The organism is Moraxella bovis, assembly GCF_002014975.1.
In the GTDB taxonomy this organism is placed as follows: domain Bacteria; phylum Pseudomonadota; class Gammaproteobacteria; order Pseudomonadales; family Moraxellaceae; genus Moraxella; species Moraxella bovis.
The window spans coordinates 1-50,105 of sequence record NZ_MUXV01000042.1; the positions used below are offsets into that span (position 1 = coordinate 1).

A 50,105-nucleotide genomic window follows, 5' to 3' on the forward strand; every position below is an offset into this window, starting at 1 on the left:
GGGTGTAGCATACTTTTTGGACTAGAGACAAATATTAAATTACCCACCCAACAGCTCTCCAATACACCCCACAAGCCCCTTAGCAATGTTATCCTTACTCATTTTTGCCAAATTGACCTTATCAAGCCCATATTCTGACGCAAAAAATACCGCCATCGCATTGTCATCAGACCCAAAGCCAATCGTTTTATCGGACACATCATTGACTGCAATCATATCCAAATTTTTGGCGATGAGTTTGCCTTTGGCATAATTTTCCACATCGTTGGTCTCGGCAGCAAAACCAACGGTCAAAAGATGCGGATAAGTGGTAGAGATTGTCGCCAGCACATCGGGGTTTTTGATAAGGTGTAAGGTTAAGCCGTCATTATCAGCGGTTTTTTTGAGTTTTTGCGTGGCAATATTGGCAACCTTAAAATCCGCCACAGCCGCCGTAGCGATAAAAATATCCGCCTTTTCACAAACCTGTAAACACGCCTGTAACATCTCGTCCGCTGTGCCTATCGTGCGTTTTTGCGCCCCCAAAGGCGTGGGTAGATTGACCTTCGCCCCTGCCACGATGGTGACTGTTGCCCCTGCACCCACGCACGCTTTTGCCAGAGCATAGCCCATTTTGCCTGTGGAGTGGTTGGATAGGTAGCGGACGGGGTCAATGGGTTCTAGCGTTGCCCCTGCCGTGATGACGACCGTTTTGCCCGCCAAAGTTTGGGCGGTGTTTTGAATGGTTAAAAATTGGTCAATCTGCTCGCATAAACTCTCTGGCTCGGGCAATCGCCCCGCCCCGACATCACCACACGCCTGCTCACCGCTGTCGGGGGCAATGATAGTAAAGCCAAAACGGGCAAGTTTGGCTAAATTATCTTGCACAATGGCGTTGCCCCACATCGCTTGGTTCATCGCAGGGGCGAGCATTACAGGGGCGGTGGTGGCAAGAATGACATTGGTGACAAGGTTGTCCGCCAAGCCGTTTGCCAGCTTGCCAATGGTGTTGGCACTTGCAGGGGCAATGACGACCAAATCCGCCCATTTGGCAAGCTCAATATGCCCCATTCCCTTTTCGGCTTGTGCGTCCAAAAGCTCGGTGTGGACTTCGTTGCCCGTCAAAGCTTGGAAAGTCAAAGGCGTGATAAACTCACAAGCCGAAGGGGTCATCATCACACGCACTTGGTGTCCGCTTTTGATAAGTAGGCGTGCCAAAATGGCGGATTTGTAGGCGGAAATCCCGCCTGTTATGGCAAGTAGGATATTTTTGGGGGTCATTGGCTTAAAGGTAAATTGAAAATGGGCTATTTTAGCATAAATTGGCGGTGTTTGCCATTTGGGGGGATTTTATTTATAATGGGAATAAATTTTTGGGAGCAATTACAATACAAGTTACCGCTGTTATTCAAAATAATACTTTAATTATTCCTAATGTGGATTTGTCGCAGTTAAAGCTATTGGCTGATGAAAATGGATTAATTTGTTTTGATTTACCAATTTTGGATAGGGTTAAACCCACCCAAGCCGAAATACCCAAGCCAAGCAAAAAACTGTCTTTGGCTGAATTGTTGGCAAAAAAGACCATTAAATCCGATATTGTAGCAACCGTTGAAGAAATGAATGAGAGTATTGGGCAAGTGTATGCTAATAAAATAAATTAAAGAATTGAGCGTAGGGTGCGTATTATGCACCAATTATAAATAATCTCAAAATCGGTGCATAATACACACCTACGGCTTGTGGTATTTTAGGGTTAATTTGTTATATAGTCGTATTTATTAATGACTTGTCATTGTCAAATTGCAAATCATTTGCTTGTGATGACTTTTGATAAAAAAGCGTCTAAGTATTTGAATTTTGAACTATTGGAGTAACTTATGAAAAAGTTGGCAATATTATTTTTAATATCACTAATTGGCAGTTTGTCCTTTTTAACCGCCAACGCCAAAATTGTCAATTCTCTTAGTGAAGTACCAAAAGCCATCACAAGCAAAGAAATTCAAAATCACTATGACGAACAAATGCACGGCATTTTTAAAGACCAATTTTCGGCATTGTCTCGTCAAAATAAAGATGTAACGCCTTTTTAAAATTGATTGGACATTCTACCGATACCGAAAAATTAGCGTTATTGGGTGTGCGTGCTTGGAATAACAATCAATACATCATTACCGCTTGTTCTTATCATCAAGCGGTTGATTGGCAATATGAAGAACACACTCTTTATGCCAATTGTGAAAGCGATGATTTGGCGATGATTACATTGGCAGTTGCCCAAAAAGACAATAATGGGCAATGGCAATTATCCGCCAAACCTTATCAAGAAAAATTTAGCCAAACTTTTAATGAACAAAAAATCAATCAATCGTCTTTTGCCATTAACAGCATTATTGATGACAATAAAACCATTGGCACTTTGGATAGAATAGACACCGCCAATTATCAATTAAATGACAGCACAAAAGCATTTGGCATACGCTTTAAAACTTTTGCAGGATTTTCAGGCGGTGGGATTAGCAGTCAAGCGATGACTTTATTTGCGGTGATTAACGGTCAATTAACACCCATTTTAACTGTTCCCACTTATTATTTTGAATACCTTGCAGGCAGTTGGAATGATGACGGCACTCGCCAGCACCATATTGAACAATCGGAACATATTTTAATTTTATCCAAACAAAAAACCAAAGGATTTTATGACATTATTTATAAAGAAAAAGGCAAGGCAAAATCAGCAAACATCATTTATCGTTGGAATGATAAATTATTAGAATACCAAAGCAAATAATACTACGCACCATTTAATTTTTTAAGTTAAGTGGTGCGTATTATAGCCATTTTTACAAATCAAAAGAAAACATATTTCACCACCATACAAAAACACACCACCACAATCACAGGGCGGATAAATTTTGCCCCGCCTTTAACCACAAAATGACTGCCCAAAAATGCCCCAATGATTTGCCCGACCATCATCACAAGCCCCACCACCCAAACAATCTGCCCACCAATGATAAAAAATATCAAACTGGCAAAATTGGTGGCAAAGTTTAACAGTTTCGCCCGAGCGGTGGCTTGTATCAATTCACGCCCACGCAAAACCACCTGCGACAGACTAAAAAATGTCCCCGTTGCAGGTCCAAAATAGCCATCATAAAAGCCAATCAAGGGGGCAATGGTACGCTCGTAAGTTTTTTGGCTTATTTTGGGGGCGGTTTGTAATTTGCCCAAATTGGGCGAAAACAGCGTATAAAGCCCCACCAGCCCAATGACAAAGGGCAACGCCTTTTTTAGAAAATCAGGGGGCGAGAGCTGTACTAAAATCGTCCCTACGCCTGAGCCAACAAAGGCAAAGACAAGAGCAATTTTCATCATTTTGGGGTGAATCAGCCCCTTTTTTATCATTGCAAGGCTTGCCGAGAATGACCCTGCACAGGCTTGTAATTTGTTGGTGGCAAGCACCGCCACAGGGTTCATGCCTGTCAAAAGCAAAGCAGGAATGGTCAAAAGCCCGCCCCCGCCTGCAATGGCATCAATAAAGCCTGCAAATAACGCCACAAAAAAGAGTATGGAAATAAGCTGAGTGGTGAGTTCCATGTTATTAGCCCAAAATTCTTATTTTAACAAAAAATGACTGAATTTTGTAAATTTATGTTAAAATGATGTGTTTTTTGTTTAAAATCATGCTTTTGCACATCATAGGACTTGTTATGTCAAAACTTTTTTCATGGTATTTTAAGCCAAATTTATTATTAAGAATCCTAATCGGCTTAATCCTAGGCTCAATTTGCGGTATCATTTTTCAAAATGCCCAAACCGCCATTAGCATTTTATCGCCCATTGGCGAGCTGTTCATTCGTCTGTTAAAGATGATTGTCATTCCTGTCATTGCGTCCACGCTCATCGTGGGGGCAAGCTCAATCACGCCTGCCCAGCTTGGGCGTATCGGCATAAAAACACTCATTTATTATACCATTACGTCCATTTTTGCCATCATCATCGGGCTTGGTGTGGGCAAGCTCTTTAACCCTGGTTTGGGACTAGAACTCATCGCCGACACCGCAAGTGAAGGCAAAACCGCCGAAGCTCCAAGCATGCTTCAAATCCTGCTTGAAATCGTCCCCACCAATCCAATCGGCGTGATTAGTAGCGGTCAAGTTTTGCCCATGATTTTCTTTTGTTTGATATTTGGCATTGCTCTTGCCTTTGGGCGTGATAGCGATGATGAGAATGTCAAAAAAAGCTCGGACACGGTGTTTTATTTTGTGGACGGGGTTAGCCAAGCGATGTTTAAGATTGTCGGTTGGGTCATGCAGTACGCTCCGATTGGCGTGTTTGCGTTGATTTTTATTGTTTTTTCAAAAAATGGGGCAACCGCTTTTGGCTCTTTGGCAAGCGTTACAGCAACCGTTTATGTCGGCTTTATCATGCAAATCCTACTGGTGTACTGCGTGATTTGTGCGTTAATGAAACTCTCCCCACTTGTCTTTTTGAAAAAAGCTCGCCCTGCCCTTATCACAGGCTTTGTAACCCGTTCATCAGGGGCAACCTTGCCTGTGTCTATCCAGTCATCGCAAAACATGGGCGTGCCTAAGAACATTTATAGCTTTGGCTTGCCTGTCGGCTCGACGATGAACATGGACGGCACGACTGTATATCTTGGCGTGTGTGCGATTTTTATCGCCAATGCGGTGGGTGTACCGCTTGACGGCTCGCAAATGCTGACCATCACGATGACTGCCGTGCTTGGGGCGATTGGGACAGCAGGTGTGCCAGGAGCAGGGGCAATTATGCTACTTATGGTGCTAGAATCCATTGGCTTGCCTGTGGAAGCTGGCTCGGCGGTGGCGATTGCCTATGGCATGATTTTGGGCATTGATGCCTTGCTTGATATGGGACGCACCGCCCTAAACGTTGGGGGCGACATCGCAGGGGTGGTAACTGTTGCCAAACAAGAAAATACGTTGGATAAAGAAGTGTGGGATTCTTGATTGTTGATATTTGAAAATCAAAAATAAACACAAGATAGATAATTAACCCAGACAGGTAGGATAAATGTGGGAAATGATGGGAACGACTGGGTTAGATTAGGATAGAGTTTGAAGTAGCATTGCATAGTGTGCAATAAAAAAGGCTTTGATGATTTTGAGTGTCAAACTTGAATTTATCAAAGCCTTTTTTGTTGTTAGGAAGTAATTTGGGAAAATAAGTCAGGTTGGGAGCGGTCTTGGTACTCTTTTCGCATACGGGCTAGGATTTCATAAATATAGGGCAACGACAAATTAAATTTTTGCACCAGCTCAAAATGATTATCGACCTTAAACGCTTCCCAAATCGCCAAATCCCTCTCGTGGTATTGCCAAGCGTTGTGTTTGGTAACATAAAACATAGAACCGCCCCAATGCTGGGCAAGGCGGTTGGCAAGCTCACCTGCGATTTGGTTGGCAGTCTGTTCATCAAGATTTGTGGTGTGGGTAATGATTTGTGTGCCAAAGGAGCGTAAATCGGTAAAAAAGTTCTCGGCTTGGGCATTAAATTTGCCCTTTCGTTTGCTGTCGGTCATAAAAGCACCTTTATTTTTGTTATTTCCCACATTTTAGCAAAGAAAACAACGGTAATAAAAGGTAACTGCCACAAAAAAGCCACGATTTTTTGTCGTGGCTTTTGTTTGGGATTATTTTAGTTTTGGGGGTTTGGCGGAGCAGTATCTTCCGTTGTTTCGGCTTGTTTTTCCAATCGCTCCAACCATTTTTTAAGGCTTTCAATCACACGGCTTGCTTTGTGGGTAGGTAGCCACGCCAATAAATCAATCCCAGTTTGGCGTTTGACATAAGCACACAAGGCTTTTTCGCTCGGGTCTCTTACCGCTCCAAGATTGTGCAAGGTGAGCCAAAGGTGGCGAATAAGTTTGGCTTGGGGGTCTTTGTCTTGCTTGATTTTACCTGCTGACTTGGGGGCGGTGGGGGTAAAGCCAAGCTGTTTTAGCCTTGTCATCACCTTGTTTAACTCACCCAATGTCATTTCTTTTGTGCTGGTCTTGCCTGTGGTAGTTTCCAGAAGACTGCGGTAGGTTTCATCATCAAGGCACAGCTTGGATTTACCAATGTGGATAAGCTGGACAAGTTTTTTCTTTTTGTCGTAGGGTTTTGTGGTTTTTGTTTGAGTGCTTTGGGTCATTTTATGCTCCAAATGATTATTAAAAAAGCGTTTAAAGCGACTTTTAACCCACTTTAAACGCTTTTGTTTACCTAAGAATGGTTTAATTTACAGCTTCTTTTAACCCTTTGCCTGCTTTAAAGCTCGGCACTTTTTTGGCTGGCACTTGGATTTTTTCGCCTGTCTTTGGGTTACGGGCGGTGCGGGCTTTTTGGGTACGCACCGAAAAAGTACCAAAGCCGACCAGCATCACTTCATCGCCCTTTGTCAAAGTATCGCTAATGACGGCAAGGGTTGCGTCAATGACATTTTTGGCGTAGAAACTGGCATTGTCTGTTTTTTCGCCGACAGCTTGAATAAGTTCTTTCTTGTTCATAAGATTTTCCTTTTAAAGTGGTCTGTTGGGACAATGACAAGGCGACCAACTCTTGCCATTGTTTTGGTTTTCTTTAAATTTAAAGGTTGGCAAAATCAAGACTAATCTGCTGATATTTACCGTGTTCATCTCGTTCATAAAACCGCATATATTCTTTTGATGAGATGACTTGGGTGGCGTCTGAGATAGCCGTCATTGCTTTTTGCCATTTGTCATCAACGATATTTAAGCTACGCAGGGATAGTACTCGGCGGATGTTAATTTTGCCTTCTTTGTCCACGGCAAAGGCGTTATCAATAATGGCTTTGATGTTGTCGTTGCTGTCGGCTGTCCACTCACGCAGACATTCGTCAATGAGTGATTTGGCAACTTGCAGGCGTTCGTCAAAGACTAGGTTATCTTGAATGGCAATTTGTACTTTGTATTTGCCGTCAAAGCTCATTAGGGTAACATTGCCCTTTTTACCGCCAATTTGGGTATCGTACTCTTGGGCGGAGAGTTCCACAAAATTGTGAAATTCACCAAATACCTGCCCTTTGATTGACCGCATTTGGATTTGTAGGCTGATGGCTTGCCCCACAAGTTTTTTGACGGTTTCGTCTCTTAGTTTGTCAATTTCTTTAATCTTATCCACAGGGATAAGGTGTCCCTTGTCATTCAGGCGGTAGCCTTCGGGGACGGTTACAGGGGTATGGGTAGTCATAAATTTACTCCGATTGTTTAAAATCACAATGCCAAATAACGGCTTTGCAGGGTGTTGGCGTTCAGAAATAACGCCATTTTCATTAGATGGTCATCATTGTCTTTGTTAAGTTCAAATAACTCATCTTTGGCTTGTCCGATTGCATTTGCCAATTTTTCTTTGTCAAGGTTGCCATTTTTGACAAGAATTTGAATGGCTTCGTCCAAAAGTAGCACGGACAAGGTGTAGCGTTCGTGCTTTTCGTCATCAATTTGGATTTTTGTTACCATTTCTCACTCCTTACAAATTATGAATAACATCAGCATTGATGACAGGCACACCAAGCTCGGCACACAGGTTCATCGCCCCTGTGATAAGGTTGCCAACGGCTAAGGGGTACAACAGGCTTTGCACCACTTTGCCCTTGTTGTCGGTGCGGACAAGTTTGTTTGTCATTGCCAAAATACCGCTCTCGTCTATGAGCTGGTTTAGGGCTTTGGCTTTTCCTAAGCGGTGCGACAAATAACTGGCAAGCTCATTTGGGGCGATTGGGTCAAGGGTCGCAATTTCACAGCGTTGGACGACTTCACGAATGGCTGGGTTTTGTTCGGACAGCTTTAATGCCAATTCATTTTGACCGATAAGCACAATGCCCAAAAGTTTTTGATAGCCATCTTCTAACTCAAAAAAGCGTTTTAGGTGCTTTAAGGTCGGCAAGGGCAAACTGTGAGCTTCTTCAATAATCAAAAGGTGTTTGTTGCCAGCCTTGTGGCTTTCTTTTAAAAGTTGGTGGATTTGGCGAAAACGGGCTTCTGGACTGCGTTTGGCATTTTCTAGGGGTGCTAAGGCGTGCAAAATGCTTTCGGCAATGTGAGCAGATTTTAGGGTTTTGCCCTTAATGTCGTTGTCTTCGGTTGCCAATACATAAGGCTGGGTGACGATGATTGGCTGATTTTCTTTGGCGATACGGTCTATCAAGTCCCGTTAGGGTGGTTTTGCCAGCTCCCGACTCGCCCGTTACCGCCACAAAACCACCGTGTTTGGCGGTGTGGAGCAGGGTTTCACGCACATAATGCACATCATTTGACAAAAACAGCTCATCAGCCGAGCGAATGTCGCTGGTAAAGGGGCTCTCAAACAAGCCAAAGTGTTTTTTTGCACTCATTGTTAGGGTTTGTTTTCTAAGAAGCATAAGGTCTTCCTTTTGGTTGGTTTGGGTTTTTGGTTCGGGGGCAATGATAAGTTTGTCTGTATCAACCCCCTTGTTTTGTAAAAACTTAACAATATCAGCATCAATTTTGGCACGGTCTAGGCTTTTGGGGTAAGCCCCTGTATTAACAAGGCTGTTAATGCTTGCAGGACTTAGCCCAATGCCGTCCGCCAATGTTCGCTGACTGATTTTGTGTTTGGCTAAAGCTCTTTTAAGGTCATTTTTTGCTCCTAGCCCACCGCTCTTAATAGCAGGTCATTGGCTTCATCTTGCAACGGCTCTTTTTGTAGCAGGTACGCTACCACGCCATCCTTACTTGGCGTAACCGACGCAGACGGCAAACAGGGGCAAATGGTGTCTGTAACCGCCATTGGCACAGCCAGTATGAATTTAAAAGACATTGCCACAAGCCCTGTTAAGCAAGGCGATGTAGTTGTCTACGATGGGACAATGATGGTTGTCCCCCAAAGCCAACTGGCAAGCTACGAAGGCAAAGTGGTGGGCGTGGTGCTGTATGACGCACACCAAGACAGCCACGCTGAAATTTTAATCCGTTGATTTTAACCTTTTGATTTTTAGGGAAAAGTTATGTCTAAAATCGTTGTAGACCAAGTCTTAACCAATGTTGTGCAGGGCTATCAAATCCCTGAAAGTGTCGGTCATTTGTTATTTCCCCGAGTAACCGTTACCAAGTCGGGCGGTAAAGTGGTGATGTTTACCGACAAAGATTTTGTTCTTTATCAGACCCAGCGTTCTCGTGGGGCAAACACCAAACGCATTGACATTGGTTACGATGGGCAAGCCTATTCGCTAGAACTGCACAGCCAGAAGGTAAAGTGCCACGAGAAGACCTACGAGATGCGGACGCTGTCAGTCCAAGCATTAAACTTGGCGTGCGTGCCACCAACAAGGCAATGCGTGGCATTATGTTACCGCTTGAAGTCCAGCAAGCGACTATGGCTCGTAACCCTGCCAACTACCCAGACACCAACAAAACCGCTCTGTCAGGCACAAGCCAATGGACGGATGCAAGCTCTGACCCCTTTGGCGACATTGAAACAGGCAAAGATGCCATTCGCCAAAAGACAGGGGCAGACGCAAACACGATGGTGCTATCGCCTATTGCCTTTAAAGCCTTAAAAAATCACCCCGACATCAAAAAACGCCTAACTATTACCGCAGACGGCAAAGGCATTACCGCCCAAATGCTTAGCGATTTGTTTGAAATTGAAACAGTGGCGGTGGGCAAGGCGGTAATGCTGAGTGATGAAACAGGGCAAGTGGAAGATGTGTGGGGCAAAGATGTGGTGCTTGCCTATACGCCACCCACATCAGAATTTGATCGTGAAACCCCTGCTTTTGGCTACACCTACGGTATGGAAGGACACCCCTTTGTGGAAACTTCGTACTATGACAACAATGCCAAAACTTTCTTTTATCCTGTTACCGATGAGCGAGTGCCTGTCATTGCTGGCATTCACGCAGGGTATTTGATTAGCAATGTGGCTTAATGTTTTTATTTTAAAGGATAGTTAAGAAATGCTAAATAAATCTATGATTGCCTGTGTGGTGCTAGCACAAATCCGTCATAACGGCACGCCTTATGCGATTTCTGATGTGGTGTGTTTGTCTGAAAACGACAAACTGTTCTTAGAAAAAGCGGGCTATGTGCGAGTAGCAACGGCTGACGAAGTGGCAGAATTTGAACAAAAACAAACCGATGCCAACCAATCTGGTGCAGATAACCCACCAAATGCGAATTCAAATTCGCATTTGGATAATAGGGAAAGTGTCGGCAATGACAGCAAGCCAAATCCGCCTGTCAATGAACCAACCCAGCCCCAAGCCGAGCCACAGCCAAGCGAAGGCACGCCACCTGCTGACCCTGTCTCTATGCCTGACCCTGTACCTGTGTTGGCGTATGACAAACTTACCAAAGCCGAACTCATCACCCAATTAACCGCTCGTGGTATCGCCCACAACCCCAAAGCCAAAAATGACGAGCTTGTTGCCCTTTTGGTGGCGGACGATAATAAGGCGATACCACTTGAAATTGAAGATGAAGAATAAGGGTAAACAATGGCATACATCAGCATAGACGAGCTAAAAGCCCTTGTCTCTGATGGCGTAATGCGTGAGCTGTCGGACGATGTCGCAGGGGGTGAGATTAACTTTGATTTAGTGCAAACGGTCATTGTTGAGGCGTGTGAAGAAGTGGATGGTTATTTGCGTAACCGATACACCTTGCCCTTTGCAAACACGCCCACGCTGGTTAAACAATGTGCCAAACAAATCGCTCGCTATGCCTTGTACGAACGCCGTCCAGAAGGCTTTGAGTTGCCCCCTGCGGTGGTGGACGGCAAGTCGTTCTTTGATGTGGGTCGCAACCCGCCAAGCGAGCTGACCGCAGGGCGTATTCGTATTGGTTACAAATTTACGCCCATTTTCCCAATGGAGCGGATTACCTTTGAGCGAGAAGTAACAGGCGAGTTTTTGTTAAATTTAAAATCGGTTAATTTAGGGGGTCTGTAAATGTCAATCACAGTTCATAAAATCACACAGGGCAATGCCTATCTAAACGGCGTAAATCTGCTTGGCAAGGTGGAGAGCGTGGACAATCCCGACATTAAATTTATCTTTGATGAGTTCAAAGCAATGGGAATGGTAGGCAAGGTAGAACTACCCACCACAGGCATTGACAAAATGGAAGGTAAGATGAAGTTTAACTCCATCTATCCTGATACCGCCAAACTGTTATCGCCCTTTAAATCCAATCAGCTACAAATCCGCTCCAATGTGCAAGTACACGGCAATCACGGCGTGATTAGTAATGTGCCACTCGTTACTTTTATGACGGTAACTTTTAAGAATATGCCGACTGGTAAATTTGAACAGCACAAATCGGTGGACGGCGAGTATGATTTTACTTGTACTTATTTTAAGCAAGTGTATGACGGCTATGAAATTGTAGAGATTGACGCACTTGCTAACATTGTCAAAATCAATGGCGAAGATGTGCTAAAAGAATATCGTGAAAATATTGGTATGTAAGCATTAAACCGCCCTAAAATTCCAATCTTAACAAACCCCTTAAAATTACCCTTAACATTTTTCAACCGTTAAGGGTAATTTTATGTCTAAGCCAATTTCTCAAAACGCTAACACCATCAAACTTGAAACGCCTTTTACCACCGATGCAGGCGTGCCGATTGAACAAGTAACCGTCAAACCATTGGTGGTGCGTCAAATGAAAACCGCCCAAAAACAAGGCGGTGGCGATGATGCTGAAACCGAAACCATTATGATTGCAATGAGCTGTGATTTGGTGGTGGAAGACCTAGACAAGAGGTTCCTTGCTGACTATATGGCGGTGCGTGAGCGATTTCAAGCACTCAATTTCAATCGTACCAATGGACAGCTGGACGAAACTGCAATCGCTACTCGCTAAGTGGTTTCATATCCAGCCTTCTGAAATGGAAGCGATGACGGTGGACGAGTTTTTGGCGTGGGTGGATGAAGCCAATGCCCAAATAGATAGGCAAAATAAGGCGATGACAAATGGCTGATATGAATTTATTTGTACGCATTGGGGCAATGGTGGACGGCAGTCTGTCTCGAGCCTTAAATGGGGTCAATAATGATTTAAATCGCCTTGACCGTACCGCCCAAGCTCTCACCGCAAGACAACAAAGACTGGGCGACATTATGGCTCGGTCTTTGTCTCGTCCACACGCTGACATTGGCAGATTGCAACAACAATATCAACGCACCACCAACGCTATTAACCAAGTTATCCAAGCCCAAGAACGCCTAAATCGTTCCATTGCTCGTGGGCAACAAATTGGACAACTCCAAGACACCAGCAAAAGCAATTTTACCAACAGCGTTGGTTCATTGACGGCTTTTGCTGTGCCTGTGGGGAATGCCATTCTGCAAGCGGTTAAATTCCAAGACCGCATTATTGACCTATCCATTACCGCCGAATGGACAGCCAAAGAACAGGCTCGGATTGGCGACACCGTGCGAGCCACCGCCCTACAATACAATCAAACCCTAGATGACATTGGCACAGAATTAAACACCCTTGTCGCTGGGGGCATCTCGTCCGCCAAAGAAATTGAAAATTACACACCCAAACTGACCCAAACGGCGACCGCTTGGCGTGCATCCTTTGAGGATTTGGGAAATACCACCGTTGCATTAAGAAATAACTTAGGCATAGGCGATGCAGGTTGGGACAGGGCAATGAATATGCTCGGTTACGCTGGTAAGGCAGGTCAGTTTGAAGTCAAAAATATGGCAAAATGGCTACCTAGCCTTACGCCTTATTATCAAGCATTGGGCGTGCAAGGCGAGCAAGCGGTTGCTGAGATTGGAGCAAGTTTGCAGATTGCCCGAAAAGGGGCTGGCACTTCGGACGAGGCAGCCAACAATATGCGAAACTTTCTGTCCAAGCTGACTGCCCCCGACACAATGAAAGACTTTGAGAAGGCGGGCATTGATTTACAAAAATCAATGCAAAACTTGGTTGCAAATGGTATGACCCCAATACAAGCGATGTTCTCCACCATTGAGCAATATGTTAGCACAAAGTCGCCTAAGGCTCTTGCTGAGTTTACCAAAGCAATGTCCATCAAAGATGACAAAGAACGACAAATGGCGGTGGATAGGCTCAACGAAACCTACAAATTAGGCGAGCTGTTCCAAGACCAACAAGCGATGAGCTTTATTCGCCCGATGATGGGCAATAAAGATGAGTTTGAACGCATTAAACAAGGCTCGCTAAATTCTGCTAACAGCAACGGCATTGGCAAAGACTACGATAAGCGAATGGGGTCGTCCGCCGAACAGCTCAAATCTTTTAAAATCCACATTACCGACCTTGCGGTAACGATTGGCAATGCCCTGCTTCCTGCGGTCAATCAAACCCTAACCAGTATTAAACCAATGATAACCGCCTTTGGCAATTGGGCAAAACAAAATCCACAACTGGTTGCCAGCATTATCAAGATTGTGGGCGGTCTGCTCATTGCCAAAGTTGCCTTTTGGGGCATTAGTTTTGCAGTATTGTCGGTGGTTAAACCCATTATGACCGCCGTTACCCTGTTTAATCGTTTGCGTGCGGGGATTGCAATTTTGCGTGGAATGGCGGTGCTGGGTCGTTTTGCTCCGATGGCGACTCGTTTTGCTTCTGCCATTCGTATGATTGGCACAGCGTTTACAGTACTTCGTACGGTGCTAATTGCAAACCCCATTGGGCTTGCGGTTGGGCTACTCATTATGGGAGCGGTGCTGATTTATAGGCATTGGACACCCATTAAAGCCTTTTTTATGAATTTGTGGGCAAGCCTAAAAGCCTTTGCTAATAGCTGTGTATCAAATATTTTAAGAACCATTGCCAGCTTTTCGCCTTTGGGCTTGTTTATCCGAGCGTGGTCGGCGGTGTTTGGCTATTTTAAAGGGCTTGGGGCGAAGTTTGCAGGTTTTGGGCGAGACATTATTCAAGGGCTTATCAATGGCGTAACGGCTAAGTTTGGCGAATTAAAAGCCAAAATGAGTGCAATGGCAAGCTCTGTCGCTGGTGCGTTTAAAGGGGCGTTGGGTATCCGTTCTCCCAGCCGTGTGTTTATGGGTTTTGGGGCGAACATTGCCGAAGGCGTAGCAATCGGCATTGATGGTAAAACAAGCCAAGCCGTCAAGGCAAGTCAATCAATGGCAAATCGTCTCGCCCAAACCGAATATTCAAACAAAGTTTTGGCGAATACATCGGCTGGCGGTGGCGGTGCTAGTACCATTCATTTTAGCCCAACCATTCAAATCAACGGCAATGGGGGCAATGTGGCAAGCCAAGTACAACAAGGCTTGGCAATGGGCTACCGTGAATTTGTGGCGATGATGGAACGCTATGAAAAAGACCGTAACCGCAGGGCATTTGCCTAATGAAACAGCAATGGGATTAAAAAATGATAACCAATATTGGCTCAATTCAAATCAAAGACAGCAAACTTCTGCAAGGGGTCAATGCCCGATTTGCCTATGACTTTGCCAAGCACGACTTGGCAATTGGCAAACCTACCAAACAAAGGCTTGGGGCAACGCTTACCGAGTGGCGACTGACCGTGCGTTTGCATTATCAATTTTGCGACCCTGCGACTGTTTTGGCACAGCTACAAACCGTGTTAAATAACGGCAATCCTGTGCCATTAGTTTTTGATTATTTAGACTATGTGGGCTATGTTACCCTTGATGATGTTGATGTAACTTTTGTGGAAGTGGCAACAAGTGGTCGCCCCTTAATCATTGACGGCAATTTGACTTTGAGTGAATTTAGTGGCGATACTACCATTCGCCCCAAAGCTCCTGCGGTGCAAGATGTCAAGGCGGTGCAACAAAACCCAATTGCCACCGCCCAAACGCCTGACATTAACACGCTACTGCCGACCGAACAGCCCTTACAAAGTTTGGAACGAGCCTTAATCGCCCAAATGCGAGCAAGGGCGTTAGTAAGACAAGCGGTTGATGTGGGTAATGGCGATTTTACCAAAATCAATGACCTAACCCAAACAGCAAGCCTATTATTTGGTGAGCTAAAAAAGAACGCCATGGTTATTTGGTAAAAGTGAGTGGCAAACGGCTGATTTTTAGCAAATTATCCGCCTTAAACAATGCCAAAAGCATTGCCACTCTTGACCGCAGTCAAATTTTTAGGGGCTGGCGATTTACCGACCAAATCCGCACTGTGCCAGAAAAGTCAAGTGTTACCAAGCACAACCCCAAAACCAAACAAACCATTAAGGCGAGTGCCAACAATACTAAAACCGAACCCAAAAAATCCGCCAATCCTAAGCAACAACCTACCAGCACCGCCAAACCCAAAAAATCACCCAAGTCCTTAGTGGTCTATGGCGTACAAAATGGCAAGGTTACGCAGGTAAATTAAGGAGCGAATAATGGCAAGGCATAGCAAAGACACCAAGAAATTAAATACCAATGCCACAAGTTTTGATGTGGCGGACAGCAAAGCACAGGCAGGGCTTGCAAATTCACAAGACAAACAATGTGAAGGGCAATTTACCGTCTCGGGCGACACACGGCTGACGGCTGGGGGTAATTTTCATTTGACGGGTTTTGGGCGATTTGACGGAAAATACCGCATTAAGCAAGCGACCCACCGCCTTAGCCGAAGTACAGGCTACACCACCGAAGTGGCATTTTGTAAAATTGATTAGGGGATAATATGGAACTTGTGTTTGGTCTGGTTCATCACATTGAATATGCACCGCTTCGCATTCAAGCAATATTGCCTGATAAGGACGATATGCTATCGCCTTTTGCTCTTGTGGTAACGCCCAGAAGTTGTAATGCCAAACACTTTGACCCACCTGTCAAAGGCGAACAAGTGGCAATCCTTTTGACCGATGATGGCGAGACGGCAATTTGTCTAGGCTCGGTGTTTAGTGATGTGGACAACGCTCCAGCAGACCGCCACCAATTCGCCAAAGTCTTTGATGACGGCACAGCGATTACTTATGACAATGACAGCCACACCTTGACCGTAAATGCCACAGGTACAATCAACATCATTTGCCAAAATGCCAACATTACTGCTGACAAAACCACGATTGACGGAGCGGTAGAAATTAACGGCGACACGACCATCAATGGCACAGCAACCATTAGCAAAGATGCCATCATTGGCGGTAGGTCATTTAAAACCCATAAGCACGGCGGTGTGCGTGGCGGTAATGGTTCTACCACGCCACCAATCTAAGCCCAAAATACCTTAAACCGCCATAAAATCAAGAAACCCACAAACCTTTTATGATAGCGTTATGAATATCAGCACCGAAACCAGCCCAATTTCCACCGCAAGCCATTGGCAACCGTCCTTAGATGATGACGGCATTGTGATTGGCTTTGCCGATGTGGAGCAAGCCATTGCCATTATCTTGTCCACGCCAAAAGGGAGCGTGCCACACCGTCCAGAATTTGGCTGTGAAGGCTTGGGGCTTTTGGACGGACAATTTTCCAAAGTCGCTCCGCTGTTTATTGCTTACGCCACCGATGCGATTTTGGCAAATGAGCCACGAGTGCAATCGGTCAAAATCCGTGCCAAGCAATATGACGAAACAAGAGTATTTGCAGGGGTGGTGTTTAATATCCAATGGACACCGATTGATAGCCTTGTGCCACAAAATATGACTTATAAGGTTTAGTGATTTAAGGAAAAAAGCAATGATAACTCGCCCCATTTTAGACAAACCGCATTTTATAGACCGTGATGTGGGTGCCATCACAAGCGAGATTATTGCCTTGTATGAACAACTGGGCAACAAAAAACTCTACCCAGCCCAAGCTGACCGCCTGTTTATTGATGTGATTGCCTACCGTGAAATGCTTATTCGCACCCAAATTCAACTGGCGTGCGAGCAGAACCTTTTGGCATTTGCCAGTGGGGTAATGTTAGATTATTTGGGCGACTTTTTTGGCGTGGTGCGTCTTGATGATGAAACGGATGAACAGCTGAGACAACGCATTCGCCTAGCCCCTGAAAGCTACGCCACCACAGGCTCACGCCAAGCCTACATTTACCACGCCTTGTCTGCTGACAGCCGAATCATTGATGCGGATGCTTTGCGTGGCGGTAATGGCGACATCTATATTCATATCTTGACCGCTGACGGTGTGGTGTCTGATGAGCTTATTCAAAAGGTGCTTGACAATACCAGCGATGAGAAAAAACGCCCCTTGTCCGACCGTGTGTTTGTGGCAGGGGCAAAGGCAAAAGACTTTCGCCTTGTGTTGGAAGTCTCGCCTTTGTCTTTGGCTGTGCCTGACAAAGTTTTGGCGGATAGCAAGGTGCGAGCCGAAAACTATACCAAAACCCTGCGAGCCAAACTGGGGCGAGATGTCGTCCCAAGTCAAATCATTGATGCAGTGTCCAGCACCGACATCTGGCAAGTCAAGGTTATAGAGCCAGCCGAGCCTATTATTTTACAAGCCTTTGAATGGGCAAACTGTACTGACATTCAAATTCAAATGGGGACAATTCAAAATGGCTAACTCTCATTTAAACGGCTTGGTTACTGATAGCGTGTTGCCAAGCCCTTTGCAAAATCAAAGGTTTTTGGTGCTTGAAAGTTTGTTAAAACGCTTGGATAGCTTACCGCCTTTTGCCTTAATAATGCTGATTGATATTACCCCAAAGTCCGCTTTGACCGCTTTTGCCGACCAGTTTAGTTTGTTTGGGGACGGCTGGGAGTTTGCCCATTCTGATGACGAACAGCGAGAGCTTATCAAGGGGACAATTCAAATCCACCGCCATAAAGGCACGCCGTGGGCTATCAAACGCACCCTTGCTTTGCTGGGGTTTGGCGATTGTGAATTGGAAGAACGCTTTGGCTATTATACACACGACCGCACCATAAGCCACGACCGTACAAGGCACTATGGCTATGGCGGACATTGGACATATTACAGGCTGATTATGCAAAAGCCCATTAGTAAAGCTGATGCCGAAAACATTCGGGCGTTACTTGCTGATGTCGCTCCCTTGCGGTGTAAATTGGCTTCTATTCATCTTAAAAATCTTAAACACGACCGCACCATCAATCACAATGGGGCTGTCCGCTACAACGGAGTAATCGCACAATGGCACTAATCAAAGAAACCGATGAATGGGTAGAAAATATTTACCTAATTGAACCTAACGACCCCGTAGAAGGGGGCGAAGATGGCGTAGATAACCGACCACATATTGAGCTTGCCAATCGTACGGCATTTTTGAACAAAAAACGCCAAGAGCAAGAACAAAAAACCCAAGAAATTGACGAAAAATCAATGGCTTAACCACCAAAGTGGACGAGATACAAGTCACCATTCAAAATGGCGGTAACAACCAATCATCGGGCGACCTTGACGAAAAGCTAGACCAAGAAATCAAAGACCGCACAGATGGCAATGCCGAATTACAAAAACAGATTGATGCGTTAAAAGAGCAGGTTGCAGAGATTGTTAAAAATAGCGGTCAAACTAATGGCGGTGCAAAAACGCCTGTTACTGCTTTTGACATTAACTTATCAACCCATTATTCTGACAATGATACACCAAAAGCATGGGGAATGAGTGTGTCAGCACAGACAACCTTTGGTGGTTTTGTGCCTGTCGTTGATGGCACTCGTTCATTGGGAGCTTATTATAATGCCACTGTTACTATCCCTGATTGGGTAACAGACAGCTCACAAGTTGTCATAACCATTACAAACAAAATTATAAATGATGCTGAAAATTACATCACACTAGATATTCCTAATCACAGAATTAACATTAGACAAGCCCCAAAAGGTTTTCCACCAAATGAAACTGCACACCCAGCAGGGCGAGTGAATGTAACTTTTTATAGATAAAAACAGGGCAATGGCTTTCTGCTGGAACAGTCAGTCATTCCCCATTGATAGCCAGCGTTAAACCACCTATCGCAAGAGTACGCCCTGTCTGCTTGTACAAGCAGGGCATATCATACCACATTATGAAGTATTATTGCACTAGGTAAAATATGAAACCCCTAAACTGTCAAAACTGCAAGCGAGTTTTATTGGAAATTGATGTTTTTAACCAGCTTGCCATAAAATGTCGCCGTTGCAGTCATTTTAATCATTTTGAGCGTGCCTTGCGTACCAATTTAGCAGACCTTGCGTCTCACAACCTGTTAAATATGGAGAAACCCAATGGCACAGCCAACCCCACAAATCAACCCCAAAGCCCCAGCCAAAAACGGCTTTAACTACAAGCCCAAATTTGGCTTAATCATCCAATGCGATGACGAACCCCACCAACAAGCCATCTTTGAACACCTTAAACAACTAGGCTACAAAGCTAAGGTGGTGGTTGTATGATTGTTAATATCCATCACACTTGCACCGACTTTGACAGCTACCGAGCACAGCGGGTCAAATCCTTGTTTAATGTAGAAACTGGGGCAGATGTCAAAATCACAGCCGACCTACCCATAGAGCCTGAACATTGGCAAGATGAAAACGGGCAAGGCGACTGGCAACTTGGTGTGATTGTCGGTCGCTCTGGCACGGGCAAAACGAGCATTGGCAAACAAATCTGGGCAGACACGCCCATTTATAAGCCCACTTGGCAAGCCGACAAACCCATCATAGACCAAATTGCCGTAGGCGACAGCATAGACAAAGCCACCGCTTGTTTGTCAGCCGTTGGACTTGGCACAGTCCCTGCGTGGCTTAGACCCTTTCAGGTGTTAAACAATGGCGAGCAGTTTCGTGCCAATCTTGCAAAAGCCCTTGCTGATGAACCAAACCGACTCATCATTGATGAATTTAGTAGCGTGGTAGATAGGCAAATTGCCTGTATTGGTGCGTCCGCCTTTGCCAAAGCGTGGAAACGCACCAAAGGCAAACAAGCCATTCTTTTGACCTGTCATTATGATGTGCTTAATTGGTTAGAGCCTGACTGGGTATATAACACCGACACGGGCGAATTTACTGTCAATCATCGGAGGTCTCTTTGGCAACGCCCACCCATTGCCTTTGACATCTACCAAACCAACTGGCGATTTTGGGAGCTTTTTGAGCCACATCATTATTTAAAAATGCCCAAAATGATTGCATCCACCAACTATGTGGCGGTGGTTAATGGCGAATTGGTGGCTCATTTGGCGGTTAGTACAACGCCTGGTCTTATAGAAGCCCGTGCTTGCCGATTGGTGGTAATGCCCGAATGGCAAGGGGCTGGCATTGGAATGCGGTTTTTAAATGCTATATGTCAAATGTGGCTTGAGGGTAACAACCGCTACAACAAGCCCTTGCGAACCATTTTTCACACCAGCCACCCAAACCTTGCACAGGCATTAAGGCGTGATAAGAAATGGACGCAGATTAGTGCCAAACTACACGGCGACAACAAAATGCGAAGTTTTCAAACCCTATCCAAAGCAAGTGGCAAGAGTGCTGGTAGTGGCTATGGCGGACATTTTAGAGCGGTGCAGGGTTTTAGATATTTGGGGGAGAATTTTAATGACGAATAAGACTTTATCTGTTATGATAGTCGGGCAAAAATGGCTTGCTGAAAGGCTTTTGGCGTGGTGTTTAACCCAGCCAGCGATTAAAGTGGTTGCTGTATCGCCCCCAAAAAAATACAGACCGTTTGGCAAGATTGGCAACCACTCACCAAATCCCCATTGCTGTCCACGACAAAACCCTAACCGCCGACCAAGTGCCGACTGGGGTGGATACCCACGCTTATTGTTTTGTGGAAAAACGAGCAAGAGACAAGGCAAGGCTTGGAGCGGTTGGCCGCCACCCAAGTCTGTTACCTAAATATAAAGGCAAAAACGCCGTCAAACTCGCATTTGATAATGGCGACAAGATTGTGGGCGGTTCACTCTATCAGCTTGACGATGGTTGGGACACAGGGCAGGTGCTGGCTCAAAAGTCGGTAATGGTTGATGATGCCGACACATTGACGAGCCTGTGGCAAAACAAGTTAACACCGATTGGGGTGGAGTTGTTTAGGGGGTATTTGGACGGGTTGCTTAACAACCCATAAATGCAATACTATTTTGCAATATGCAATAAAAAAGCGTGGTAATTATCACGCTTTTTTTGGGAAAATTTTACGCTCGGCATCACAAAAAACAGCACAACCGAAATTGTGCTGTTTTTTGTTGCCTTATTAATGAATTAGAACTTGCTGGTGAAGCTCACACCCACTTGGGAAGCATCTGAATCGCCACTACCTGTGTAGCTGTAGTTTAGACCCACTTGGCTGTTTGGTGTCACATTATAGTTAGCACCAACCTTGGCTGACCATTTGGTTTTGTCAGTATCCCAAGTGCCATACTGTACATCTGTCGCTGTACCAACATAGCGAGTGTCTAGGTTGGTGTCACGGCTAACAGCGTGAGCAACTTGCACACCACCAGTAAGCTGTAGAGCAGGTGTTGCTTGGAACACCATATCAGCACCCACACCTACCTGAGTTTGTTTTGCTTCGATGTCGTCAACAACGTTAAGACCGTCATTGAAGCTACCATCGTTTTTGTACTGCTGATGGTTAACAAAGGCATAAGGTTGTACACTCACGCCCGATGCAGTATCAATGTTTGTACCCGCTTGGATACCAGCACCATATAGCTTACCATTGTACTCAACTTTGTTAGAGTTTTCACCACGGTTCGCTTCTGTATCAACTTTGGCACCTTTTACCCAACCTGATAGATAGGCATCACCCAACTTCTTAGAAGCACCAACAGTCAAGCCAATGCTGTCAGTTTTGGTTTTGTTGCCAATACCATAAACAGATTCTTCCAAGTCAAGTTTACTTACATCAAGTTGTGCACCAACACTAATGTCGGCTGCAGTTTGAGTGCTTGCACCAACACTAATGTTGTTGCCTTTACGTGCACTTGTAGCATGCTCTAGTTCTACATCATAATCATGGTGACTGATATTACCCCAAACACCTCTTGGGGCGCTAACACGCTTACCAAATTCGGTTGCATGGTTAGCACTGTCTTCTACTGCGTTTAATGCACTGTCAGCATAGAAAGTTGGGTCAAGCTTGTATAGCTCACGGTTGGTGCTTACTGTAGAAAGTTTAGATTCTGCACCAGAATTCATGTTTTCAAAACCAGTGAATACACGGTTAGCAAATTGCTTCTCATCACTGGTCAGTGAACCTTGTGTTTCTTGTTTTTTATCTAAATCATTAAGTACTTTGTCTAGGTTTTGTGCAACACGGCTACCACTGTCATTCATGCTGATGCCATAAACAACATTGCCTGCACTTAGACGTTTGGCAGTTACTTGCACGTCATTGTTCGTGCGTGAACCACCTACCACTCTGCCATTTCTGTCTACTTCTGGCGTATATTCAACATTTGTTACTTCAAATAATGGGTTGCTTGAACGATAATTGTCAAATTGACCTTCAAGACCACGCTTAGCACGAAGTACAGTGCTACGGCTACCTGATTTGCTGATGATACCATCTTTGGTCTCACCAGTTAGATTTAGTGTACCACCTAGTTTGGCCTTACCGTCCACGGTAAGCATGTTGCCAAATTGAGCTTTTAGACCAGCATCCACGCCACGTTGAGTGTTGATGTTGTAGTCACCTCTGATGTTTAGGTTACCTTCGTTGTTAACCCAACCACCTGTTTGACGAACATTAGCTACATTACCATAACCTGTTAGTTCACCACCTTTAACAACCATGGTTGAACCACCGTTGTTACCATTTACTTCTAGTGAACCACCCTCGATGACAGAGTCGCCTTTATAGCTATTATTACCAGTAAAGACAAGTTTACCTTCACCTTTTTTGGTAAAGCCTTTATCACCTTTTAGGTCATTGTAGAATACAGATAAAGGCGTGCCTTTAGTGTCTAATTCCACATTATCCCAATAGAAACCACCATAACCTTTAGCGGCCGCTTCTGGATCTAACAAACCCCAACCATCTTCCCATGTAATGTTCTTGCCGTTATGATTAGCGACAATTCGACGGTTTTCCCAATTGACATTGCCAGGAACATAGAAATTACCCTGATTGTCAGTGTAATAAGAGCCGTAATAACCAGATGGCAATCTACTAACCTTTCTTAGTCCTTGGTAGCCATTAGGTGAATTGGCAGTAATCTCTGAGAAATCCTTGGCAGTACCCAAAATGGTTTGAGAGATATTTTCATTTTTCATCCAAGGATAAGCAGATTGCACGAGCACTGCCGTGCCGGACACACGAGCGGTTGCAGGTGATGTACCCTTATAGCTACTCAGTCTGCCATCGTTGGCGTAATTTTGGGTAGATGATGTTGCGGATACACACCATTCGGCAGTTCGACCACAATGATTCGCTTTACCAAAATCTTCTCTAGGCGAGGAGACAGTAATGAAACCTTTTTTGAAGTTGCTGTTCATGAGCGGTGCTAGGTTTTCATCATGAGCATCGTTCAAGCCTTCGTTACCTGTTGCTTTAATGATAAGCGAGTCACGATTCATAATAAGATCATGAATGACAGGCAAAGTCACTTCAGCATTGGTAATACTGGTTCTGTAAGGATTTGGATTAATCTGTCCTGTAGTAGGATTGTAATTTAGGCGCTGAGCATCGTAGTACCATTGGTCAGTGTTGTTAGAACCCCAAGAGTTGTTAAAAATCTTGACACCATGGTCTTGGTTCAGCTTACGCATCATCAAGAAATGGTTGCCACCATTTGAACGTCGATCAATACTGTCACTGCCGTAAATTTTGGCGTTGGTCATGCCGTTGTTACCAGCGATGACAGCCGCCATTTGGTTGCCATGACTACCACTAGCAGAGGTTGTTGGGATTTCAACAATGCCTGAATCATTTTCTGGCGTATAGCAGGTGGAACGTCCAGCAGAAACACACTCAATCTGTGTATCATGCACATTTGCACCAACCAAGTCTCGGTTGAAGCGGTTAATGCCTGTATCAATCACACCTACTTTGGCTTGACGTGTATCAATGGTGTTCTTTAGGTTGTCAAGACGCTCGGCATAACCATCTTCGGTTGTGCCATAAAATTTAGATGTCAAATTAGAATTATTTGACGTATCCATGACACTATAACCTGTACGTGTGCCAGCACTTGGTGCAGGTTGGTTGCGTTTTAGATTGGCTTGAACGCGTCTTGTGTAATCAGGCTGTCTCACCTCTGATGGCGATACTGGAGCAATATAGCTACCTGATATACCGCCACTAATTGGTGCCGGTGTTGGCACAGGCGTTGGAGCCGGAATCGGGGCTGGGGTCGGACGAACGAGTTCAGGAGCCGGTCTCACAGGGCTTGGCACTGGAGTTGGAGTTGGTCTAAAACGTTTAAGGAAATCTAAATAGTAATCGTAGAAAGAGTATTTAGAACTATTGTACTGTGAATCAACAATCATTGGAGCTGAGTTGGCATAACTTACCGTACTACTAGCACTAATTACCAGCATGCAAGCCATACTTAAAGGCTTAACATAGAACCCTCTCTTGGCAGGTTGAGTTTGTAATGACATATTACACCTCTTTGCGTTTATCATTGTCACTAAGTTTATCATTGCCATCAATCATCCATAACAAGTTATTATAGACAATTTATGCAATGCCCAACAACATAGCAATCATTTACCATGTTGCAATATTGATACCCTTAAAGTATCAATATTGCAACATGGTAAATGATTGCTATGTTGCAATATTGATACCCTTAAAGTATCAATTCGGTGAAACTTATTTACACAAGTTTTGGCAATTTTAATCAAAAATAAACTTAATGTCTAGATTAAGCAATTGCAGTATTATTGTATTTTCAAAAATAAGATTGTAATTGCTTGATTTATATTATTTATTTTTTTAGATAAACAAATGTTTATTATTTACAAATATTAACAGTTTAGTTAATATAGAAATAATGTATTATTTTTATGGCAATATTACGAATAAATAAGAAATATTAAATAGAGTATATATGTTCATTAATTATTGATCATCGAAACAAACACAAGTTTTTGTTTAAAATAAAAACCTTATTATCGCCACGTTTTTGCCACAACCAAGCAACATGCCAAGCAGTAGCAATAAAATATTCGGTAAATATAAGATATTTATAATATTTATACACTGATATGATTTCTTCAAAATACTCATTAATTATTAAGAAAAAATTAATAAAGAATCAATAAAAATGATAGATTCATCATACGGTACATTTGTTTATTTTTAATTACTTTGCAAGTCATTTTTATTGTATTGCCATATTATTGGATACAAAACAAATGTAAACATTATTGTAAGGATTAAAATATAGAATTAAAGCAAAATTTTAACGTTCACTCAAGTTAAGCGACAGATGATTTTTCAGCGTAAAAACTTGTCTGATAGAAAATTCACAGCCTACGTTTTCCTGCTTTTTAAATAGTCATTTTTTATTGACAACATCAAAGACGTACGCCACATAGGAAAAATAATCATTTGCATGAAAATACCTAATCGTCACTCACAAACTAATAGATGTCACAACCCGAGTTTGACGTCAGATTAATCATCCAAACACCTAGTCCATATGCACGGATATCATCTTACAGCACTTGCATTTGGCAAACCCACAGAAAGAAAACTTACACAAATAATCACAAAACTGCTTTCGTATTATTAATTTTTGTGATATATTCACAAGATTGGTTAATTTTTATTTATAACTAATTTTTATAATTATAGGTTTTGTTCCTTCATTTATATTTATAGGAAAAGATAGTCATGTCGATGAGTCGCATAAAAGCCTTTTTTGCCTTAGAAGCTGCTGGGGGCATCATCCTTGCCTTAGCTGCCGTACTTGCAATGATTGTTGCAAACTCACCTTTATCTGAACTTTATAATGCTTTTATTCATGCTCCTGTCGTGGTGCAAATTGGTCAATTTGAGATTGCCAAAGACGCTCATCATTGGATTAATGACGGTCTGATGGCGGTCTTTTTCTTTTTGGTAGGTCTAGAATTAAAGCGTGAGGCTTTGATAGGTGAGCTGTCCGATGTCAAGCAAATCGTTCTGCCTGCCATCTGTGCCATCGGTGGCATGGTCGCCCCTGCTTTGGTCTATTATGGACTAAATTATGGTGATGCTGAGGCTCTAAAAGGCTGGGCAATCCCTGCTGCCACGGACATTGCCTTTGCCATTGGCGTGCTTAGCTTGCTCGGCAACAAAGTCCCTAATGCCTTAAAAGTATTTTTGGTATCCATTGCCATCTTTGATGACATCGGGGCGATTATCATCATTGCCTTGTTCTACACGTCTGAATTATCATTGATATCACTGGGCGTGGCAGCGGTGTGTTTGCCCTTTTTATTCCTACTAAATCGCCTAAACGTCACCCGTCTCACGCCTTATCTGCTTATCGGACTTATCCTATGGGCCGCCATGTTAAAATCAGGCGTGCATGCAACCTTAGCAGGCGTACTTTTGGCATTTTTTATTCCTTTGAAAAACAACGCCGACCCTGAGCATTCACCCCTAGAAGAGCTAGAACACGATTTACACAATACTGTCGCCTTTGGTATCTTACCTCTATTTGCCTTTGCCAATGCAGGGATTTCGCTGGCGGGGACTAACATGGGCGAGCTCATGCACGGCGTACCCATGGGTATTGCCCTAGGTCTGTTTATTGGTAAACAGCTTGGCGTGATAATTCCTGTGTTTTTGGTCGTCAAAATGGGTTTGGTCAAACTGCCCACAGGCACAAACTTCATGCAAATCTATGGCGTCTCTCTGCTTTGCGGTATCGGCTTTACCATGTCGCTCTTTATCTCGGGGCTTGCCTTTGGCGGCATTCCTGAGGATTATGACCCACGTTTAGGCATTATCCTAGGCTCGCTTATCTCGGGTATTGTGGGTTATTTTGTCTTGCGTGCCAACATCAAAGACGCTGACCATCCCACCCTTGCCAAAAATGATGAGATGTATTTAGGTGTTGGCGAACCGCCCAAACATTAATCATGCCAAAAACAAAAAAACAAAAAGCGGGCAACATGTCCGCTTTTTGTTATCTGATCTTTTCATTTATCCGTGTTTGTCATACAATAAACCAACTTCATTACCCATCAGTGCCATCATTATCAGCCCCATGATTTAAGGAAACTCCCATGTCTTATCGCACCGTCCTTGATTTGGCGTCCGCCTTATCTGATACGGACAAGCTAAAACTGGCTTATCATCTGCTCGGGCAACTCATGCTTGCCCAAAACCCATCATCCGCCCCTACCCAAAAACTGCCACCCTCTGCCGATTATGACTATTGCTTGGAGCGAGTGCTAAAAAGCAAGCCCAATCGCCTGCCTGCCCTACGGACATTTTTAGAGGCGATTTTTAGCTTTCGGGGCGGTCAAAATGCTGATATCGATGACATCATCAAGCGTTTAGAGCTTAACCATGTCATCAAAAAAGACGGCGATAACGTGGTGTATTTGGTCGATTAGGGCGTGCCTGCTAGCCTTGCCACAAGCTCACTCATAGACTCATCACGGCAGTCCGCCACGCCCACATCACTCCATAGGCTCATCAGCTCGCTGTTTTGGGTGGTTGCTCCATGGGCTCGCAGGGATTTTGTCATGGCGTTTAGCGTGAGATAGTGTGGCAAGTCATTAAAATATAGCTTTTGAATAAAATAAAGTCAAGGCATGATGGCTATTTTAAAAGAAAATGATGATTAGGGCATACCTGCCTTTTATCACATCAGTTTTTCACGATAAAAGTTGTGTTAAAGTTTTTTACAAGTTTACTCTTATTTTGAAAAAATTTGTTACAAAAGGCAGTGGAATTTCATTTATAATAAATATATCATTTAAATGATAACTGATTTTATTTTTATCTTTTAAGGAGATTGTCATGCAAAAATTATTGATTGCGACTGCTGTGGGTGCCTTGGTGTTGACAGGCTGTACCACGAATAACAGCCAAACCATCAAACAGCCCAAACCCCAAGAAATGCAAGGCAAGCACGCCCACAAACATGGCGACAAGCATGAGTATAAGCATGGCAAAAAACATCATCATGGCATCATGTCAAAAACCTATGTCTGCGACCAAGATGCCAACATTGTTGCCAACTACAACCCTGATGCCGAGCAAGCTCTACTTAACATCACCGCTCCTAGCTTAAGCCTAACTGGTGCCGATGTTGAATTAAGACTCGCCCCTTCTGCATCGGGCATGCTGTTTGTTAATGACATCAATCCTAATTCAAAATATGAATGGCGCACTAAAAACAAATTTGGTGCGTTGGACATAACCACTGCTGATGGCATGGTGTATAGCCTAAAATGCGAAAGCACTCACCCCATGCACAGCCATGCTCACTGATGGTAGCGAACAAGTTAGCCTGTCTTGGCTAAATACAGCCAAATAAAACGCATAAGCCATGCTTGTGCGTTTTTTAATCAATAATAAAAGGCAATCCGCCATGAAACCTATTACAAAAAAAGCATTCCTACTCACCGCCCTACCCATGCTCGCACTCACAGGCTGTGCTACAACTGCCACATTAAAACAAGCCGACTGCTCATCTGCCAACTGGGGGCAGGTGGGTCTTGCTGACGGTCTGCGTGGAGCAAGCAGTCAAGAGATATTACGCCATGCCAAAACCTGCCAAGGGCTTGCCACGCCTGACCGTGCGTTATGGGAGCAAGGTCGCCAAGCAGGGTTAAAATCCTACTGCACCATAGACAACGCCTACAACATGGGGCGAATGGGCTACACCTTACAAGGCGTGTGTGATGTCGGCGACAGCAAGACCCTAGAAGAGCTACACCGTGCCAACATGATGGGCTTAGAGCAACATCAGATGAGCGAACGCATGACCCGCATGCATTATGGTTATGGTGGTTGGTATGGCTATCCGTACCATCCTTATTGGTGGTGGTAAAGCCAATTTGGGTGATTTTTAAAATATCAGTCCAATAAGCAGTGTGTGTTACACGCCCTACGGTTGCTCATGATAATAGACTTCTTTCCAAACCCCGATTTTTATAGATTTTTAAAAACTTCAAACCCAGTGTTTATCAGGGTTTATTTTTAGTTTGGAAAGAGATTTAATATAGACAATGTAAAATATCCTTACACCTTTTTATTTGTCTATTTTTTCATGATAAGCTGGCAGGTATAATTGACGCATTCTGCCTTTAATATGCCATGCTTTTGTAGTAGCTCTGCCCCAACCATTTGCTCTGTCAGCATTTGCTCCAACACCGCTTTGCCGTCATCGCCATATAAGGCAGTGACAAGGGCGTGGGCTTTTTTGGCGTGGGCGTGGCTTGCCTGCTTGATGGTATCGCTGTCTTTGGGATGAGCATAGTACCATGCCAGCTCAAAGAGCTTATCCGACTCGATGACATATAGGGGCGGTTCGTGTCCTGATGTATAACTGTATTTGTCCGCCATAGCCCCATGAAAATCCAAGGCGTCCGACTTGGTGGCGGTCGGAGCTATCAGCGTTTTGGCACGCTCAAACCCGCCCTGCCCTGTCTCATTGATGGCAGGATTTGCTTGCCAATTTGCCACATCATAGACCACTTTTTCATAAACCTTTGGCTCGCCGTCATCTTGCACCACATCCTTGTGCGTGGTAGGACGAAAAAACAACGCCAATACCACAGTACAGGCGATGATGACCGCCCAGATGATGGGGGTTTTAAAGGATTTTTTGGCAGGGGCAGAATTGGTGTCGGTCATGGCTGATATAAATGGTAAATGGTAAAATGGCTTGCGTTAGCCGTTAAATGGTGGGAAAATAATGGCGGTTATTGTAGCCGTTTTTGGGTCATTTTAACAGTTTTTATTTTGGTAGTAGTCTAAAAAGTATGCCAAACTAGGTTTTCCGTTCGCCCTGAGCCTGCCTGCGAGTAGGAAAACCGTTAGGTTTACCAAGCTCACCACGAACGGTTTTCTTTGCAGCATGCTTTTTGAACCAGAGCCTTTATTTTAAATTCATCAGGACAATGTATGCACCACTTTATCGTCATCGGCAACCCAATTAGCCACTCCAAAAGCCCTGCCATTCATACCGCCTTTGCTCGCTCTGTGGGGCTTGACATCAGCTACAACCGCCAATTTTGCCCTGATGATTTTGGCAGTTTTAAGGCGGTCATCGAAGCGTTTTTTCATGGCGGGGGCGTGGGGGCGAATGTAACCTTGCCCTTTAAAGAAATGGCGTTTGACATCTGCCAAGAAGTCGGTACATTAAGCGAATACGCCAAAAACGCAGGGGCGGTAAACACACTTGCCATAAAAGATGGTAAGCTCTATGGCGATAACACGGACGGTCGGGGGCTGGTGGCGGATTTGGTGGGGCGTGGCGTGGATTTGCACGGTAAAAAAGTCGCCATACTCGGGGCAGGTGGGGCAACTCGGGGAGCGATTTTATCGCTTATCCAAAGTAGTGCGGTAGTGTCGGTGTTTAATCGCACGCTTGCCAAAGCCCAAACACTCGCCCAAGAGTTTGCCACACAGGGCATTACTATCAACGCTCACGGCTTAGACGAACTCACAGGGCATTTTGATGTCATCATCAATGCCACGTCCGCCACGACCACAGGGCAAAGTCTGGATTTGGGTGGTGTGTCGGCGGATGTGGCGTATGACATGATGTATGGCAAACCGTCTGCTTTTTTGGAGCATTTTAACACCGCCAAACAGATAGACGGCATGGGCATGCTTATCAATCAAGCTCGCTTATCCTTTGAGCTGTGGACAGGTCGGGCGGTGGATTTGGATAAGGTGGTGCTAGATTTATAATTTATTTTTATAAAAATAATAAAAATTTATGAAAAATAGTTATTTTTAACACAAAACCCCTAGCATAAATCACAAAATAAGGTATAGTAAGGAAATGATGTTTTCACACATTTCCCCTTTATCCTATTTATCTATCACAAAGGAGCTGTCTTATGCTAACGTACAAAGCCCCCCTACGGGACATCAAATTTCTCATCAATGAAGTCTTTGATTATCCAGGCCACTACAAAACCTTTGAGCATGGCAAAAATGCCGACAGCGAAACGGTTGGCATGATTTTAGAAGGCTTTGCCGACTTAGCCGAAAACGTCATCGCCCCCCTGTATCAGTCAGGCGATGCCGAAGGTTGTCATTTTAAGGACGGCGAGGTTACCACACCCAAAGGCTTTAAAGAAGCGTACGAGCAGTTCGCCCAAGGGGGCTGGCAAGGCATTGCCTACCCTGAACAGTATGGCGGTATGGCTCTGCCAATGTCGCTCAATCTCATCAAATCAGAGATGCTTGGCACCGCCAACTGGTCATTTGCCATGTATCCGGGGCTATCGCTTGGAGCGGTCAATACCATTTTGGAATACGGCACGACCGAGCAAAAAGACCTATACCTACCCAAGCTCGTTACTGGCGAGTGGTCTGGCACCATGTGTCTGACCGAAGCCCAGTGCGGCACCGACCTAAACCAAATGAAAACATCCGCCAAACCTAACGATGACGGCACTTATGCCATTAATGGCTCTAAGATTTTCATCAGTGCTGGCGAGCATGACCTGACCGAGAACATCGTACACATCGTACTGGCACGCCTGCCTGATGCCCCTGCTGGCACCAAAGGCATTTCGCTATTTATCGTGCCAAAATTCCTGTCTGACAATGACGGCAACATGGGCGAGCGTAATGGCGTGAGCTGCGGCTCTATCGAACACAAAATGGGTATTAGTGCGTCCGCCACGTGCGTGATTAACTTTGACAACGCCACAGGGTTTTTGATTGGCGAGCCAAACAAAGGGCTAAAAGCGATGTTCACCTACATGAACACCGCCCGTGTCGGCACTGGCATTCAAGGCTTGGCTCACATGGAGCTTGCTTTCCAAAACTCACTGCCCTATGCCAAAGAACGCCGTTCTATGCGTGCCTTGTCTGGCACCAAAGAGCCTGACAAACCTGCTGATGCCATTCACTATCACGCCGATGTCCGCCGTATGCTACTGACCCAAAAGGCATTTACCGAAGGGGCGAGAAGCATGATTTATCACGTTGGGCGTTATTCGGACAAACTGGCGGATGCGACCGTGCGTGGCGACAAAAAAGAGATTGAGCGTTGGGAAGACAAAATGGGCTTTTTCACGCCTGTACTAAAAGGCTTTTTGACCGAAATCGCCCAAGAGTCTGTGAAAAACGGCTTGCAAATCTTTGGCGGTCATGGCTACATCAAAGAATGGGGCATGGAACAAATCGCCCGTGATGCTCGTATCAGTACGCTGTACGAAGGCACGACAGGCGTACAAGCCCTAGACTTGCTCGGTCGTAAGGTACTGCTACAAGGCGGTGGTAAAGTGGTGCGTGATTATACCGCCAGTATCATGAAGTGGTGTGGCGATTATGCCCTTGACAAAGACATGCGTAAATACGTTTGGGCATTGACCAAGCTGTGTGCCGAATGGAACGTCCTAACTGGTCGCCTTGCCATTACCGCCAAACGCAAAAACCGTGAGATTATCTCGGCAGCGTCCGAAGACTATCTCATGTACTCAGGCTATGTGATGATGGCGTACCACTGGGCAAGAATGGCGGCGATTGCCTTTGATAAGATGAAAAATGGCGGTGAACAACCCCGTGAGTTCTACCTTGCCAAAACCCAAACAGCAGAGTTTTACTTTGATAAAATCCTACCACGCACGAGTGGGCTTGCCGACAGCATGACCGCCCCAAGCGAAGTGATGACCGACATGGACATTGAGCATTTTATCATTGATTAATCATTCGCTTACAAATCATCAAAAACCACTCATCAATTTGGGTGGTTTTTGTTTGGCTTGGGCGTGTTGAATGTTGGTGTTTGCCATGAAAAATGAGAAAAATCGCCCGTTTTTCAAGGAAAAAGTGAAGTTTGATAGTCATTCTATCAAACGAGCTTTTATTATGAAAAACAAGATTTAGCCATTTTTCATGCAAAAATAGATTAAAAGCATAAATCTTTATAAAATACAAATAAATGTTATCAATATTCAGTACGCCCTTGTCAATCACGATTTATACAAATATTCATGGCATTTTGTGGTAAAATTTGCCCTTTATAAATCTTTTAAATAAACGATACCATGACCGACATCAACCCATTACACCCCAACCCACAAGCCCCAACCGCCCTAAACCCCAAACCCAACGACATCATACCACCCAAATCCGCCTACCTTGCCAAACATGGCGACAAGCGTATCCTAAGGGTGGTATCTATCAATGTCAATGGACTAAGAGCATCTGAGAAAAAGGGCTTATTTGACTTTATTGTCAAGTCGGACGCAGACGTGATATGTATGCAGGAGACACGGATAACCCATGGGCAGTGGACGGATAAATTTAAGCCTGTGGGTTATCATGCTCATCTATTCCCTGCCGAGAGAGCGGGATATGCTGGCACAGCGATTTATAGTAAATTGCCCTTTATCCCAACGGACGGGCTGGGCTTTGACACTGCCGACACGCAAGGGCGGTTTACCTGTGGGCAGTTTGACCTCAGTGAATGGGGACTAGATACACCTGTACACATTGCGTCTTTGTATTTGCCGTCTGGCTCATCAGGCGATGACGCTCAGGCTCGTAAAGATGAGTTTTTGGAAAAATATAAAGCCATTTTAAAACGCTGGCGAGACGAGAACAAATCCATCATCGTCTGCGGTGATTATAACATTGTGCATAAACGCATTGATATCAAAAACTGGTCGGGCAACCAAAAAGCGTCTGGCTGTCTGCCCCACGAACGGGCGTGGCTTGACCATATTTATGATGATTTGGGCTATGTGGATACGTTTCGGGTGGTGCGATTTGACAGCAACATTTATTCGTGGTGGAGCAATCGTGGGCAGGCTCGTGCCAAGAATGTCGGCTGGCGGATAGATTATCACGCTTGCTCACCTGACTGGAAGGCTCGCACAGTAGGGGCGTGGGTTTACCGAGATGAATGGTATTCTGACCACGCTCCTGTGGTGGTGGATTATGTGTTGGGCTAAGTTTGGGTAAATAAAAACGTGGTGAGTGCCACGTTTTTATTTTATCAATAAATCATTGGGATTGGTTGGATTTTAATAAATCAAGCATTTGTTTTAATAAGGAATTTTCATTTTGTAATTGGGTGATGATTTCATCTTTATGGGTAATGATAAGTTGTAATTTGTCATTTTCATGAACTAAATTTTGCTCATGATTTGGATTGCTATGATAAATAATTGCTCCATTATTTAGATTTTCGTTTGTACAATTCTCATTAATTAATAAAAATACACCATTATCATTATTATGAATTAATTCAGTAACATCAATATTTAAAATATGGGCAATTTGTTAAATGCGGTCTAGGTTTAATTTGGTTTTGCCTGATTCTATTTTTGAATAGGCTTGTGGGGGGGTGAGTTCAAGACGTTCTGCCATTTGTTCTTGGGAGATTTTTTGTTGGGTGCGAATGGCTCGGATTTTGTCTTGGGTTTTCATAGGTAACTTTTGGTTGAGTTTTTCAACAAATGGTTGGTGTTTTGGGGTAAATTTGGCTATCATTGTAAAGGCATGACTGCCAATATGCAACCATTTTTTAACCATTTAAGGAAAAAATCATGAGTTTTGAGACTAATTTTAACGATGTTGTAAGTAACATTGAGAAAGATACGAGTATCAGCGAAGCAGATAAAACCAAATTTTTGCAAAATATCAACCGCCTAAAAAATACCAAGCTCAATCTAATGATTGTGGGTGGTACGGGCGTGGGCAAATCGTCCACCATTAATGCCCTGTTTGGTATGGAAAAAGCCAAAATTGGCACAAGCTCCAATCCTGAAACGATGAGTATTACCAGCTACGAGCTTGGTAATGTAATTTTGTGGGATTCCCTTGGTTTGGGTGACGGTAAAGAGGCGGACGAACGCCACGCCAAAGCCATTATCAGTAAACTTACTGAAAAAGACAGCAAAGGCGAATTGTTGATTGATATGGTGCTGGTGATTTTGGACGGTGGCAGTCGTGATTTGGGCACTTCGTATGAGCTGATTAATAGTGTGATTATCCCTAATCTAGGCAATGATAAAAGCCGTTTGCTTGTTGCTATTAATAAAGCCGATAATGCGATGAGTGGGCGATACTCGGATTTTGAAAAGAGCGAACCACAACCCAAACTCATTGATTTTTTGGACGAAAAGGTAAACTCCACCAAATCACGCATCAAAGAAGCGACAGGGGTAGATATTGATGTGATTTATTATTCGGCAGGATATACCGATGATGACACACAAGAACAGCCTTATAACTTATCTAAACTATTAGCATTTATTTTAAGACATACCAAATCCACCAAGCGTGTGGTTATTGCCACTCAGCTTAACCAAGATGCTAAAATGTGGGAAAAGAGTGATAGTCTTAAAGATTATCAAAAAGAAGTGGATGATTCTATTTGGAACTCTTTAAAAGAAGTTGTGTCAGAAGGCGTGGACTTTGCAAAAGAAATACTGTTCAACCGTATTGACGATTTAAAAGATGTGGTAGATGTTACCATTAAGACAGGTGGTTTAATCATTAAAGGGGCTAAGAAAATTGGTAAGTGGTTAGGCTTATGATGAATAATCAGCAAGGAGTGAGTCATACTCGCACCATACAGCTACAATCTGCACTTAACCAAAAAAGATTGCTCACCCCCTTAGATGTTGTCCTAGTGGGGGCAACAGAGGTGGGCAAAAGCTCTACACTTAACGCCTTGTTTGGTTCGGATGTGGCAGAGGTTGGCAAAGGTTCTCAGCCACAGACGCAGATTGTGGCTGATTATCGTGTGGGTCAGAGTTTTCGACTGTATGATACAGCAGGTTTTGGCGATGGTAAAGAAGCGGACGAACGCCATGCTAAAAATTTGGTTTTTTTATTGAGAGATACCTGTACATCAAAACAAAAATCGTATTTTTTGATGGATTTAGTCTTGGTGATTTTAGATGGCAGTAGCCGTGATTTGGGTACTTCATATAAACTTCTAACCGATGTAATTTTACCAAATATTGAGCCTAGTCGTGTATTGGTTGCAATTAACAAGGCTGATATGGCAATGAGTGGACGGTATTGGGATTTTGAGAAAAATCAGCCACAGCCCAGATTGATTGAGTTTTTGAATGAAAAAGTACATTCCACCAAAGAGCGTATCAAAGAAGCAACAGGATTAACCATTCCTACGCCTATTTATTATAGTGCCGAGCGTAATTATAACATTGATGAAATTTTTGGATTTATCATCAACAACTTACCAACTCACAGGCGTTATCTTAACTAACAACAAAAGCGTGAATTTTAAAATTCACGCTTTTGTTTATCAACATAACTCTTTTAGACTTTTGACAAAATATAATTATCACATAAAATATAGCATACGCCATGTTTTATGTAAATCATCGCTCGCCCAGACCCTCGGACAATGTCTTGGTAATCGGTTTGGTTAGATAGGATAATACCGTCCGCTCCATTGCCTTGATGTCTACACTGGCGGTCATACCCGGCTTGATGACAATCTCATCTTCACGAGCCGCCACCTGAGCCCCCGCAATACGAATCTGCACCCGATAATATGGCTTATCGCCTTGCGGGGTTTTCTCCATGAGCGTGTCTGGGCTGATGTAGATGACCTCGCCATTCATCGCCCCAAAAATAGAATAATCATAAGCATCCAGTTTGACACTGGCGGTCTGACCTTCTTTGACATAGGCGATGTCCACAGGCTGAACCTTTGCCTCCACAATCAAATCACTACTGGTCGGAAGCAGTTGCATGATCGTATCACCCGGTCGCACCACCCCGCCAATGGTCGTAACAGCGATGTTATTCACCTTGCCGTCCACAGGAGCAAATAGCCGTTTTTCTTCTAACACCTGCGTGCGGTCTCTGAGCTGTTCACTCTCAGATTCTAGCTCTTCTTGGGCTTTGGTCAGCTCGGTTTGGGCATCTTCAAAGTATTTATTGCGTTTGTTGGTAATCTGTGCCTCGATGTCTGCCACTTGACGGCGAAGTCTGATCACGTCCGCCTGACTGACGTCGCCATGAACCAATAGCGGTTCGTTCATGGCAAGCTCTCGCTTGGCAAGGTCAAGCATTTTTTGTAATGACGCCACATCTTGGGTGATGGCTTGGCGGCGACGGTTGTATAGCTCGGTTTGGTTTTGGACGTACTCGGTGTACTTTTGCACTTCTTCTGGGAAATTTAGTGGGCGGTCAAAAATCTCCGCCTCCAAACGTGCCACCCTCGCACGCAGGGCTGCCACTTTGGTTGCCGAGTTATCCAATGCCGCCTTAGCACGCTCTTCTTCTAATATCGCCAATAGGTCGCCTTTTTTGACATCATCGCCCTCTTTGACCAGCAGTTCTGACAAAATGCCATTGTCCGCCGCCTGAATCTCTTGGGTGCGGTCAGATGCGATGACAGTCGCCTGAGCTCTGGTCACTTGGTCGATTTTAGCAAATGATGCCCATGTAATAAGCACAATGATGGTCACCAGTGCCACCCAAATAATCACACTGGGCTTACTGCGTGATTTGGCTTTTTGATAGTTTTTTTGACTCACAGTATCTCCCTTTATGGTTGCTTGGGTGTATTAGGGTTGATGCCGATATTTTGTGTGGCACTAGTCTGCTCTACTTTTTTCATGGCATCTTTGGCATTTTGCTCATTTTGGATAAGTCGTGATAGCACCGCCTGCTTAGGTCCATCCATGACCACTTTACCATCTGCCATGATGATGATGCGATTCACCAATGCCAAGAGTCCCATTTTATGAGTTGAAACAATAAGTGTCTTGGTGGGGTCTTGGAGTTCTTGGGCAAGCACTTGCAAGCATTGATTCTCTTGCATGTTATCCATGGATGCCGTTGGTTCATCAAGTAGCCACACCGATGGTTTGGTCAGCACTAAGCGGGTGAAAGCAACCAGTTGTTTTTGCCCGCCTGACAGACCCTTACCACCTTCGCTAATGGGCAAATCTAGACCGCTAGAATGCCCCGACACCAAGCGGATAAGCCCCGTGCGATGTAGCTCTTGCCTGATGACATCATCAGGCGGAGCAGGCATGCCAATCAGCAAGTTTTCACGGAGCGTGCCTTGGAACAGACGATGGTCTTGTTGTAGATAGCCCACCTGCTCACTCATGGACTCACGACTGATGTGACTGATGTCTAGTCCATCTAACAGCACATGACCGCCTGTGGGCATATACAGACCTGATAGGATTTTTAGCAAAGTGGATTTGCCAGAGCCGATAGAGCCCAATATCGCCACCCGCTCACCTGCCTTAATGTCCAAATGCTCAATATTTAGGGCATTTCGCTCATTGCCTGCATAGCTAAAAGCCATGTTATGGCACTGATACCAGCCATGAATGCGAGATGGGGCAAGTGGGTGAGCGACGTCGTTATTGTCTTGCTCTAGCTCAAAGAGTCGCTCAATGTTAGCTTTGGCGGCTTTGGCGTGCGAATATTGCACCAATAGGTTCGGTGCATTCATAATGGGAGCCAAAATACGTCCGCCCAAAATAGTACAAGCAATCAAGCCACCGATGGTCATGGCTTGCGACATCACTACAAATGCCCCCGTGATGACAATCCCCACATAACTGATTTGTTGGAGCATTTGTACGCTATAATTTAGATTGTCATTGGCATGACGCATTTTTAGGTCGTTATCAATGGTATCACCTGTTACATCTAGCCATTTGGACAAAAACTTCCAGTTGCCCGAACCTGCCTTGATGGTCTCCATGCCCTCGACCGTCTCCACCAAAATCCCCGTTTTTAGATAGGATGCGGTGGCATTTTCAGCAGAGATTTTGTCAATCTTTTTACGGCTAGATAAACCCAACATGATGCCAATTACTGCAGCGACAAGTGGAATGACGGCAACAATGGGCGAGCCGATGACCGCAATCAAAATGATGAACAAAATACTCATCGGGATATCGACAAGCGTAAAGAGCGTACTTGCCGTAAAGAATGAACGCACCTGCTCATAACCACGAAGTTGCGCCGCCAGAGAACCTACCGAACCTGGCATTTTATCCACACGCACCGCAAGCAGTCGTTCAAAGATACTGCGAGAGAGCCTCTCATCAACACCAATGACCATCTTATCCATGACTTTTGAGCGAGCAAATTTCATCGCTGCCTCAAATAAAATCATGATTGCCACACCTGACGCTAGAATGATGAGCGTGTATTTGCTGTTTGTCGGGATAACGCGGTCATAGACCTGCATGGAAAATAATGAGACAGCAAGGGCAAGCAGGTTAATGATGAGAGATGCCACAACCGCCTCCACCACCACACGCTTGTGTCCTTTAAGGTTCTCCATAAGCAGGTCATGAAAGCTGACCTTTTTTTCACTAACCAACCTGTCAGACACCCTGATTTTTGCCACAAAATCCAAGTCTGAACTCTGACAAGTAACCCGCCCATCTACACCCTCAAACAGCCAGTTAAGCCCGTATTTTTGTACAATTCGCCCATAGCCAAGCGATTTATGATGGACAAATAACGGCATGTAAGCAGCATCAGGCTCATCCATGATGTCAGGCTCATCAACCACACCCAACGTCTCAAGCAACACAGAAAGTTTCTCTTTGTGCGACTTAAATTCTAACACACGTGACAAAGCGGTATCCAGACGATTTTTATCCACGGTCACGCCCACGTCTTTTAAAAGTTCAAACACCGCAATGCCCAAGGCATTATTACTGGCGTATTGTTTTGGCAGTTGTTGGTTGTCTGGGTGGTCAGTGGTTTGGTTTAACGACATCAGTTATCCTTGGCTTGTCACACTTTGGCATGACAATATTTGATAAATATAATTTGTAAATATGGGTAAAAAACTTAATTACGACACCATTTGGCTTAAAATAGACTTGCACCTGCCGGTGTTGAAACATGCCATCATCATTTTGTCAGACGATAAGTTTACTACAACCATTTTTGATAGGCTCAGATTGAGTTATTGATTTGCTTATTTAAAGTCATCAGTGGTCAAAGGCGGTATTGTACTCATCCACAGACTGAACTTGCTCGCCCATTTGCACACCTTCACCATCAATGATATGCTCCATCTGGGCATCTGATGAATGAATCTCATCAATCTCGTTATCCATCTCATCTGCTAAGCGAGGTGGCTCTATCCATAAATCCTGCTGATTAACAAAACTGCCATCAGCCATTGGAGTGCTTAGCTTTGGTGTTGGCTGAGCATTGGTCTTACGCCACGCCAAAAATGTGCGATAAGGTCGAAACTCACTGACAGGTGCATGGATACTACCGTACTCCGACTGCCAATCCATCGCCCCAAAATCTACTTGTAGCTTATAAAAGCTTGCCACCATCTGACTTTGCACTTCCAAGAGTTGCTGTTCGTATTGGGTGTGTTCACGCACCGCATTTAGCACTTCAAGCCATGATTTTCGCCCTGCGATGAACTGACGACCATAGGAGTCCACCACCAATTTTGCCCCATCGATGGCAAGTTTGATGGACTGCTCCCTGTCTCGTGCTGAAGTAAATTCTTGATACTGAGTCTGCAAACCCTCCATAACCGTTCGTCGTGTCGCTTCTTGGGTTTGGGTTAGGCTCATGGCACGAGCATTGGCAGCACGGGTTAAGGCAAGTGATGAAAAACCCGCCCCCGGGTCATAGGACATACCCACCGAAAAATCGCCATCATCTTCGTTATTCTCATGCTCAAAAGTGTGTTGGTATTGGGCATAGATATTAGGATAACGCCCTGCTGCCTGAGCTTTGGCTTCTTGTTTGGCGGCTTCTACTTGAAAATGCTGGCGTACCACGCTAGGGTGATGACTGCCTGAATTGCCAAACACCTGCGTCTCAAAATTTACCGACTGTGCTTTGGCATAGTCTGTTAGGGACTTCATGGTGATGTTGTATTTTTTTTCGCCCAACTCTTCACCGATAAGCTGTGAGAGTCTGGCGGCAGCAACTCGCTCTTGTTCTATGGCATTTTGTAGCGAGTTTTGATCTTGATAGATGCGATTTTTTACCAAATCAAGCTCAATCTTTGCCGACACGCCTTGAGCCACCCGACGCTCCATCATCTCTTCAAACTCTTTTAGGCGTGCCAAACTGTCAGCATACAGCTCCTGCAAGGCAACAGCGTAGATGTAGCCCCGCCAGATGTCGATGGTGTTTTTGGCGACGGTGTTTTGCTGTTCAAATACATAAGCATTAGCGGCTTTATTGTCATAAATGCTTTGGTTAATTTGTGCTGTCAGTCGCCCCCCTGTCCACAGTGGCTGACGAATGGTAACGGTGCTAACCAGACCGTCATTTTTGTCATGTCCTGTGCTAATCGTGGGGGTTGGTAGCATGCCTAATTTGGCAGCACGCACACCCTCAACTGCCGCCATTTCATCGGCTTTGGCAGCATTCACCAAGGGGTGTGTTTGGGTGGCACGGATGAGTAATGCATCCAAATCCAAAGGATTAATGTCGGCAGACACCAACACAGGTAGCAGTCCCAATCCTAAGAGCAAGCATTTTTTTAAATTATGGTGAATCATCAAGAAGTCCAATTACTTATCACTAATAATAAGCAAAGATTATGCCAATATTGGGGGCGTATTGAATATGAATAATATTAAACTCCCTGCAAAACCAGTTTTCCGTTCACCCTAAGCTTATCAAAGAGTAGTGGAAAACAGGTAGATTTTCCAATCTCACCATGAACGGTTTTTAATTTGGAGTTTTGTAGGAAATTTATTAGGGCGTGTTGAACATTGATAACATTCTTATAGATATGGTAAAAGTTGACAATTTCAATCCATTTTTGCATGAAAAATGGCTAAATCTTGTTTTTTATTACAAATGTTAAAGTTCAACACACCTTTGTACATGATAACAAATTTTACAAATGATTGCTGAAAAATTTGGATAAAGTGCAGGATTTACCTCATCGATTCAAGTTTATTACCTTGTCAAATACAAACAAAAAACCCACCCCAAACTGACCTTTAGCATGGCGTGGGTTTATATCCGCCAATCAGTTGGCTGTTTTTTCTGCTTTTGGCTCTGCTTCGGCAGTTGCTGTGTTGTCGGCAGCTTTATCTTCGGCTGTTGTGTCATGTGGTGCACCGCTTGTTGCCACGTCACTGGCAACAGGTTTATCCTCTACCACTTTGTCTTGGACAGGTGTTTGGGCATCGCCATTTGAATCCGCTACTTGGGCAGCTGCTTCTTGCTCTGAGGCGGGGCTGGCAGGAGTATCTGCGGTCGCATCCGGTGCGGTCGCTTCTGCCACAGCTTCTGCTTTTTGGGCATCAGTCGGGTTTGCCTCTTTTTGAGCAAGTTCATCCAAGGCTCTGCCCGCAGGTGTGGCTGAGACGATTGCAGGCTCATGATTGCCTGCTGGGCGTAACCATGCAAAAACGGCAATACCGCCGATAATCACCAAAAGTAGAACCACGCCAATCAAAGCATGAATGATTTCTTTGGTTGGGTTGTTTTCAGAAGCATCATGTGCGTGTGCCATAAATCACCTGTCGTGTTGATGGGTTTGATTTAACCATTTATTTGGCATTTGATTTTATTTAACATTTTAAAAATCACTCATCAAATGCGTGAGTTTTGTTTTTAAACGAAATAAACTTTGCCCTATTATATACCAATTTTTACCATTTTGTACAATCCCCCATTAAAATTATGGGTAATTTTTACATTTTTATGCCATCAATCTCGCACACCCTCACCCTGATAATACAGCTCATGACTGGCATCATAGCGACTTTGGCGTTTGACGATAAAGCTAAGCCCGACCAAAATGAACGCCAACAGCAGTATCGGGTAACTGCCCCATCGCATAAAAGGCGTCACCCCCGTCATCATTGGCACCTCCCCACGCAGGACGGTCGGCACAAAGGGGGTCGCTTGGCTGACGATACGTCCCTTATCATCGATAAAAGCCGTCACCCCCGTGTTGGTCGCTCGTGCGAACCACCGCCCTGTCTCCATGCTTCGCATTTGCACCATTTGTAGGTGCTGCAAAGGGCCTGCACTTGTGCCAAACCATGCATCATTTGAGACGGTCAAGAGAAATTGGGTGTCTTTGGCATTTTTGCGAGTGGTGTCAGGGTATGCCACTTCATAGCACACCGCCGACCCCATGGGCTGATTTTTGACCAGTAGTGGCTTTTGGTTGTCATCGCCACGGCTAAAACTGGCCACATCTTGCATGCCTGCCAAATCAGGTAAAATATTCAACATCCCCTCAAAAGGAATGTACTCGCCAAAAGGGACAAGATTTTGTTTTTTATACAGACCACCACTGTCCTCGCCCAGTGCCAACACACTGTTATACAAATGCGGATATTCTCGTGTGGCAGGGTCAAAGTTTTCCACATCCTTATAGGGAATGCCCATGACCCACGTCGCCCCCTGCATGCGCGCGTGCGTATGCACCTCGTTGATAAACTCCCACGCCTCATCTTGGAACATGGGAATGGACGCCTCAGGCCACACCACGACATCTTGCCCCCACTCGCTCGCTGACAGCTCGGCATAGATTCTTAGGGTCTCGTAGCGGTACTCGGTCAGCCATTTTAAATCTTGGGGAATATTGCCCTGTATCAAGGACATGGATAGTTTCTCGCCCGTAGGGGTGGTCCATTTGGGGCTGATGACCCACATCATCATGGCAAACAGCACCAAAAAAGCACTAATGAGCAAAAAGCCCAGTTTTTGGCGAAAGACTTCCACCACACTCGCCCCGAACAGCACCGCCACAAAGCTAATGGCAAGCACCCCGAACATCGGTGCCAGTGAACTTATCCATGCCACATCAGTAAAGGCATAACCCACAAACAGCCACGGAAAACCAGTCAGTAACCATGTCTTTGCCCATTCTTGTACCACCCACAACGACGCAAATGCCAACGGCTGACGACCCACAAAACGCACAAATGCCCACGCCATGACCGCATGAAACAGCCCCATGATAAACGCCATCAAAGCTATCATGATAAGGGCAAGCCATGTCGGGATGTTGCCGTACTCATGAATGGATGTGTAGAGCCAAAACGCACCCACCGCCCACAGCCCAAACCCATACGCCTGCCCTATCCAAAACGCACGCCCTGCCCTATCTTCACCCACTAGGCAAGCGTATAGCACCATGGGCGAGAGTACGGCTATCGTCCATAGCTTATAGGGAGCAAGCGACAGTGAGAACATCGCCCCTGCCCCCAGACATAGCAGGATAGGAATGATGAGCGGTAGGTGTTTTTTGGTGGCGATTTTTTGGCGAGTGGCACGCTTGGCGATGCCGACGGTTGGTGTGGTGACAGGGTTTGATTGGTAAGTCATGATAAACAGTTGGAGCAAATAACCGCTTATTTTAGCAAATTTTTGGGGCAAATGCTTATCTTTTCATTTGCAATCCAATCTGAGTATACTGTCAAAATTACTCCAATAAACAAAAATACCCTTTCCCAAACCCCCAATTTTACGGTAAAATTAGGGGTTTTTATTTTTATAGTTAATTCAAAGCATTTAAAGGTACTCTCATGACCCTACCCACCACCTACACCCCGTCCGACATTGAACAAAAATGGTACACCACTTGGGAAGACAAGGGCTATTTTCGCCCCACCCTTGATAAGCCAAAATCCTTCTCTATCGCAATTCCTCCGCCAAACGTAACAGGCTCGCTCCATATGGGACATGGCTTTAACAACACCATTATGGACGCTCTGACTCGCTTTCATCGCATGAAAGGCTACAACACCCTATGGCAACCAGGTACCGACCACGCTGGTATCGCCACGCAAATGGTGGTGGAGCGTCAGCTAGGCTTAGACGGCATTAGCCGTCATGACTTGGGGCGTGAGAAGTTCATTGAAAAAGTGTGGGAATGGAAAGGGCAGTCAGGTGGCAACATCACTCGTCAAATCCGCCGTCTAGGCTCGTCCGTGGACTGGTCTCGTGAACGCTTTACCATGGACGATGATTTGTCCAAAGTGGTCAAAGAAGTCTTTGTCCGCCTGTATGATGAAGGGTTGATTTATCGTAAAAAACGCCTTGTCAATTGGGACTGTAAATTAAAAACCGCCATTAGTGATTTGGAAGTGGAAAATCGTGATGAAAAAGGCTTTATGTATCACGTTCGCTATCCTTTTGCCGCTGGGCAAACGGACGCCAATGGAGCAAGCCTTGACGGCAAGTATATGCACATTGCCACCACTCGCCCAGAGACCATTTTGGCAGACGGCTGTTTGGCGGTACACCCTGATGATAAGCGATATACGCACATTTTGGGCAAAATGGTTCACGTGCCTTTAACCGACCGTGTCATTCCTGTGCTGGCTGACCCTTATCCTGACCCTGAATTTGGTACAGGGTGCGTAAAAATTACCCCTGCCCACGATTTTAATGACTATGAAGTGGGCGAACGCCAAAACATTGAGATTATTAACCTAATGAACCTTGACGGCACGATGAACGAAAATTGTCCGCCTGCTTATCAAGGGCTTGACCGCTTTGACGCTCGTAAAAACATCATTGCCGACCTAGAAACGCACGGCTTTTTAGAAAAAGTAGAACCCCACGAATTAAAACGCCCCTATGGCGACCGCTCTGGTACAGTCATTGAACCATTACTTACCGACCAATGGTATGTCAAAATTGATGAGCTTGCTAAACCTGCGATAGATGCGGTGCAAAATGGCGATATTAAATTTGTCCCAGAACAATATACCAATATGTACATGGCGTGGATGCGTGATATTCAAGACTGGTGTATCAGCCGTCAGCTGTGGTGGGGACACCGCATTCCTGCGTGGTATGATGATAATGGCGGTGTCTATGTGGGGCGTGATGAAGATGAAGTGCGTGCCAAATATAACTTGGGCGATACCTCCCTTCGTCAAGATGAAGACGTGCTAGATACTTGGTTTAGCTCCGCTTTGTGGACGTTTAGTACGCTGGACTGGACAGGGACGGACGCCGACTTTGACAATGCCATTTTACAAAATTTTCACCCCACAAGCGTCCTAGTTACAGGCTTTGACATCATTTTCTTTTGGGTTGCCCGAATGATTATGATGACGCTTCATTTTGTCAAGGATAAGGACGGCAAGCCACAAGTGCCATTTCATACCGTCTATGTACACGGCTTGGTGCGTGATAGCGAAGGGCAAAAGATGAGTAAATCCAAGGGCAACGTGCTTGACCCCTTGGATTTGATTGATAGTATTGACCTTGAAAGTCTGGTCGCCAAACGCACGACAGGGCTGATGAACCCCAAAGATGCCGCTAAAATCGAAAAAGCCACTCGCAAAGAGTTCCCCGAAGGCATTCTTGCCTATGGCACAGATGCGGTGCGTTTTACCTTTGCAAGTCTAGCGAGTACAGGGCGAGACATCAATTTTGACCTAAAACGTGTGGAAGGCTATCGCAACTTCTGCAACAAAATTTGGAACGCCACTCGCTTTGTCTTGATGAACGTAGAAGGCAAGCCAATCAGCGACACGCTCCGCCCCGAGCTGTGGGAATTATCCGAAAAATGGATAATAAGCCGACTACAAAAATGCGAACAAGCGGTAAACTTGGCGTTTGAGACCTATCGTTTTGACTTGGCAAGCCAATCTATTTATGACTTTATTTGGAATGAATACTGCGACTGGTATGTGGAGCTTGTCAAGCCTATCCTAAACGATGAGAGCGTATCTGATGAGCGTAAAGCCGAGATTCGCCGTGTGCTGTTGTCAGTGCTGGAAGTCGCTTTGCGTCTCACACACCCCATTATGCCGTTTATCACCGAAGAGATTTGGCAAACGCTTGCTCCCATGCTTGGGCAGGCAGGCGAGAGTATCATGCTCGCTCCGTTCCCTGTGGCGGACGATGAACGCATTGACGAGCAAGCCGAAAATGATATGGCATGGCTACAAAGCCTTATCGGTGCGGTGCGAAACATTCGTGGCGAGATGAAACTGGGCAATGCCGTACGTCTGCCTGTGCTACTACAAGGCGTAACGGACGAAGAGAGAGCAAGTCTTGCCCGCATTGAAAGCCAGTTTAAAGCCCTTGCTAAGGTTGAGATGCTAACCATTGTCAGCGATGATGACGAGATTCCATTGTCATCGCAAGCCTTGATTGGTTCGCTAAAAGTGCTGGTGCCGATGAAAGGCTTAATTGACCCAACCGCCGAGCTTAACCGCCTAAATAAAGTGCGTGAAAAACTCCAAGCCCAAGCGGATGCAATCAGCAAGAAGCTATCCAATGAAGGCTTTATCGCCAAAGCCCCGGCCCAAGTGGTAGAGGCAGAAAAGGCGAAACTTGCCGAGTTAGAAGGGCAAATTAGGGAGATTGAGAAGCAGGTGGGGCAGTTGATAGTTTGTAATCCCAACAACGGCAAATAGATTATTTTTATAATCTATTTGCTTAATGCACCACTTAATGATGAAAAAAGTAAATGAAACCTTTTATAAAATGGGCGGGCGGTAAGAATTCTTTGCTTGATGAAATTCAAAAACGCTTGCCTGATTTTGTTCACTCACAAGATTTTTGTTTGGTAGAGCCTTTTGTTGGTGGTGGGGCGGTGTCCTTATGGGCATTGTCCGATTTGCCACATCTAAAACAGCTTGTCATCAATGATTGCAATGCCGATTTAATCAATGTTTATCAAGTTATTAAAAACAACCCCGATGATTTGATAGGATATATTGAAAATTTGCAAAGTCATTATGATAAATTAACTGATTTAGAAAGTAAAAAACCTTATTTTTATCACAAACGAGATGTTTTTAATCAAAGAACCAGTAATGATATTGAGCAGGCAGGGTTATTTATCTTTTTAAACAAATCTGCTTTTAATGGCTTATATCGTGTTAATAAAAATAATCAATTCAACGTTCCCATTGGTAGTTATAAAAAACCAACTTTTGTAGATAAAGAAAATATTTTAAATATTTCAAAAAAACTACAAAACACCAAAATACTATCAGGTGATTTTGAATTGGTTTTGGCTCATTTGCCAAATAATTTTCCCTGCCTATTTTACCTTGATCCGCCTTATCGTCCGATTAGTGATACCGCAAGTTTTACTTCTTATTCTGATAATGGCTTTGATGATAATGAACAAAAACGCTTGGCAAATTTTTGTAAAAAAATAGATAAGTTGGGTCATTATTTTTTATTAAGCAATTCCGATCCAAAAAATACCAATTCATCTGATGAATTTTTTGATGAATTATATCAAGATTTTAAAATTGAGAGAATACAAGCTAACCGCACCATTAGTGCCAATAGTAATGGTCGCAAAAAGGTAAATGAAATTATAGTCAGTAACGGAGTTTAACATGAAATTAGCATTTGATGATTTTTTAAATAGTATGTCAGAAACCAATACTACTTTGGATTATTTTACTGATTTTGATAAAGTAAAAAAGAATGTCGCTCAAATTGAGATTCACTTAAACCAGCTTAATTATTTATTGGGAAAAGATGATTTAAAACAAGCAGTTTATGATTTATACGCCGAATGCCCAAATGCGTTTTCTATCTTAGAAATACTGATTGCAGTTAGAAAAAAGGAACAAAAGAAAAGCCTAGATGAAAAAGGTCAAGTGGTAACATTAAATAGCTACTTTCAATCAGCAGATAAAATTATAGATTTTCTTAACAATACAGGGCTTGCTGATGTATTTAGAGATAAAAACATCAAAAATTTAGTTGATTATGTGTTTGGCATTGAAGTGGGTTTGGATACTAATGCCCGAAAAAATCGTGGTGGAGACAATATGTCAAAAGCTGTTCAATTATTATTTGACAATGCAGATATTTATTATAAAAAAGAAGTCAGAAACACCATTTTTACAGACATTGAAAGCTTGGGAGCTGATGTCAAACAATTTGATTTTGTCATCAAAACCAAAAGAAAAACCTATGTAATTGAAACCAATTATTATAATAGTGGTGGCTCAAAATTAAATGAAGTTGCCAGAGCTTATACTGATGTTGCCCCAAAAATCAATCAATATTCGCAGTATGAATTTGTTTGGATTACCGATGGTCAAGGCTGGAAAACTGCCAAGAATAAACTACAAGAAGCCTATACTCATATACCTTCTGTTTATAATTTATATACTTTGCATGGTTTTATTGAACAGCTAAATAGCGAAGGTGTTATAAAGGATTGGTAAAATGAGAATAAAACCTTATTTTGAATCAGATGATAAAAACTTTAATATCTACCAGGGGAATTGCATTGATTTTATGTCGCATTTTCAGGATAATTCCATAGATATGATATTTGCCGATCCGCCCTATTTTTTATCCAATGATGGATTAACTTTTAAAAATAGCATTATTCAATCGGTTAATAAAGGCGAATGGGATAAAAATGACAATGAAGCTAGTATTTATAATTTTAATCATGAATGGATAGCACAAGCCAGACAATTATTAAAAGATAACGGAACCATTTGGATAAGTGGTACGCACCATAATATTTTTACCGTTGGTCAAGTATTAAAAGAAAATAATTTTAAAATATTAAATATAATAACTTGGGAAAAACCTAATCCACCGCCTAATTTTTCTTGCCGTTATTTTACCTATTCAAGTGAATGGATAATTTGGGCAAGAAAACATTCTAAGATACCACATTATTTTAACTATGATTTGATGAAAAAATTAAATGGCGACAAACAACAAAAAGACATATGGCGATTGCCTGCGGTGGGCAGTTGGGAAAAGACACAGGGTAAACACCCTACTCAAAAACCACTTGGGCTTTTATCTCGCATTATCTTATCATCAACCCAAAAAGATGATTTGATTTTAGATCCATTTTCAGGCTCTGGCACAACAGGTATTGCTGGTGTATTGTTGGATAGAAATTATATCGGTATTGAGCAAGAATTAGAGTTTTTAGAGTTATCAAAAAGGCGTTATCACGAAATCACACCTGTATTAAAAAATGAATTTAAACAAAAAATTCGTAAGCAGATTAGTGCTATTTAATTGCAATTAAGTCCTTAACCACCCTAAACACCACACTACGCCCCTGTACAATGACATCAATATCAGGGGCGTAGCCAAAAATCCATTTGCCAACTCCATAAATTTTTGTTAAAATTTGATTTATTATTTTTGGCTCTGGTCTAAAA

The 50,105-nt window shown here is 44.1% G+C and carries 54 protein-coding genes and 3 pseudogenes; 38 read left to right on the forward strand and 19 right to left on the reverse strand.

Annotated features, from left to right (window positions below; all coding sequences use genetic code 11):
* Positions 1-39: 39 nt before the first annotated feature.
* Positions 40-1,260: a bifunctional phosphopantothenoylcysteine decarboxylase/phosphopantothenate--cysteine ligase CoaBC gene (coaBC, locus tag B0182_RS10060; protein WP_078274813.1), complete on the reverse strand. Its 1,221-nt coding sequence runs from the start codon at positions 1,258-1,260 to the stop codon at positions 40-42.
* A 41-nt stretch (positions 1,261-1,301) separates the two neighbouring features.
* Between coaBC and B0182_RS10065 the strand changes: the two genes are divergently transcribed.
* The 3 genes from B0182_RS10065 (at position 1,302) to B0182_RS10075 (ending at position 2,770) form a co-directional block, all read left to right on the forward strand.
* Entirely contained in the window at positions 1,302-1,643 is a 342-nt protein-coding gene (locus B0182_RS10065) for a hypothetical protein (RefSeq protein ID WP_078274814.1), read from the forward strand.
* Positions 1,644-1,859: 216 nt separating this feature from the next.
* Positions 1,860-2,072, forward strand: a complete 213-nt coding sequence (locus B0182_RS10070; RefSeq protein ID WP_078274815.1) for a hypothetical protein — start codon at positions 1,860-1,862, stop codon at positions 2,070-2,072.
* A 2-nt stretch (positions 2,073-2,074) separates the two neighbouring features.
* Positions 2,075-2,770, forward strand: coding sequence for a hypothetical protein (locus tag B0182_RS10075; RefSeq protein ID WP_078274816.1), 696 nt, complete (start codon positions 2,075-2,077; stop codon positions 2,768-2,770).
* A gap of 59 nt (positions 2,771-2,829) precedes the next feature.
* Here the strand turns inward: B0182_RS10075 and B0182_RS10080 are convergent, their stop codons facing one another.
* Positions 2,830-3,579, reverse strand: coding sequence for a TSUP family transporter (locus tag B0182_RS10080; protein WP_078274817.1), 750 nt, complete (start codon positions 3,577-3,579; stop codon positions 2,830-2,832).
* A gap of 113 nt (positions 3,580-3,692) precedes the next feature.
* Here B0182_RS10080 and B0182_RS10085 point away from each other — a divergent pair, with 113 nt between their 5' ends.
* A complete protein-coding gene (locus B0182_RS10085) occupies positions 3,693-4,973 on the forward strand; it encodes a dicarboxylate/amino acid:cation symporter (protein WP_078274862.1) in 1,281 nt (426 codons plus the stop codon).
* A 194-nt stretch (positions 4,974-5,167) separates the two neighbouring features.
* Here B0182_RS10085 and B0182_RS10090 read toward each other — a convergent pair whose 3' ends face one another.
* The 7 genes and pseudogenes from B0182_RS10090 to B0182_RS14945 all read right to left on the reverse strand — a co-directional run bounded on the left by B0182_RS10090 (position 5,168) and on the right by B0182_RS14945 (position 8,777).
* A complete protein-coding gene (locus B0182_RS10090; protein WP_078274818.1) occupies positions 5,168-5,545 on the reverse strand; it encodes a Mor transcription activator family protein in 378 nt (125 codons plus the stop codon).
* 116 nt (positions 5,546-5,661) lie between these two features.
* Positions 5,662-6,159, reverse strand: coding sequence for a gp16 family protein (locus B0182_RS10095; RefSeq protein WP_078274819.1), 498 nt, complete (start codon positions 6,157-6,159; stop codon positions 5,662-5,664).
* An 82-nt stretch (positions 6,160-6,241) separates the two neighbouring features.
* Positions 6,242-6,514: an HU family DNA-binding protein gene (locus B0182_RS10100; protein ID WP_078274820.1), complete on the reverse strand. Its 273-nt coding sequence runs from the start codon at positions 6,512-6,514 to the stop codon at positions 6,242-6,244.
* Between the two features lie 79 nt (positions 6,515-6,593).
* The gene (locus B0182_RS10105) at positions 6,594-7,217 is read right to left on the reverse strand and encodes a DUF3164 family protein (RefSeq protein ID WP_078274821.1); all 624 of its coding nucleotides are present in this window, start codon (positions 7,215-7,217) and stop codon (positions 6,594-6,596) included.
* A gap of 23 nt (positions 7,218-7,240) precedes the next feature.
* Entirely contained in the window at positions 7,241-7,486 is a 246-nt protein-coding gene (locus tag B0182_RS10110) for a hypothetical protein (RefSeq protein WP_078274822.1), read from the reverse strand.
* Between the two features lie 10 nt (positions 7,487-7,496).
* A pseudogene (locus B0182_RS10115) lies at positions 7,497-8,655 on the reverse strand (AAA family ATPase).
* Positions 8,637-8,777, reverse strand: coding sequence for a hypothetical protein (locus B0182_RS14945; protein ID WP_244893679.1), 141 nt, complete (start codon positions 8,775-8,777; stop codon positions 8,637-8,639). Before B0182_RS14945 ends, B0182_RS10115 begins: the two are co-directional and overlap by 19 nt.
* Between B0182_RS14945 and B0182_RS10120 the strand changes: the two genes are divergently transcribed.
* From B0182_RS10120 to B0182_RS10215, 21 genes are all read left to right on the forward strand, one after another.
* On the forward strand, positions 8,761-8,964 hold the full coding sequence (locus B0182_RS10120; protein WP_143821713.1) for a hypothetical protein: 204 nt from the start codon (positions 8,761-8,763) through the stop codon (positions 8,962-8,964). The two genes, B0182_RS14945 and B0182_RS10120, sit on opposite strands and share 17 nt — an antisense overlap.
* Before the next feature lie 278 nt (positions 8,965-9,242).
* Positions 9,243-9,917, forward strand: coding sequence for a major capsid protein (locus B0182_RS10125; protein ID WP_078274824.1), 675 nt, complete (start codon positions 9,243-9,245; stop codon positions 9,915-9,917).
* Between the two features lie 28 nt (positions 9,918-9,945).
* On the forward strand, positions 9,946-10,476 hold the full coding sequence (locus B0182_RS10130; protein ID WP_078274825.1) for a hypothetical protein: 531 nt from the start codon (positions 9,946-9,948) through the stop codon (positions 10,474-10,476).
* Positions 10,477-10,485: 9 nt separating this feature from the next.
* The gene (locus B0182_RS10135; RefSeq protein ID WP_078274826.1) at positions 10,486-10,938 is read left to right on the forward strand and encodes a phage protein Gp36 family protein; all 453 of its coding nucleotides are present in this window, start codon (positions 10,486-10,488) and stop codon (positions 10,936-10,938) included.
* On the forward strand, positions 10,939-11,457 hold the full coding sequence (locus B0182_RS10140) for a phage major tail tube protein (RefSeq protein WP_078274827.1): 519 nt from the start codon (positions 10,939-10,941) through the stop codon (positions 11,455-11,457). It begins immediately after the preceding gene.
* Between the two features lie 82 nt (positions 11,458-11,539).
* Positions 11,540-11,854 carry a phage tail assembly protein gene (locus B0182_RS10145; protein WP_078274828.1) on the forward strand — a complete coding sequence of 105 codons (315 nt, stop codon included), beginning with the start codon at positions 11,540-11,542 and terminating at the stop codon, positions 11,852-11,854.
* A 25-nt stretch (positions 11,855-11,879) separates the two neighbouring features.
* Positions 11,880-11,972 (forward strand): hypothetical protein, encoded by a 93-nt coding sequence (locus B0182_RS14630; RefSeq protein ID WP_208624053.1) that lies wholly within the window; start codon positions 11,880-11,882, stop codon positions 11,970-11,972.
* Positions 11,965-14,346, forward strand: coding sequence for a phage tail tape measure protein (locus B0182_RS10155; protein WP_078274830.1), 2,382 nt, complete (start codon positions 11,965-11,967; stop codon positions 14,344-14,346). The genes B0182_RS14630 and B0182_RS10155 overlap by 8 nt, the downstream gene beginning before the upstream one ends.
* Before the next feature lie 23 nt (positions 14,347-14,369).
* Entirely contained in the window at positions 14,370-15,023 is a 654-nt protein-coding gene (locus tag B0182_RS10160) for a phage tail protein (protein WP_078274831.1), read from the forward strand.
* Entirely contained in the window at positions 15,017-15,346 is a 330-nt protein-coding gene (locus B0182_RS10165; RefSeq protein WP_143821715.1) for a hypothetical protein, read from the forward strand. The genes B0182_RS10160 and B0182_RS10165 overlap by 7 nt, the downstream gene beginning before the upstream one ends.
* A gap of 10 nt (positions 15,347-15,356) precedes the next feature.
* Entirely contained in the window at positions 15,357-15,635 is a 279-nt protein-coding gene (locus tag B0182_RS10170; RefSeq protein WP_078274833.1) for a hypothetical protein, read from the forward strand.
* A gap of 8 nt (positions 15,636-15,643) precedes the next feature.
* Positions 15,644-16,177, forward strand: a complete 534-nt coding sequence (locus B0182_RS10175) for a phage baseplate assembly protein V (RefSeq protein WP_078274834.1) — start codon at positions 15,644-15,646, stop codon at positions 16,175-16,177.
* A gap of 61 nt (positions 16,178-16,238) precedes the next feature.
* On the forward strand, positions 16,239-16,622 hold the full coding sequence (locus B0182_RS10180; protein ID WP_078274835.1) for a GPW/gp25 family protein: 384 nt from the start codon (positions 16,239-16,241) through the stop codon (positions 16,620-16,622).
* A 19-nt stretch (positions 16,623-16,641) separates the two neighbouring features.
* Positions 16,642-17,469, forward strand: a complete 828-nt coding sequence (locus B0182_RS10185) for a baseplate assembly protein (RefSeq protein ID WP_078274836.1) — start codon at positions 16,642-16,644, stop codon at positions 17,467-17,469.
* Entirely contained in the window at positions 17,462-18,067 is a 606-nt protein-coding gene (locus B0182_RS10190; RefSeq protein ID WP_078274837.1) for a phage tail protein, read from the forward strand. The genes B0182_RS10185 and B0182_RS10190 overlap by 8 nt, the downstream gene beginning before the upstream one ends.
* Positions 18,058-18,255 (forward strand): hypothetical protein, encoded by a 198-nt coding sequence (locus B0182_RS10195; protein WP_078274838.1) that lies wholly within the window; start codon positions 18,058-18,060, stop codon positions 18,253-18,255. Before B0182_RS10190 ends, B0182_RS10195 begins: the two co-directional genes overlap by 10 nt.
* Before the next feature lie 8 nt (positions 18,256-18,263).
* The gene (locus B0182_RS10200) at positions 18,264-18,812 is read left to right on the forward strand and encodes a hypothetical protein (protein WP_078274839.1); all 549 of its coding nucleotides are present in this window, start codon (positions 18,264-18,266) and stop codon (positions 18,810-18,812) included.
* Between the two features lie 149 nt (positions 18,813-18,961).
* Positions 18,962-19,189, forward strand: coding sequence for a Com family DNA-binding transcriptional regulator (locus B0182_RS15355; protein ID WP_078274840.1), 228 nt, complete (start codon positions 18,962-18,964; stop codon positions 19,187-19,189).
* Entirely contained in the window at positions 19,134-19,301 is a 168-nt protein-coding gene (locus tag B0182_RS14555; protein ID WP_162860443.1) for a hypothetical protein, read from the forward strand. Before B0182_RS15355 ends, B0182_RS14555 begins: the two co-directional genes overlap by 56 nt.
* On the forward strand, positions 19,298-20,458 hold the full coding sequence (locus B0182_RS10210) for a GNAT family N-acetyltransferase (protein WP_078274841.1): 1,161 nt from the start codon (positions 19,298-19,300) through the stop codon (positions 20,456-20,458). Before B0182_RS14555 ends, B0182_RS10210 begins: the two co-directional genes overlap by 4 nt.
* Before the next feature lie 86 nt (positions 20,459-20,544).
* Positions 20,545-20,979: a formyltransferase family protein gene (locus tag B0182_RS10215; RefSeq protein WP_244893680.1), complete on the forward strand. Its 435-nt coding sequence runs from the start codon at positions 20,545-20,547 to the stop codon at positions 20,977-20,979.
* A 134-nt stretch (positions 20,980-21,113) separates the two neighbouring features.
* On the opposite strand, the gene B0182_RS10220 is transcribed toward B0182_RS10215, so the two are convergent.
* Positions 21,114-24,239 (reverse strand): S8 family serine peptidase, encoded by a 3,126-nt coding sequence (locus B0182_RS10220; protein WP_143821716.1) that lies wholly within the window; start codon positions 24,237-24,239, stop codon positions 21,114-21,116.
* Between the two features lie 1,459 nt (positions 24,240-25,698).
* Here B0182_RS10220 and nhaA point away from each other — a divergent pair.
* Complete coding sequence (nhaA, locus tag B0182_RS10225; protein ID WP_078274843.1) at positions 25,699-26,928, forward strand: Na+/H+ antiporter NhaA; 1,230 nt, start codon at positions 25,699-25,701, stop codon at positions 26,926-26,928.
* Positions 26,929-27,077: 149 nt separating this feature from the next.
* On the forward strand, positions 27,078-27,410 hold the full coding sequence (locus B0182_RS10230) for a hypothetical protein (RefSeq protein WP_078274844.1): 333 nt from the start codon (positions 27,078-27,080) through the stop codon (positions 27,408-27,410).
* Here the strand turns inward: B0182_RS10230 and B0182_RS14390 are convergent.
* Positions 27,407-27,544, reverse strand: a complete 138-nt coding sequence (locus B0182_RS14390) for a hypothetical protein (RefSeq protein ID WP_158079689.1) — start codon at positions 27,542-27,544, stop codon at positions 27,407-27,409. The two genes, B0182_RS10230 and B0182_RS14390, sit on opposite strands and share 4 nt — an antisense overlap.
* A 275-nt stretch (positions 27,545-27,819) precedes the next feature.
* Between B0182_RS14390 and B0182_RS10235 the strand changes: the two genes are divergently transcribed.
* Together B0182_RS10235 and B0182_RS10240 are read left to right on the forward strand one after the other, a co-directional pair.
* On the forward strand, positions 27,820-28,293 hold the full coding sequence (locus B0182_RS10235) for an MliC family protein (RefSeq protein ID WP_078274845.1): 474 nt from the start codon (positions 27,820-27,822) through the stop codon (positions 28,291-28,293).
* Positions 28,294-28,393: 100 nt separating this feature from the next.
* Positions 28,394-28,855: a DUF2799 domain-containing protein gene (locus tag B0182_RS10240; protein WP_158079690.1), complete on the forward strand. Its 462-nt coding sequence runs from the start codon at positions 28,394-28,396 to the stop codon at positions 28,853-28,855.
* A 209-nt stretch (positions 28,856-29,064) separates the two neighbouring features.
* Here B0182_RS10240 and B0182_RS10245 read toward each other — a convergent pair whose 3' ends face one another.
* The gene (locus tag B0182_RS10245) at positions 29,065-29,661 is read right to left on the reverse strand and encodes a hypothetical protein (protein ID WP_078274847.1); all 597 of its coding nucleotides are present in this window, start codon (positions 29,659-29,661) and stop codon (positions 29,065-29,067) included.
* 270 nt (positions 29,662-29,931) lie between these two features.
* Between B0182_RS10245 and aroE the strand changes: the two genes are divergently transcribed.
* The 3 genes from aroE (at position 29,932) to B0182_RS10265 (ending at position 33,947) form a co-directional block, all read left to right on the forward strand.
* Complete coding sequence (gene aroE, locus B0182_RS10250; RefSeq protein ID WP_078274848.1) at positions 29,932-30,723, forward strand: shikimate dehydrogenase; 792 nt, start codon at positions 29,932-29,934, stop codon at positions 30,721-30,723.
* A 152-nt stretch (positions 30,724-30,875) separates the two neighbouring features.
* A complete protein-coding gene (locus B0182_RS10255) occupies positions 30,876-32,696 on the forward strand; it encodes an acyl-CoA dehydrogenase C-terminal domain-containing protein (RefSeq protein ID WP_078274849.1) in 1,821 nt (606 codons plus the stop codon).
* 414 nt (positions 32,697-33,110) lie between these two features.
* Positions 33,111-33,947 (forward strand): exodeoxyribonuclease III, encoded by an 837-nt coding sequence (locus B0182_RS10265; protein WP_078274863.1) that lies wholly within the window; start codon positions 33,111-33,113, stop codon positions 33,945-33,947.
* 331 nt (positions 33,948-34,278) lie between these two features.
* Here B0182_RS10265 and B0182_RS14395 read toward each other — a convergent pair whose 3' ends face one another.
* A complete protein-coding gene (locus B0182_RS14395; RefSeq protein ID WP_158079691.1) occupies positions 34,279-34,425 on the reverse strand; it encodes a helix-turn-helix domain-containing protein in 147 nt (48 codons plus the stop codon).
* Between the two features lie 119 nt (positions 34,426-34,544).
* Between B0182_RS14395 and B0182_RS10275 the strand changes: the two genes are divergently transcribed.
* Entirely contained in the window at positions 34,545-35,537 is a 993-nt protein-coding gene (locus tag B0182_RS10275) for a GTPase family protein (protein ID WP_078274852.1), read from the forward strand.
* Complete coding sequence (locus B0182_RS10280) at positions 35,537-36,235, forward strand: GTPase family protein (protein WP_078274853.1); 699 nt, start codon at positions 35,537-35,539, stop codon at positions 36,233-36,235. Before B0182_RS10275 ends, B0182_RS10280 begins: the two co-directional genes overlap by 1 nt.
* Positions 36,236-36,350: 115 nt before the next feature.
* On the opposite strand, the gene B0182_RS10285 is transcribed toward B0182_RS10280, so the two are convergent.
* From B0182_RS10285 to lnt, 6 genes and pseudogenes are all read right to left on the reverse strand, one after another.
* Positions 36,351-37,517 carry an HlyD family type I secretion periplasmic adaptor subunit gene (locus B0182_RS10285; RefSeq protein WP_078274854.1) on the reverse strand — a complete coding sequence of 389 codons (1,167 nt, stop codon included), beginning with the start codon at positions 37,515-37,517 and terminating at the stop codon, positions 36,351-36,353.
* A gap of 11 nt (positions 37,518-37,528) precedes the next feature.
* Positions 37,529-38,245, reverse strand: a pseudogene (locus B0182_RS15360) (ATP-binding cassette domain-containing protein); the annotation flags it as partial.
* A 297-nt stretch (positions 38,246-38,542) separates the two neighbouring features.
* Positions 38,543-39,739, reverse strand: a pseudogene (locus tag B0182_RS15365) (ABC transporter transmembrane domain-containing protein); the annotation flags it as partial.
* A 217-nt stretch (positions 39,740-39,956) separates the two neighbouring features.
* On the reverse strand, positions 39,957-41,504 hold the full coding sequence (locus B0182_RS10295; RefSeq protein ID WP_078274856.1) for a TolC family protein: 1,548 nt from the start codon (positions 41,502-41,504) through the stop codon (positions 39,957-39,959).
* Positions 41,505-41,983: 479 nt separating this feature from the next.
* Complete coding sequence (locus tag B0182_RS14030; protein WP_112742679.1) at positions 41,984-42,472, reverse strand: flagellar basal body-associated FliL family protein; 489 nt, start codon at positions 42,470-42,472, stop codon at positions 41,984-41,986.
* 197 nt (positions 42,473-42,669) lie between these two features.
* Positions 42,670-44,301 (reverse strand): apolipoprotein N-acyltransferase, encoded by a 1,632-nt coding sequence (lnt, locus tag B0182_RS10310; RefSeq protein ID WP_078274864.1) that lies wholly within the window; start codon positions 44,299-44,301, stop codon positions 42,670-42,672.
* Positions 44,302-44,501: 200 nt separating this feature from the next.
* On the opposite strand from lnt, the gene B0182_RS10315 reads away from it, so the two are divergent.
* Genes B0182_RS10315 through B0182_RS10330 form a run of 4 tightly spaced genes read left to right on the forward strand, consistent with a single transcriptional unit; the run spans position 44,502 to position 49,959 of the window.
* Positions 44,502-47,354: a valine--tRNA ligase gene (locus B0182_RS10315; protein ID WP_078274858.1), complete on the forward strand. Its 2,853-nt coding sequence runs from the start codon at positions 44,502-44,504 to the stop codon at positions 47,352-47,354.
* A gap of 53 nt (positions 47,355-47,407) precedes the next feature.
* Complete coding sequence (locus B0182_RS10320; RefSeq protein ID WP_078274859.1) at positions 47,408-48,292, forward strand: DNA adenine methylase; 885 nt, start codon at positions 47,408-47,410, stop codon at positions 48,290-48,292.
* Between the two features lies 1 nt (position 48,293).
* Positions 48,294-49,136: a type II restriction endonuclease gene (locus B0182_RS10325; RefSeq protein WP_078274860.1), complete on the forward strand. Its 843-nt coding sequence runs from the start codon at positions 48,294-48,296 to the stop codon at positions 49,134-49,136.
* Between the two features lies 1 nt (position 49,137).
* Positions 49,138-49,959, forward strand: coding sequence for a DNA-methyltransferase (locus B0182_RS10330; protein ID WP_078274861.1), 822 nt, complete (start codon positions 49,138-49,140; stop codon positions 49,957-49,959).
* Positions 49,960-50,105 lie beyond the last annotated feature (146 nt).

What these genes read in the sequence shown, in the direction of transcription:
- B0182_RS10255 (WP_078274849.1), top strand. Translation starts at nt 30,876, where the DNA reads ATGCTAACGTACAAAGCCCCCCTACGGGACATCAAATTTCTCATCAAT.
- B0182_RS10145 (WP_078274828.1), top strand. Translation starts at nt 11,540, where the DNA reads ATGTCTAAGCCAATTTCTCAAAACGCTAACACCATCAAACTTGAAACG.
- B0182_RS10095 (WP_078274819.1), bottom strand. Translation starts at nt 6,159, where the DNA reads ATGACCCAAAGCACTCAAACAAAAACCACAAAACCCTACGACAAAAAG.
- B0182_RS10245 (WP_078274847.1), bottom strand. Translation starts at nt 29,661, where the DNA reads ATGACCGACACCAATTCTGCCCCTGCCAAAAAATCCTTTAAAACCCCC.
- B0182_RS10070 (WP_078274815.1), top strand. Translation starts at nt 1,860, where the DNA reads ATGAAAAAGTTGGCAATATTATTTTTAATATCACTAATTGGCAGTTTG.
- B0182_RS14945 (WP_244893679.1), bottom strand. Translation starts at nt 8,777, where the DNA reads ATGGCGGTTACAGACACCATTTGCCCCTGTTTGCCGTCTGCGTCGGTT.
- B0182_RS10280 (WP_078274853.1), top strand. Translation starts at nt 35,537, where the DNA reads ATGAATAATCAGCAAGGAGTGAGTCATACTCGCACCATACAGCTACAA.
- B0182_RS10325 (WP_078274860.1), top strand. Translation starts at nt 48,294, where the DNA reads ATGAAATTAGCATTTGATGATTTTTTAAATAGTATGTCAGAAACCAAT.
- B0182_RS10240 (WP_158079690.1), top strand. Translation starts at nt 28,394, where the DNA reads ATGAAACCTATTACAAAAAAAGCATTCCTACTCACCGCCCTACCCATG.
- B0182_RS10180 (WP_078274835.1), top strand. Translation starts at nt 16,239, where the DNA reads ATGAATATCAGCACCGAAACCAGCCCAATTTCCACCGCAAGCCATTGG.
- B0182_RS10140 (WP_078274827.1), top strand. Translation starts at nt 10,939, where the DNA reads ATGTCAATCACAGTTCATAAAATCACACAGGGCAATGCCTATCTAAAC.
- aroE (WP_078274848.1), top strand. Translation starts at nt 29,932, where the DNA reads ATGCACCACTTTATCGTCATCGGCAACCCAATTAGCCACTCCAAAAGC.
- B0182_RS10210 (WP_078274841.1), top strand. Translation starts at nt 19,298, where the DNA reads ATGATTGTTAATATCCATCACACTTGCACCGACTTTGACAGCTACCGA.
- B0182_RS14390 (WP_158079689.1), bottom strand. Translation starts at nt 27,544, where the DNA reads ATGACAAAATCCCTGCGAGCCCATGGAGCAACCACCCAAAACAGCGAG.
- B0182_RS14395 (WP_158079691.1), bottom strand. Translation starts at nt 34,425, where the DNA reads ATGAAAACCCAAGACAAAATCCGAGCCATTCGCACCCAACAAAAAATC.
- B0182_RS10100 (WP_078274820.1), bottom strand. Translation starts at nt 6,514, where the DNA reads ATGAACAAGAAAGAACTTATTCAAGCTGTCGGCGAAAAAACAGACAAT.
- lnt (WP_078274864.1), bottom strand. Translation starts at nt 44,301, where the DNA reads ATGACTTACCAATCAAACCCTGTCACCACACCAACCGTCGGCATCGCC.
- B0182_RS10155 (WP_078274830.1), top strand. Translation starts at nt 11,965, where the DNA reads ATGGCTGATATGAATTTATTTGTACGCATTGGGGCAATGGTGGACGGC.
- B0182_RS15355 (WP_078274840.1), top strand. Translation starts at nt 18,962, where the DNA reads ATGAAACCCCTAAACTGTCAAAACTGCAAGCGAGTTTTATTGGAAATT.
- B0182_RS10130 (WP_078274825.1), top strand. Translation starts at nt 9,946, where the DNA reads ATGCTAAATAAATCTATGATTGCCTGTGTGGTGCTAGCACAAATCCGT.
- B0182_RS10085 (WP_078274862.1), top strand. Translation starts at nt 3,693, where the DNA reads ATGTCAAAACTTTTTTCATGGTATTTTAAGCCAAATTTATTATTAAGA.
- B0182_RS10315 (WP_078274858.1), top strand. Translation starts at nt 44,502, where the DNA reads ATGACCCTACCCACCACCTACACCCCGTCCGACATTGAACAAAAATGG.
- B0182_RS10105 (WP_078274821.1), bottom strand. Translation starts at nt 7,217, where the DNA reads ATGACTACCCATACCCCTGTAACCGTCCCCGAAGGCTACCGCCTGAAT.
- B0182_RS14630 (WP_208624053.1), top strand. Translation starts at nt 11,880, where the DNA reads ATGGAAGCGATGACGGTGGACGAGTTTTTGGCGTGGGTGGATGAAGCC.
- B0182_RS10080 (WP_078274817.1), bottom strand. Translation starts at nt 3,579, where the DNA reads ATGGAACTCACCACTCAGCTTATTTCCATACTCTTTTTTGTGGCGTTA.
- B0182_RS10110 (WP_078274822.1), bottom strand. Translation starts at nt 7,486, where the DNA reads ATGGTAACAAAAATCCAAATTGATGACGAAAAGCACGAACGCTACACC.
- B0182_RS14030 (WP_112742679.1), bottom strand. Translation starts at nt 42,472, where the DNA reads ATGGCACACGCACATGATGCTTCTGAAAACAACCCAACCAAAGAAATC.
- B0182_RS10230 (WP_078274844.1), top strand. Translation starts at nt 27,078, where the DNA reads ATGTCTTATCGCACCGTCCTTGATTTGGCGTCCGCCTTATCTGATACG.
- B0182_RS10185 (WP_078274836.1), top strand. Translation starts at nt 16,642, where the DNA reads ATGATAACTCGCCCCATTTTAGACAAACCGCATTTTATAGACCGTGAT.
- B0182_RS10190 (WP_078274837.1), top strand. Translation starts at nt 17,462, where the DNA reads ATGGCTAACTCTCATTTAAACGGCTTGGTTACTGATAGCGTGTTGCCA.
- B0182_RS10295 (WP_078274856.1), bottom strand. Translation starts at nt 41,504, where the DNA reads ATGATTCACCATAATTTAAAAAAATGCTTGCTCTTAGGATTGGGACTG.
- B0182_RS10135 (WP_078274826.1), top strand. Translation starts at nt 10,486, where the DNA reads ATGGCATACATCAGCATAGACGAGCTAAAAGCCCTTGTCTCTGATGGC.
- B0182_RS10175 (WP_078274834.1), top strand. Translation starts at nt 15,644, where the DNA reads ATGGAACTTGTGTTTGGTCTGGTTCATCACATTGAATATGCACCGCTT.
- B0182_RS10195 (WP_078274838.1), top strand. Translation starts at nt 18,058, where the DNA reads ATGGCACTAATCAAAGAAACCGATGAATGGGTAGAAAATATTTACCTA.
- B0182_RS10330 (WP_078274861.1), top strand. Translation starts at nt 49,138, where the DNA reads ATGAGAATAAAACCTTATTTTGAATCAGATGATAAAAACTTTAATATC.
- B0182_RS14555 (WP_162860443.1), top strand. Translation starts at nt 19,134, where the DNA reads ATGGCACAGCCAACCCCACAAATCAACCCCAAAGCCCCAGCCAAAAAC.
- B0182_RS10160 (WP_078274831.1), top strand. Translation starts at nt 14,370, where the DNA reads ATGATAACCAATATTGGCTCAATTCAAATCAAAGACAGCAAACTTCTG.
- B0182_RS10090 (WP_078274818.1), bottom strand. Translation starts at nt 5,545, where the DNA reads ATGACCGACAGCAAACGAAAGGGCAAATTTAATGCCCAAGCCGAGAAC.
- coaBC (WP_078274813.1), bottom strand. Translation starts at nt 1,260, where the DNA reads ATGACCCCCAAAAATATCCTACTTGCCATAACAGGCGGGATTTCCGCC.
- B0182_RS10275 (WP_078274852.1), top strand. Translation starts at nt 34,545, where the DNA reads ATGAGTTTTGAGACTAATTTTAACGATGTTGTAAGTAACATTGAGAAA.
- nhaA (WP_078274843.1), top strand. Translation starts at nt 25,699, where the DNA reads ATGTCGATGAGTCGCATAAAAGCCTTTTTTGCCTTAGAAGCTGCTGGG.
- B0182_RS10235 (WP_078274845.1), top strand. Translation starts at nt 27,820, where the DNA reads ATGCAAAAATTATTGATTGCGACTGCTGTGGGTGCCTTGGTGTTGACA.
- B0182_RS10170 (WP_078274833.1), top strand. Translation starts at nt 15,357, where the DNA reads ATGGCAAGGCATAGCAAAGACACCAAGAAATTAAATACCAATGCCACA.
- B0182_RS10320 (WP_078274859.1), top strand. Translation starts at nt 47,408, where the DNA reads ATGAAACCTTTTATAAAATGGGCGGGCGGTAAGAATTCTTTGCTTGAT.